The sequence below is a fragment of the Tepidibacillus decaturensis genome, from assembly GCF_001561915.1.
GTDB classification, from domain to species: Bacteria; Bacillota; Bacilli; order Tepidibacillales; family Tepidibacillaceae; genus Tepidibacillus_B; species Tepidibacillus_B infernus.
In genome coordinates, this window is record NZ_LSKU01000001.1 from 814,628 (window position 1) to 872,298 (window position 57,671).

Consider the following 57,671-nt stretch of genomic DNA (forward strand, 5'->3'; position numbering starts at 1 on the left):
GAGAAAAGAAAAAGCCCTCATATTTGAATTGAGCAAACCAGGTAGAGTTGCTTATAGCTTGCCTGAATTAGATATACCAGAGATTCCAATTGATGAATTACTTCCAAAAGAAGTGATCCGTGAGAATCCACCAGAATTCCCGGAATTGTCAGAATTGGATTTAATGCGCCATTATACAGAATTATCCCAGCGAAATCATGGAGTTGATTCTGGTTTCTATCCTCTAGGGTCTTGTACGATGAAATATAATCCTAAAGTAAATGAAGATGTTGCAAGATATGCTGGATTTAGCCAGATTCATCCTTATCAAGCGGAGGAAACCGTTCAAGGTGCTTTAGAACTGATGTACAACCTACAAGAGGAACTTCAGGAAATTACAGGAATGGATAAGGTGACATTACAACCTGCAGCAGGGGCTCATGGTGAATGGACAGGACTTATGCTGATCCGTGCCTACCATGAAAACCGTGGTGATCATCAACGGAATAAAGTGATAGTTCCTGACTCTGCTCATGGAACGAATCCAGCATCTGCAACAGTAGCAGGATTTGAAATCGTTACTGTAAAATCTAATCAATTTGGTAATGTAGACGTAGAAGCTTTGAAACAAGCTGTTGGTAATGAGACTGCGGCGTTAATGCTTACAAACCCAAACACCCTTGGCTTATTTGAAAAAGATATTGTGGAAATTGCTAGAATTGTACATGAAGCAGGTGGATTGCTTTATTATGATGGAGCAAATGCGAATGCGATCTTAGGCATCACACGTCCAGGGGATATGGGATTTGATGTTGTACATTTGAATCTTCATAAAACTTTCTCAACTCCCCATGGTGGTGGTGGCCCTGGTGCTGGACCAGTAGGAGTTAAAAAGATATTAGAACCATTCTTACCAAAACCGATGGTTGCAAGGGATGGGGATCGATATTATTTAGATTATAATATTCCTCAATCTATTGGTCGCGTGAAATCATATTATGGTAATTTTGGAATTCTTGTTAGGGCGTATACCTATATCCGTACAATGGGACCAGATGGACTTAAAGCAGTAGCAGAGAACGCAGTATTAAATGCAAACTATATGCTTCGAAGATTACAGGATTATTATGATGTACCATTCTCACAACATTGTAAGCATGAGTTTGTATTGTCTGGTAAGAAGCAAAAGAAACTAGGTGTTCGTACACTAGATATTGCAAAACGATTATTAGATTTTGGGTTTCATCCACCAACCATCTATTTCCCACTTATCGTGGAAGAATGTTTAATGATTGAACCAACGGAGACCGAAAGTAAAGAGACATTAGATTCTTTTATCGACGTACTCATCCAAATCGCAAAAGAAGCAGAAGTAGACCCAGAAAAGGTATTAGAAGCACCTCATACGACGGTTGTTGGCCGTTTAGATGAAGTCACAGCTGCTAGAAACCCAATCTTAAGATATACAAAATAAAAAATAATCGAAAAAAACAAAGGACCTTGTAAGATACAGGGTCCTTTGTTTATTTGTATGTCACTCTGTCAATTCAACTTGATTAATTTTTCAAATTCTTCTTGTAATGCTTTAGTAATAGATCCTGGAGAATTGGTGATCGTTTTATCGTTGATCTGGTTAATTGGCATGATTTCCATTGTTGTACTACTTACAAAGGCCTCATCAGCTTGGTAGACTTGTTTGAGATTAAATTCTTTTTCTACAAAGGGGATACCAATTTTATCAGCAATTTTTTCAATCACTAATCTTGTAATTCCTTTTAGAATAAAGTTATTAGCCGGATGTGTGAGGATTTTACCGTCCTTTACGATAAAGAAATTAGATGAACTTCCTTCAGTCACAATATTATCCCTAATTTGTACTGCTTCATAGGCCTGATGATCAACGGCATATTGTTTTGCCATAATGTTACCTAATAGGTTAAGACTTTTTATATCACAACGTAGCCAACGAATGTCTTCAATTGTGACAATTTTAATCCCTTTTTGCAATTTTTCGTAAGGTCTATTCATTTCTTTTGTATATGCAGTTAGTACCGATGTCGAATCAGTAGGAAATGCATGGTTTCTAGTCGCTACACCTCTAGTTGTCTGAAAATAAACAATACCGTTTTGAAGGTTGTTCATTTCAATTAATTGTGTTATCTTTAACTTAATTTCTTCTGAAGAGAGTGGTAAAGAAAGACTTAATTCTTTTGCGCTTCTTTCAAATCGAATTAAATGATCATCAAAACGAAATGGTTTGCCATCATAAACTCGAACCACTTCATAAATTCCATCCCCAAATTGATACCCACGATCCTCTATATCGATGTGAGCCTCCCCTCTTGTAATAAATTGATCATTCATAAGAATCATTGAAGTCACTCCAATTCTAAAAGTGTATTTTTCTATAACTAAGATGGAGCTTCAAGTTGTTAATACTCTTATTGTAACATGAACTCAGAAGAATGGGATTTAGTATTTATTGATTTTTTTAGATTTTTTTAATACCTAAGAATAAGGAAGCAAATTAAAATTAGGCCATGTTATTCATTTGATATTCTTACTTTTTAGGACTTTTGATTCCTAGAAATACTAGATATAGTGTTGTATAATGAAAAAACCTCATATATATTGATATTTCAGCAAAGAGATCATACATAATGAGATGTATAAGGAGAAATATTAGGAAAGATGGAGAGTGAAACAATCAATGGAAAATGATAAGAAAACACGCTTAGAAGGATTAAGCGAAAAAATCTTCCTGGATCGCTATGCATTAAAGGACGTCACTGATCAACAAGTAAATGTAGGGGATACTGTATTAGTTTTAACAAAAGATGATCCAAAGTTCCCACAAAAAGAAGTAGGTGAAGTCCTTTCGATTGATGGTTTGACGATTACGGTTGGTTTAAGAAGTGGACAAGTTATAGAAACCGAACAAAGCAAAATTACAAAACCATTGGAGTTAACACCTGAAAAAATGTGGGACCGTTTAGCAAAAGCGATTGCTTCTGTTGAAAAACCTAAAAAACAACAAGAATGGACAGAAAAGTTTCGCCATGTATTAGATGATTGGAAATTAGTTCCCGGTGGCAGGATCGCTGCAGGGGCTGGAGCGAGTGATGAATTAACTTTATTCAACTGTTATGTTATTCCTTCACCCAAGGATAGTCGTGGTGGAATTATGGAAACGCTAAGCCAGATGACAGAAATTATGTCACGAGGTGGTGGAGTTGGTATTAACCTATCTTCTTTAAGACCACGTCGAGCAGTTGTAAAAGGGGTGAATGGTTCATCCAGTGGAGCTGTTTCCTGGGGTGGATTGTTTAGCTATACTACTGGTTTAATTGAACAAGGTGGCTCGCGTCGTGGAGCTTTAATGCTCATGTTAAATGATTGGCATCCTGATCTATTAGAATTTATTACCGTAAAACAAGAAATGGATCTAATCACAAATGCTAACCTTTCTGTAGCTGTAAGTAACGATTTTATGAAGGCAGTAAAAGAAGATTTAGATTGGGAATTAGTTTTCCCTGATACAAGTGATCCTGAATATGATGAAGTTTGGGATGGTAATCTCCAAAAATGGAAAGAACTCGGTAAATCCGTGAAAGTATATAAAACATTAAAGGCTAGAGAAATCTGGCATACCATTATTGAGTCTGCTTGGCGATCGGCAGAACCTGGTATTGTTTTTATGGAGTACTATAATCAAATGTCTAATAGTTGGTATTTTAATCCAATCATTAGTACGAATCCTTGTGCGGAACAAGGTTTACCAGCTTGGGGTGTATGTAATCTATCTTCGATCAATTTAGCCAAATTTGTAAAAGATGGAGAAGTGGATTGGGATGCTCTCGGAGAAACTGTTGAAATCTCTGTCCGTTTCTTAGATAACGTAATTGATGCTACACCTTACCATTTTGAAGAAAATAAAAAAATCAGTTAAATGAACGTCGTGTTGGATTAGGTAGTATGGGCTTAGCTGAAATGCTCATCAAATTAAAGATTCGTTATGGTAGTGAAGAATCCTTAGCATTCTTAGATAAACTATACAACTTTATTGCAAAACGAGCCTATCTAGCTTCAGCGGAAATTGCGGCGGAAAAGGGATCATTCCCAATGTTTGATAAAGAAAAATTCCTACAAAGTCTTTTTGTCCAACAATTTGATGACGAAGTTAAAGATGCGATCCTAGAAAAAGGGATGAGAAACGTTACTGTTCTTACTCAAGCACCTACAGGTAGTACAGGTACCATGGTTGGAACATCTACTGGGATTGAACCCTTCTTTGCTTTTGAATATGTTCGTCAAAGTCGATTAGGTTTGGACAAGCAATATGTACCGATTGCAAAAGAATGGTTAGACCAGCATCCTGGTGAAGATCTTCCTGACTATTTTGTAAGTGCAATGGAACTTTCTGCTGAAGACCATATCCGTGTACAAGCTGTTATTCAAAAATGGGTAGATTCTTCCATTAGTAAAACCGCAAATGCACCAGCAGATTTTACGGTGGAGGATACTAAGAAACTTTATGAATATGCCTTTGAATTAGGTTGTAAAGGAGTAACCATCTATCGTGATGGAAGCCGTGATGTGCAAGTACTTTCAACTGAGAAAAAGGAAGAAAAAGATGCAGTAAAACCAGAAGTTGAACAACAATTAGATCATAAACCTGAAAAAGAATATCGTCGTAGACCAAAAAAATTAACAGGTGCAACCTATAAAATGAATACGCCGTTAGGTAAAGCCTATATCACCATCAATGATGTGGAAGGTAAACCTTTTGAAGTGATTGTTAATGTAGGAAAAGCAGGTAGTGATGTCTTCGCCATGTCTGAAGCTTTGGGAAGAGTGTCAACACTATTTTTACGCTTCGGGGAAATTCCAGATGGTAATAAGGCACGTTTATTGATCAAACATCTAAAAGGCATTGGTGGTTCAGGGGCAGTTGGATTTGGACCAAATCGAGTTGAATCAATTGCTGATGCAGTAGCAAAAGCGTTAGAGATGCATATTGATGGAGAAGAATCCGACGATTCTATAGCTGCTTCATCAGAGCAACAAGTCTTAAATAGACATCTTGATCATGAAGGAATTGGTTCGTTTGATCATGACCATGATTTTACTGATGATGCAGTGCCTGATGGATTAGATTTATGCCCAACTTGTGGATCAGCTTCTTTAGTCAACGAAGAAGGCTGTAAGCATTGTATTACTTGTGGATATACCCGTTGTTCATAATAGAACATCTTCTTTTGCAGGAGAATTCACAAAAAAAATCACAGAAAGAAACGAGCTTGTAAATAATCAAGCTCGTTTTGTACTTTAATGATACCAATTATAATATTTGAATCGAAAATTGTTGCATCATAAAGGTATTTTATGCTAAGATAAAACAAAAGTTATATCATAAAACTTAAGTTTGGTGATGTGATGATCAATCAACTAACTTCAAAGGAAAAAGAAATTATTGAAATTCTGCGTAAAAATCCCTTTATAGAGCAAGAGGAAATTGCAAATCAACTTGGACTAGCAAGATCTTCTGTTGCAGGCCATCTTGCGAGGTTGAGCAAAAAAGGAATCTTGCAAAGGGGATATATTCTTAATGAGAGAATGAATGAAATTGCTGTAATTGGTGGGGCAAATGTGGATATTAAAGGAATTGCTGATGGGTCATTCAGACAAGGAAGTAGTAATCCGGGAAAAGTCTATCGTACAGCAGGTGGTGTTGCAAGGAATGTAGCAGAGAATCTTGCAAAGCTTCAGTTGTCTACATTTCTTTTTACCGTTGTTGGACGTGATGAAGAAGGGGATTGGCTATTGGATGTAACACAAAAAGCGGGTGTCAACATTCAATATATTGAACGATTAGCTAATGAGAGAACAGGGAAATACCTATCCATTCTGGATGAAAATAGGGAACAAGTTGGTTCCATCTCAGATATGCAAATTATGGAGAGAATGGACGAACTGTTTCTACAAAACCTTTATCCAAAATTGATTACAGCAAAGATCGTATTTCTAGATACGAATCTTCCTCAGTCTACATTAGTACCTCTTATTCATTGGCTCAAAGACAAGGAAACGATGATCGTTATCGACCCAGTATCTGCTAAGAAAGCCGAAAAATTAAAAGGATATTTAGAGGACTTAGATTTAATTACTCCAAATAAGGAAGAAGCAGAAATCCTAACTGGCATTACAATAAAAAGTAAAACGGATCTTAACCGAGTAGTATACGAGTTTTTTTCTCAAGGAGTAAAGCAAGTCGTAATTACTTTAGGTGCTGAAGGGGTATTTGTGGCCACACCTGAAATTCAGGAATTCCTTCCTAGTCCTAAGGTTGATGTGAAAGATACGACAGGAGCTGGCGATGCTTTTGTTTCCGGGATTATCTATGGTTTAGTAAATGATAAAGAGCTTATCGAGGCATGTAAATATGGCCATACTATGGCAGCAATCACTCTTAAACGGGAAGAAACCGTTGTCCATGATCTAAACATACACATTTTAGAACAGTTAAAAAAGGAGATTTTCTAGTGGAGACTAAAATTGATTTTTTAAAGAAACAAATACACATCAAAGAGGAAGTGAAGGATGCATTAGCTTCGGGAAGACCAGTTGTGGCATTAGAATCAACTATTATTACGCATGGAATGCCTTATCCAGCTAATGTAGAGACAGCCTTAGAAGTAGAACGGATAATTCGAGAGCAAGGTGTAATTCCAGCAACGATCGCAATTATCAATGGAGTGATCAAAGTTGGGTTAACGGAAGAAGAAATTAAGGATTTAGCAAAAGAAAAATATGTAGTGAAAGCGAGTAGGCGTGATTTACCAGTCATCCTTGCTAAAAAATTATCTGGAGCGACTACAGTAGCAGGTACGATGTTGGTGGCTAGGATGGCAGGAATTAAAGTTTTTGTCACAGGAGGGATTGGTGGAGTTCATCGTGGTGCAACTGAGACGATGGATATCTCTGCAGATCTGCAAGAACTAGCCAAAACCAATGTAGCAGTTGTTTGTGCAGGGGCAAAATCGATTCTTGATATTGGCTTAACTTTAGAATATTTAGAGACCCAAGGGGTTCCTGTTTTAGGATATCAAACAAAGCAATTCCCTGCATTTTATACCCGTGATAGTGGGTTTAATGTAGATTATCAGGTGGAAAGTGCGGAGGAAATGGCAAATATCATGAACATAAAATGGAATATGGGTTTAGATGGCGGTATTGTGATCGCTAATCCCATCCCTGCCGAACATGCACTAGATGAAAACTATATTAACCAAAAAATAAGGGATGCTTTAAAGGAAAGTGTAGAAAATAAGATTATTGGTAAAGAAATTACACCATTCCTATTATCAAAATTAGAAGAAATCACAGAGGGTAAAAGCTTAGCAGCTAATATTGAATTGGTAAAACATAATGCAAAAGTAGGAGCACTTATCGCTACTGAGTACGCAAAATTAAATAAAGCTTGAAATTTGACTTTTGTTTTTAGTTTGTTAAAATGTTAGTTGGATGAGAACCAAGGATTGTAGCTGCTTAGCAGTAAGACCTAAAACGATGCAAGGGGGCAATATGGTTTCCTTTTTCGTTTTGGGTCTTTTGCACTTATTATATGGAAAAAATGGCTAGTTTGGTATATAAAATAGGATGTGTTTAAAAAATAAGTAAGAAGTTTTCTTTTTATTGGTAAATAAAGGTGCTTATTATTAATTTGGAGGGTATACCGTTGAATAATAATAATGAAAATCTGTCAAATATTTTTGTCATATTCGGTGGTACTGGGGACCTAACCTATCGGAAATTAATCCCAGCTTTATATCATTTGCAATACGGAAAGATGTTACCAGAACATTTTGCAGTCGTTACGATCGGAAGACGTGGTAAAACGACCGAGGAATATAGGAACGAACTATATGAAGCAATAAAAAAATTTTCTCGTTTCCAACTAGATGAATCTGAGTGGAATACATTACGTGAACGGATTTACTATCAACAGATGGATTTTACCGATGACCAAGGATATCCCCTATTAAAAAGTTGGTTAGAAGAACTTGACCAAATACATCAAACCATGGGGAATCGGATTTATTATTTAGCTGTTGCCCCTGAATATTTTGGCCTGATTGTTGAAAAATTACATGATCATGGCATGGCTAACAATGAAGATTCATGGCAGAGAGTGATGATTGAAAAACCATTTGGAAGAGATTTGCAATCAGCAAAATATTTAAACCAAAAAATAACGTCTGTATTTAAAGAAGAACATACCTATCGGATTGATCATTATCTTGGCAAAGAAATGCTTCAAAATATCATGGTTATTCGTTTTGCTAATGCTTTATTTGAACCGATTTGGAATAATAAATACATTGACCATATCCAAATCTCTTCAAGTGAAATAGTTGGAGTGGAAAATAGAGGCGGCTATTATGAAAAAGCAGGTGCATTAAGGGATATGGTTCAAAACCATATGCTGCAGCTCCTTACATTAACAGCAATGGAACCACCCATAAGTCTTGAAACTGAAACAATCAGAGATGAGAAAGTGAAAGTTCTTCGTTCTATTCAGGAATTTACACCTGATTTGGTCGCAAAGAATGTAGTTCGGGGACAATATGGTGAGGGAATTGTTCAACAAAAAAAGTGGTTCGTTATCGCGAGGAAGAAAGAGTTTCACCAATCTCTGAAACAGAGACATTTGTTGCATTAAAAGTAAATATCAATAATTTCAGGTGGGCAGGAGTTCCGTTTTATATTAGAACAGGAAAGAGAATGCCGGTCAAGTCGACAGAAGTGGTTGTTCAATTTAAACCGTTAGACCATATTTTATATTTTAAAGAATATGGTAATCTATTGCCTAATCTATTGGTTATTCGTATTCAACCCGAAGAAGGAGTTTTTCTACAATTTAATGCAAAGCAACCGGGTACAAAGAATATGATTATCCCCGTTAAAATGGATTTTTGCCAAAATTGCCAGATTGGTAGTAACTCTCCTGAAGCATACGAAAGATTGCTCTATGATGTGATGAGAGGAGATTCAACTCTTTTTACAAGGTGGGATGAAGTAGAATATTCTTGGAAACTTGTTGATATGATTGCTGAAGCATGGACAACGCAAAAGATAGAATTACCTAATTATGAAGCAGGTAGTTGGGGTCCAAAGGAAGCAGATGAACTTTTACATAGAGACCAACGAAAATGGTGGAATATAGGAGTGTAATGTTAAATGGAGATATATGATATTTCAATGATGATTCATCAAGAGATGCCAGTATATAAAAACAAAGAAGAGAAAAGACCGGTTCTCAAAACGATGCAGGATTTTGCTACTGGTCATGTTTTTGAGTCTCGAATACAAATGGATATGCATACAGGAACTCATGTTGATGCACCTCTTCATATGATTGAAAATGGAAATACGATAGATACCCTTGATTTAAGAAAAGTTGTCACTCCTTGCAAGGTGATTGATCTGACTGCAATAAAAGAGAAGATAACAAAAGAAGATCTTCAATCAATAAATCTCCAAAAGAATGACTTTGTTTTATTCAAAACAAAAAATTCCTACGATGATCAGTTTAACCAAGAGTTTGTTTATTTGGATCGGAGTGGTGCACAGTATTTAACTACAAAAGGAATTAAAGGTGTCGGAATCGACGCACTTGGCATAGAACGAAGCCAGCCTGGCCATGAAACGCATATAAGCTTAATGGAAGCAGGTATTGTTATTCTGGAAGGACTAAGGCTTAAAGATATTGACGAAGGTGAATATTTTCTATATGCTGCTCCCCTATTTATTAAAGGAGCAGAAGCAGCCCCAACAAGAGCAATTTTAGTTAAGATGAATTATGAGAATGTAAAGGTTTAATCCCATTTAAAAAAAGGATACAATGGTATCCTTTTTTTTAATATTCATGGGTTTACTTCACTTTCATTTTCTTTTTCAAGTAAGAATCCCGCTTTTTTAAAAGCTAGGCAAACCTCATCTAGTTGTTCAATTGTGTCTGCCTCAAGGGTGTGAAGATGGGTACCTTCTGTTAAGTCTGAAAGATAGGAAGCTTTGGAGTCTTCCATTTTTTGAATGAATTGTTTTACATCTCTCCTATTTTTTATGACAAGGGAGGCAGTCATTTCTCCATATATTGGATGTTCTATGATCACATCTCTGATAAATACACCATGATCAACAATTAGATTAAGCTCTGCCTCAGTCTGAGCAGGGGTATGATTACAAGCTATGATTCTCTTAAAGGAATGAGCTGATTCCTTTTCACGCAAATATACATAACCTTGAGCAGTTGCAATAATAGGTTCATTTTTTGCTTTTAATAAGGAAATATCTTGGACAATGACTTGTCTACTAACATTTAGTTTCTCAGCTAGTATTTGCCCCGTCAATGGTTCTTCACTTTCTTTTAGCCATTGTAAAAGAATTCTTCTTCTTTCTTCACCAGAACGCTTTCTTTCATCCACCTTAATCACCTCTAGAAAAAGCACTTTCACTCAACTCTATTATAACGTAAAAATAGACATTTCCCTAGCACTTTGCTTATTTTTCAATCATAGGATGTCATTGGAAAGGAAGTGATTGAAATGAATGAAATAGAAAAATTAATATTTGATATCGAACGGGTTTTTGCCAATCATCTGAATAAGTGGCTGAATACCAGTTCTATGATCTCAGGATTATTAGATGATTCACAGGTTAAAATAAGAGAGAAGGAAAATAAAATACATGTGTCTCTTGATATTCCTGGCCTAACAAAAGAGCATCAATTAGATCTAAATGTTCACAATGATCACCTTATCGTTCAAGGTACAATAGAAAAAATTAATGATGTAAGGTCAGATCATGGAAAAAGAATAAAAAATCATTATTCTGAGTATTTTTATAGAACCGTTCCATTACCTGCTAAAGTTACAACCAAAGGTGCTATTGCTAAATATGAAGATGGGGTATTAAAAGTAGAACTCAAAAAGATTGCAGAATTAGAAGATGGAAGAATCGATATTCTATTTAAATAAAAAGCATGGAGTAACTGCCACCATGCTTTTTTTGTTGAGTTTATTTAAGAAAAACTAAAAATTTGGCTGGTATGTTCTTTTTGGTTTCGGATCAAAACCCATTTATGATTTACTGTGATTTCATAATATTCATCAGATCCGAAACGATGGGCAAGGAAGAGGCCGGATGATTTGGGCTTAATCAGATAATATTGGCTTGTTTTATACAGATAAACGGTAATATTCAAATGTTCACGTGTGATTTTGGCATAGGACTGGTTCGTATAATCATAAATTTGGTCACCATAAGAATAACTAAATTGTTCACCTGTTGAACTATTTGTTAATGTCGTAATTTTTTTCCCAGTAATCTGTCTTGCAACAATATAGGATAAGAGAGGTTCAATGTTCAATTCAATCACCTCCAGAAATAAAAACCAATTATCTAAGATTATTCTATTATATGAATGGGATAGAGATGAGGTGTCTTGATTTCTAGTAGTTGACATCAAAATATGGTAAGCTTAAATTAAATAAATGAACCATTTCCTTAAGGAGGTTTTGTCATAGTGGATGGAGCTAGTATTAATATCTGGATTGCTTTTGGGGCAGGAATCTTATCCTTTTTATCACCTTGTGTTTTACCGTTGTATCCATCATATCTTTCTTATATTACAGGAATATCTGTAGACCAATTAAAAAATGATTTTAGTAAAAAAGAGATAAGAAACCGTGCGCTCATGCACACTTTATTTTTTGTTATAGGTTTTTCTATTATCTTTATTTCCTTAGGGTTTGGAGCAAGTTTTGTGGGCAATCTATTTTATGAATTTCAGGATATTGTGAGGAAATTAGGTGCTGTTCTCATTATTTTAATGGGATTAGTCATTACAGGTTGGGTTAAATGGAATTGGTTAATGAAGGAGAAACGATTTGAGTTAAAAAATAAACCGACTGGTTATCTTGGCTCAACGTTAATAGGAGTCAGTTTTGCAGCAGGATGGACGCCTTGTGTCGGGCCAATTTTAGCGATGATACTTACTTTAGCTGCTTCCGACCCATCACAAGGAATCATTCTACTTATTGCTTATAGTTTTGGTTTTGCCATTCCCTTTTTTATTATGGCTTTCTTTATTAGCCAAACCAGGTGGATTCTACGTTACTCCGATAAAATCATGAAAATCGGGGGAGTGATTCTGATTTTAATTGGTCTTTTACTATTTACAGATCAATTAAGTAAGATTACTGTCTATCTCACAAAGTGGTTTGGTGTCAGCTGGTTTTAAATACAAATTTTTATTTAAAGACTGATCTTATTTTCAGTCTTTTTTTTGTTTTCTGATCATATGTAAGTAGAAAAGGGGGGATGGAGATGTTAGTTGATGCGGTGATTGAAGGTGGAGGTATAAAAGCAATCGGACTGGTTGGTGCAATCTTTGAGGCTGAGAAAAGAGGATACCAGTGGAATCGTTTGGCTGGAACTTCCGCTGGATCAATGATTGCTGCAATGCTAGCAGCTGGTTATACGGCTTCTGAATTAAAGGATGAACTGATGAATTTAGACTATAAAAAATTTATTCAAAAAAAGGAATCGAAATCCCCTTTCTTGGAGCAGCATTTAACCTGATATTTAAACTTGGTATTCATTCTGGTGATTATATTGAACAATGGTTAAGTGAAAAATTACGAGTAAAAGGGGTAAGAGCATTTGGTGATTTAGAGAAGACATTATATATTATCGCCTCAGATATTACGAGTGGGGAAATGTTAGTTCTCCCTCAAGACTTAACTCGTTATGGTGTAGACCCTTTAACCTTTGATATTGCAAGAGCAGTAAGGATGAGCTCAAGTTTGCCATTTTACTTTCAACCTGTAAAATTTAAAGGTTTATATAACAAAAAACTGGATCATTATATTGTTGATGGTGGACTTTTAAGCAACTTTCCAGTTTGGATTTTTGATGATGATGGATCCTCAAAGTGGCCCACTTTTGGTTTTCGACTTGTTTCAGAAAAAACAGGGCAACCCAATAAGATAAATGGACCAATATCTTTAGGATATTCACTGATTAGTACAATGGTAGAAGCTCACGACACCCGCCATATTAAAGAAAAAGATTATGTTCGATCAATCTTAGTCCCAACACTTGGGGTCAATACCACAGATTTTGATCTAAATAAAGAAAAAAGGGATGAATTATTTGAGTCAGGAGTGAAAGCTGCGAAGAACTTTTTTGACCAATGGAACTATATTAGATATACATTCCAATATCGTCAATCAAAAAAGACACCCTAATCGAAAGATTAAGATGTCAATATTTATACTTTTGTGGATTTTTTATTTATCTTGATCCTTTTTTCCTGGTATTACTTTAAATGGATTCTCTTTATGCTTCCGATATTTTTTTGGCTTGGGAGTTGCTTTATTGGGCCTATATCCTCGCTTTTTTAGCTGCTTTTCGGGATGTTTAAGGAAATAAAAGATTAGAACAAAAATCACAATGGGAATAAGGACCCCAATAGGATTACTAACAAAGGTTTTTGCTATTCCAATGATGAAAAGAAAAATAAAAACCCAAGTAATGGCACCTAATCGCTTCATTAAACTCCCTCTTTCTATCATTACATAACTAACATTTTTTCTTTTGTATCTAATTCTCTCATTCGATTAAAAGCAGCAATCGATACTTCAATTTGATCATCTTCTGGTTCCTTTGTAGTCAATGTTTGTAACCAAATCCCTGGAAGGCCAAACCACTTAAGAACAGGAATTTCCCTTACTGAATTCGTTAAACGTAATACTTCATAGGAAACACCAATAACAAGTGGAATCAATGCAATACGTTGTATAATTCGATCCCAAATTGAATCGTAAGGAGAAATAAATTGGTTATAGAGTGAATAGATAATGACACCGATGATGACAGACAAGATAATAAAGCTACTTCCACAACGATAGTGAAAACGAGAATACTTTTTGACGTTTTCTACTGTTAGTGGGGAACCGGCTTCAAATGCATTTATTACTTTATGTTCAGCACCATGATACTGAAATAATCGTTTAATAAATGGGGTTTGCGATATCGCAATAATATAGGCGAATAATAAGACAATCTTAATTCCACCTTCAATAAGGTTATTAAAAAATTGGTTAGGAACCAAACGGCCAAATAAGAGATCGGCAAGGAATGCAGGTAAAACAGTAAATAATAATTTGCCGAAAATCAAGGAAAGGACACCAACAATGGCTACACCAAAGATCATGGTTAATTTAGAAGTGTCTTCTTTGATTTCCTCTCCAGGATTGACATCGAATCGTTCGGTAGAAAAATTTAAATGTTTAGATCCATTTGCACTCGATTGAATCAAAGCGACAATTCCCCGAAGAAAAGGAATTTTTTTAGTTTTTTTATAATTTGGTTTTCATGATTGTTTATTTGAAAAAAATCTATACTTTGATCTTTTCTTCGAATAGCAGTCACTGTTACATTTTTACCACCAAACATAACACCTTCAACCACTGCTTGACCACCGTACATTGGACAGGTTTTATTGGACAAAAAAATCACCTCAACTATGAACATCTACGTTTGATATTTGTACCTTTTATTTTACACGATTTATTCTTTGGTACCAAGAAGTAAAAATTTTTGTACAGTATAGATTTTTCCAATCTTCAAATAATATTTCATAGATTTACTCAAATTTTTTACTAAAAGGGAGGATCGGTATGGAACTTTTTATTAAACGTTTCATTGATTTATTGGATGAGATGATACCTGTCTCAATGGTTCATACTTTAATTGAACAACCTTTAGGAGCTGTTATCCATGATAGTTATGTAAGAATTCATGCGAGAATAGACTTAGCAGATGAGGATAGTCCATATGTTGAAATAGAATTGTATCCCTATCATCCAAATCAAATGGATTGTTTATATGCTTTTACATTTCCCCAAAAAGGGATACTAGTAAATGAAAATGATTTTGTCAATAAACTTAAAGAACAAGAGGAATTAAAAATACAAAAAGTTACTTCTATTGAGGAAAATGAAGATTACTTTTATGAAGTGTTTTATGAGGAACAGATGAAGATTCCGGAAAACAATGCAAAAAAAGATGAACTTATCGATCAGATGATTTCAAAAATAAAAGATTGGTTGTATATCAGTGGATTTCATAGTACTGAAGAGGAGTAATTTAAGTAGATGAAGAATCAAGAACAGAACCAATCAACACGAGTGAGAAAGAAAAAATTTCATATGGCCATTTCGATCGGTATATCAGCAGGCATTTTATGGGGGCTTATGTCACTAGTGATGTATTATCTACAATTCACAGATGTAGGGCCATCGATCTTCGCAAAGCCATTTTTAAATCCCGATTATGATTTGAAATGGCAAGGTCATTTTGTCGGTCTGGGTTTCTTTATTTTTTATGCGCTCATTGCTGCTTTTCTTTATGCGAAATTTTTAGCAAAATATAAAAGTCCATGGGTTGGGATTGCTTATGGCCTAGCATTATGGGCTTTTGTTTTTATAGTACTTAATCCATTACTTAATCTGACAAAACCTTTAAAAGAGTTAGGGTGGAATACCAATTCCGTTATGTTTTCCTTATTTATTTTAATTGGCCTTTTTATTGGTTACTCTTTATCTGCTGAATTTAACAATCAAGAGGAATAAAGAAATGAATAATGGAACACTCTGTTCAAATACTCATCATTTGTGATAAAATATTTTGGAAAAATGGCAAATTAAAATGGTGAGTAAAATGAAAAAAATTTTTGTAGTTAACGGACCCAATCTTAATATGTTAGGAAAAAGAGAACCAACGATCTATGGAACAGCATCATTAGAACAATTAACTCATTTAATGGAGGAAAAGGCTCAAGAATTAGGAATGGATGTTGCCTTTTACCAGTCAAATCATGAAGGGGAAATCATTGATCAGATTCAAGGAACTTTAGGGAAATATGATGGAATGATTATTAATCCTGGAGCGTTTACCCATTATAGTTATGCAATTTCTGATGCGATATCTGCTGTACAAATTCCAACCGTTGAAGTACATATTTCTAACATCTATAGGCGTGAATCTTTTCGTCATCACTCTGTGATAGCACCTGTTTCGGTTGGACAAATCTCGGGATTAGGAATGTATGGTTATTTTGCTGCACTGCAATTTTTCGCGGACTTTTTTAAGTTCCATAAAAGTAGTGGGAATTAATCTCGAAGTTAATAGTTACTTTTGAAGCTGAATGACTGGGTGTTGCCAATTAGGGAAGGAGGGAATGGAATGGAGAAACGAATAGAAAGACTTAGAAAAACGTTTAAAGACCTTCAAATTGAAGGTATGTTAATCACAAGTGCGAGTAATAGAAAATATATCAGTGGGTTTACAGGAAGTGCTGGCTATGTTCTAATAACTCAAAAGGATGCCATTTTTATAACAGATTTCCGTTATGTAGACCAAGCCAAAAATCAAGCTGTTTCTTATGAAGTCATTCAACATCAAGGATCCATAGTTGAAACAGTAAATGAACAATTAAAACGATTAAGTATTCAAGTTTTGGGTTTTGAACAAGATTTTGTTACATATTCTCTTTATAAACAGTTTGAAGAAACATTTGTAAATATTGAACTCAAACCAATTTCACAAGTGATAGAAAAATTACGCATGATAAAAGATCCTAACGAAGTCTCTTTGATTCGTAAAGCAGCAGAGATTGCTGATCAAGCCTTTTCTTATATTCTGACAGCAATAAAGCCCGGGATGAAAGAAACTGATGTGGCTTTTCAATTAGAATGTAAGATGAGGGAATTGGGTGCAGAAGGTGCATCTTTTGATACGATTATAGCTTCAGGTTACCGCTCTGCAATGCCGCATGGGGTTGCAAGTGATAAAGTGATTCAATCTGGTGACTTGGTCACCATGGATTTCGGTGCTATCTATCAAGGATATGTATCTGACATTACAAGAACGATTATAATGGGTACGCCAAACCAGAAGCAGAAAGAAATCTATCAGATTGTTCTTGAGGCCCAATTGAATGGTGTACAACATGTAAAGGCAGGTATGTCAGGAAAAGAAGCTGATGCACTAACAAGAGATATTATCAGTAAATTTGGATATGGAGAATATTTTGGCCATAGCACAGGTCATGGAATTGGACTTGACGTACATGAGGGGCCGGGTTTATCCTTTAAAAGTGATATCATTTTGCAACCAGGAATGGTTGTTACCGTTGAACCGGGGATCTATATCACAGACTTCGGTGGTGTTCGAATAGAAGATGATGTATTGATCACGGATCATGGAAGAGAGATTATTACACAATCCACAAAAGAATTATTGATTATTGATTAGTATTCAATCATGATAGGAGGTTTTATTTTTGATTTCATCAAATGATTTTCGTACAGGTTTAACGATTGAAGTAGATGGTGGTATTTGGACAGTTATTGAATTTCAACATGTAAAACCAGGTAAAGGGGCTGCATTTGTTCGTTCAAAATTAAAAAATATTAGAACAGGTGCAGTACAAGAAAAAACTTTCCGCGCCGGTGAAAAAATTGCTCGTGCACGAATTGAAACGAAGGAAATGCAGTATTTATACAATAGCGGTGATGAGTATACCTTCATGGATACAGAGACATATGACCAAATTAACTTACCTGCATCACGTTTAGAACGTGAAATTAATTTCCTTAAAGAAAACATGAATGTGTATATTATAAGTTATCAAGGTGAAGTAATTGGTGTTGATTTACCCAATACCGTTATCTTAGAAGTAGTTGACACAGAACCAGGAATAAAAGGTGATACCGCAACAGGTGGTTCCAAATCAGCAACTTTAGAAACTGGTTTAACGATTCAGGTTCCATTATTTATTAATGTTGGCGATAAGTTAATTATTGATACACGAAGTGAAGCATACGTTTCTAGAGCGTAAGTTAAAGATAAAACAAGAAAAGTTTCTTACATCAACAAGCCCCCAATTTCAAAGGAAAAGGGGGCTTTTCAATATTCACCCTTTATATAATGATTGTAATGTCCTCGTGGGTAGCTACACAAGGGCAAATAGGATATAGATTGATTTGACTACAAAAATGAATATCCTCCCCTAAACCTAATTGAATGAGTTTTCTTGCTGTTTCTGTTGTTTTTATCGTTTCAAATAAACCATTTTTATGAAATTTATATACGGCGTACATCGCTTTAGCAAAATCATTTAATTCAAAGGTAATCGTATAATGCTTCATTAAGCGATCAATAAGAAAACCGGCAGCTAAACCGTCTTCAAGCGCAAATTCATTTCGCTCACCCACACATAGTAAGACTAAATCTTTTTTAAAATGCAAAGCTTGCTCGATACATTTATCACCATTTAAAAAACTTCCTATTAATACTTCTTCTCCTTTTAATGCTTTATTGATTGCTCGAGTGCCATTTGTCGTGGTTAAGATGATACTTTTACCATTTAATTGTTGTTTAACAAAATCTAAAGGAGAATTTCCTAAATGAAAGTTAGAAATTTTCTTGAAAAATCGATCACCAGCTAATAAATACTCTTGTTTTTGACTTTGCAAATTTTTTGCCTGACCTATTGTTTCAACGGGAACAATCATCTGAACACCATTAGCGATTGCAGTAATAATGGTGCTGGAGGTTCGAAGGGCATCGATAATGATAACTGTTTTATTGAATAATTCTTCTGTTTTTATTTCATCTACATGAGAAACCACATCAATTCGCATTTTTCTTCTCCTTCCCTAAGGATTCCAGCACAAAAACGAACTTCTTTGCTTTCCTATACCTATTCCTTATGTCACAATATATGCATAAATTCTATAGATGAGCCAATTAAATTTAGCTTTTTATAAAATAATTTGATGTTTAGTGCCATTTTGGCACTCATTTTTTTTATAAAAAATAATAGAAATAATAGGAAGAGAGCTTTTCCATATTTCAAAAAAAATCTTGGGGGGCGGAAAATGGAATTATTAAATAAGTTTGTTCTAAGTATGGCCTTATTACGTTTTATCTCGGGGAGCCTTGAAATTTTAGCAGGTTTATCGATGTTAAAGTTAAATGATTTAAATAAAGCCTTAGTAGTCAATTCACTTCTTGCATTAGTAGGACCAACTGTGCTTATTCTGACTACCTCCATTGGATTGTTTGGAATAAGTGATAAAATCTCTTTTTCAAAATTTTTTTGGATTTTTTCGGTATAGGATTTATTTTAATTGGTGTTAGAAAATAGAATGGGATAAATCCCCTAAAAAAGTACATACTACTGATGAAAAAAAATGAGGGGGATTTTTGATGAGTAACATTCAAGAAAGAATTGCCTATTTAGAAGGATTAGCTGAAGGATTAGAGATGTATCAAAATAAAAAAGAAGGTAAATTTTTTGAAGAAATTGTAGGTATTATGACAGAAATGAATCAAACCTTACAACATTTCATGGATCGACTAAGCGAATTAGAAGAGTATGTGGAAGCAATTGATGAAGACCTTAATGATTTAGAATGGGACTTTTATGAAGATGATGAAGACCTAGAAGACGATGAGCTCGAGGAGGGGATAGATGATGAATTATTGGTGATGGAAGACGACCAAAATGAAGGTTATTACCAAGTGGAATGTCCAACATGTCATGAAACGGTCATGATCGATCATCATTTACTTGAACATGACGAACCAACTGAGGTTGTTTGTCCGAATTGTAATGAAGTATTAATTATTGATGATGAGGATCAATATATTGGGACGAATACCACTTTATAAGTAATAATTCTTTTTATTTTACGGGACCCTTTTTAAGGGTCTCTTTTTCATTCTTTTAGCATAATTTGGTCAAGCAGGCATATGTATTAGTGAAGATTCTTAGTGGACAGGTTTAAGGGGGCAATGTGGTGAAAGAGGAGATCTTAAACGTTTTGCCAACAGAGATTCGGAAAATCATCCAGCAGATTGAGCAAAAACTCAGTGAACAAATTGAAGAAATAAGAATACGGGAAAATCGTCCTCTCGAGATTGTTTACAGTGGTCATCATGCATTTCTCACTATAAAGGGAGAACTTACTTTAGATGTTAAAAAATCCTATCTACCTACAAATGAAGATACAATGAAAATGTTAAATTTAATTAGTAACCATTCGCTTTATCGTTTAGAAGAAGAATTAAAAAGAGGTTATATTACTGTCCATGGTGGACATAGAGTAGGAATATCAGGAAAAGTAATCATGGAAAAGGGAGAGGTTAAGACCATTAAAGATGTGACAAGCTTTAATATTAGAATTGCAAAGCAGAAGCTCGGAATGGCAGATCCCCTTATTCCATTTCTCATCAATTTAAGAGAAATGAAGGTGCACAATACTCTAATCATTTCACCCCCTCAATGTGGAAAAACAACGATATTAAGAGATTTGGCAAGACAATTAGGAACAGGGATTTCAAAATTTGCTTTTTTAGCTAAAAAAATAGGGATTGTGGATGAACGATCTGAAATAGCAGGAAGTGTAAGGGGAGTTCCACAAAATGATGTTGGATTAAGAACCGATGTATTAGATGCATGTCCTAAAGCTGAAGGAATGATGATGATGATTCGTTCCATGTCACCAGACATTTTGATTGTTGACGAAATAGGTCGGCAGGAGGACACATTAGCCATATTGGAAGCTAGAAATGCTGGTGTTCAAGTGATTGCAACTGCTCATGGAAGTGATATCCATGAAATCATAAAAAGGCCTTCCCTTTCTTCTCTCATCCAACAAGAGATCTTTACTAGATACGTCATATTAAGCAGGGAACGGGGAATAGGGACGATTGAAACGATTCTTAATGAACAGCTAAGGCCAATCACGGGAAAGGTGAAAAACTATGTTTAAGTTAATTGGTGCCACACTGATTATAGGTGCTTCTACTATAGCTGGATTTCAAATTGCAAGAAATTACCATGAAAGAACGAAACAACTAAGAATTCTTCAACAAGCTTTACAAATGCTTGAAACAGAGATCGTTTATGGGGCAGTACCCCTCCATTTAGCAATGGAGCATATTGGTCAGCGAATTACTAATGTTGTTAAAACATTTTTTCTTGAGATGAGTGAGAATTTAAAAATGCTGGACGGAGCTTCAACCTATGAATGTTGGCGGTTAAGTATAGAAAAACATTATCAAAAGACGGCATTAAAAACCCAGGACAAAGCAATCTTAATTCAATTTGGCCATACACTTGGCATCTCTGATCGAGAAGACCAGATGAAGCATATTCGTTTAACAATGCAAAATTTAGCTACGGAGGAACAGCTAGCAAGAGACGAACAAAAAATAAATGAAAAATTAAGCAAAAATTTAGGCGTATTATTAGGAATCTTAATCGTAATTTTGATGTATTAGAGGTGGGGAATATGACATTTGACGTAAATACTCTTTTTACAATTGCAGGAATCGGAATCGTTATCGCCATGATGCACACGATATTTAAACAAATGGGAAAAGAAGATATTGCTCACTGGATCACAGTGATTGGGTTTATCATTATCCTTTATATGGTTGCTACGTTCTTGAACGATCTTTTTCAAGAAATCAAAAGAGTTTTTTTATTTCAATAACGATACTTAGAGGGTGAAATGATGGAAATCATCCAAATTGTAGGACTGGCTTTTATAGCAACCATACTTTCCGTTTTATTAAAAGATCAAAAACCTCAATTTTCTTTTTTAATTACTGTTTTTACTGGAGTTGCTATCTTCTTATTCTTAATTGGGAAAATATCATCTGTAATCAATGTATTAGAAAGATTAGCTGTTCAAAGCAACGTCAATATAATTTACCTTGAAACCATATTAAAAATTATAGGTATTGCCTACATTGCAGAGTTTGGAGCACAAATGACAAAGGATGCGGGGCAGGGTGCAATTGCAGCGAAAATTGAATTAGCAGGGAAAATTTTGATTATGGTTATGGCAATCCCTATTATTAGTGTAATTATTGAAACGGTTATTCAATTGCTTCCCACTAAAGGATGATGAATATGAGAAGAAAACATGCTTTAATAATATTCTTAATTGCATTTATTTTTCTTGGGTTAAATCACCTTTCAGTAAAAGCAGCAATAAATCCTTCTGAAGAGATGATAAAAGAGCAACTAAAGGGAGTGGAAACCCAAAAAATAGAGCAATACTGGGATAAGCTCATGAATGAATATGGTGGTTTTTTTCCTGAAAATAAAAAGAGTTTGTTTGATATGGTTCTTCCTAGTCGTGATTTCAAATTACAGTCATTTTTTGTAGGACTTTTAAAATACTTTTTTTATGAAATTTTATACAACGCCAAACTAATTGGAACTATTATTCTTTTAACCGTATTTAGTACTGTTCTTCAACATATTCAAACCGCATTTGAAAAAAATACAGTGAGTAAAGTCGCATTTGCCATCTCTTACATGGTTCTTATCATCATTGCCATCAATAGTTTTACTGTAGCTATTAATTCAGCTAGAGATGCTATTCAAGAAATGATAAACTTTATGGTCGCCCTTATTCCTTTGGTATTAACCCTATTAGCCTCGATGGGAAATGCAATCTCTGCGGCCATGTTTCATCCGTTAATTATTTTCCTTATCAACGTGATCGGGACTGTAGTGTATAAGGTGATCTTTCCGTTAATCTTCTTTTCTGCTGTCCTATCCATTGTAAGCTCGATCTCAGATAAATTTCAGGTATCGCAATTGGCCAAGCTTCTAAGAAATATAAGTGTCGGGGCTTTGGGTGTTTTTTTAACCATCTTTTTAGGAGTGATCTCTGTTCAAGGGATGTCGGCTTCAGTGGCTGATGGAGTTACTCTTCGAACCGCTAAGTATATCACTGGAAATTTTGTACCTGTCGTTGGAAAAATGTTCTCCGATGCAGCAGATACGGTAATCGGAGCTTCATTGCTAGTTAAAAATGCAGTAGGAATGGCAGGTGTCTTAATCCTTTTATTGATTGTTATCTTTCCAGCGGTTAAAATTTTAACTTTAGCATTTATTTACAATTTGTCTGCTGCAATCATGCAGCCTTTAGGAAACAGTCCTATTATAGGAACACTTAATATGATTGGGAAAAATTTAATTTTTGTCTTCGCAGCTCTTGCCGCAATTGGTCTTATGTTTTTCCTTGCACTAACCATAATTATTACAGCTGGAAATATTTCTGTCATGATGCGATAGGATGTGAGCATATGATTGAGTGGATAAGCTCTTGGTTACAAAATATTATCTTAATCGTATTGTTAGCAACCTTTGTCGATCTTTTACTACCAAATTCCGACTTGCAAAAGTATTCTAAGATGGTTTTGGGGTTGTTGATTATGTTAACAATTCTTTCACCTTTATTAGATCTTTTCTCTAACCAATTTTCAGTCACAACGCTACTTCAACAACTGGATCAAAAGGCTTATTCAAAGGAAGATAGCGTTATTACGATGGAGGGATTTAATCAAAGCAATCAAATACCAGATACCTACCAAAAAAACTTAGTTGATAATGTAGAGAAAATTATGAAGGAGTATTTAAAAGAACAGCTAGAAAAACGTTTTAATATCACGGTCTTTGATGTCAATCTTGAAGCATCGATTGTTAATGAAGTATGGACGATCCAACAAGTTCGACTTAGCATAGTTGAAGGGCAAGGAAAAAGTGAACAAAACAACAAAAGTAATCAAAACGATGCACCCAATGAAATTGAAAATGTAAAGGCTGTATCGATTGAGATAGAACCATCTAAGAATCTTACGCAGTCTGGATTATTAGAATCTGAAAAAAGTATACATTCGATAGAAAATAAGCAAGTAAATGAGATTATAGCATTTATTCAAAAAGAATGGGGCTTACAAAAGGAACAAATTTTGATTAACTTTAATTCTGATTAGAGTGAGGGGGAAAGCAATGGACAAAGAAAAGCAGCAACATTGGTTACTGAAATGGCTTGGAGGTGAATCTGGAGAAAAAAAGCGTACGAATAAGTTGTTTGGGCTCGTCCTTTTGATCTTACTTGGCATGGCGATTATGCTTTTATCCCCAATTTTTGGGATTACTGAACAAGTGAAGCCCTATGATGCACCACCATTAACTGTACAAGAAACAGCTGGAGTGATTGATAAGACCCCATCTCCGAAAACCATGCAAGACTATGAAAAAATTTTCGAAAATCAATTAACAGATATACTTACAGATATGATTGGTGTTGAAGAGGTAACAGTTAAGGTAAATCTTGATTCAACTGAAGAGATTGTGATTGAAAAAAACAGGAATTATACAGAACAGCAAACAAAAGAAAGAGATAAACAAGGTGGAACTCGTGATATTACAGATATAAAAAAAGATGAACAAGTCGTACTTTATCAAACAGATAACCAAGAACAACCAGTCGTTCTTAAAACCCTAAAACCAAAAGTAAGGGGGGTTGTTGTCATAGCGAAGGGGGCTGAGAAAGTACAAGTTAAAGCGATGATTGCTGAAGCAGTCCAACGTCTTTTGGATGTCCCGCCATATAAAATTGCTATTCTACCGAGGAAAGGTTAGGAGGAATGAAAATGAAAAAAACAGTTGAAAAATCTAAACAAACTGTGTGGGTATTGACAATGTTAACCGTAATGGTGGTCCTATCTGCTTACTATTTAGTGACAGATCCAATTACTCCCACACAAATGGCAACTACTAAAGAAATAACATCACCTGAGAAAACAACAATAGATGTAAATACAGAGGAGGTTAGTAAAGCTACAGATTTAACTGACGAAATCGGCTCAAATGAGAGTGATTACTTTGTTAGTTTAAAAATGGATCGTAATACGATGAGAACCAAACAATTAGATGATTATTACATGATGATGAAATCAGATTTATCTGAAGAAGCAATCGCCAATATTCAAGATAAAATCGATTACCTTCAATCGATCGAAGAGTCTGAGTTGGTATTGGAAAATCTAATCATTGCTGAAGGATATGATGATGCAGTTGTTTTAACAAAAGAAAATGGCGTTGATATCATGATACAGACCAATTCGATGAAAAAGGAAGACGCTGTAAAGATTATAAAGTTGGTTAGTGATCGACTTAATATTCCAGCAGTGAACGTTCATATTAAGCCAGTCGCATTCAATAAATAGGAATAAATAATAAAAATATTCGTAAAATTTTTAAAAATACGCCCGGTCAGCAGGAGATCGGGTTTGTTTGTATAATAATCTAATGTAGAATAAAAACAACTAGTGGCTTACCACTGGAATAAACCTATGGTATAATGTCGATTATGATTAAAGGAAACGGAGGTTAACAAAATGTTTAAAATTCATGAATTAAGAGAACTAATCAAACTGATTGATCAATCAAGTATCCAAGAATTTGAACTCGAGGTTGAAGGATCAAAATTGTCGATGAAAAAAAGAGGTGAGGAGCCGGTATTTATCACCGCACAACCACAAGTTCAGGCTCCAGTTGCTCTTCAACAACCTACTCCGACACCACAAGTGGTAAAAGAAAAAGTAGAACCTGAAACGAAGGCGAATGCATCGGTAGTTGAAACTGTCCCAGCAAAAGTAGAGGATAAAAATCTTCATAAGATTAATTCGCCAATGGTGGGAACCTTTTATAAAGCACCTGCTCCAGATGCAGACCCATATGTAAAAGTTGGGGATAAAGTAAATGAAAAGACCATTGTTTGTATTGTTGAAGCAATGAAATTAATGAATGAAATTGAAGCAGAAGTAAAAGGAGAGATTGTTGAGGTTCTTGTAGAGAATGGGCAATTGGTTGAGTATGGCCAACCATTGTTTTTAGTCAAGGTTGAGTAGAGGTGGGAAGGAGATTATCATGTTTCATAAAGTATTGATCGCAAATCGTGGCGAAATTGCAGTAAGAATCATTAGAGCATGTCGTGAAATGGGTATTTTTACGGTAGCAGTTTATTCAGAAGCAGACCGTGATTCTTTACACGTAAAAATGGCCGATGAAGCCTATTGCATAGGGCCAACTGCTTCAAGGGATTCATATTTAAACTTCGCAAATATTATAAGCGTTGCTAAACTAACTGAGGCAGATGCAATCCATCCTGGGTATGGTTTTTTAGCCGAAAATGCCGATTTTGCTGAAGTATGCTCCTCTTTTCAAATTGAATTTATTGGACCAACACCTGATGCGATACAGAAGATGGGAGAAAAAGCTGTTGCAAAGGACACAATGAAAAAAGCAGGTGTACCTGTTGTACCAGGATCTGATGGTTTGATTGAGGATGTAGAAGAAGCCATTCAGTTAGCAAAGAAAATTGGTTATCCAGTGATTATCAAGGCGACAGCTGGTGGTGGCGGCAAAGGAATGAGGGTCGCCTATAATGATGAAGAATTGCGAAAATCCATTCGTATGGCACAACAAGAAGCAAAATCAGCATTTGGTAATTCAGGGGTTTACCTTGAAAAATACTTAGAAGAACCTAGACATATAGAAATACAAATTATTGGAGACAAGTATGGAAATGTGGTACATTTAGGCGAAAGAGATTGCTCTATTCAAAGACGACACCAAAAATTGATAGAAGAAGCACCTTCACCTGCCTTAACAAAAGAACTAAGGGAAAAAATGGGGGAAGCTGCTGTTCGTGCAGCAAAAGCAGTCAATTACCATGGAGCCGGTACCATTGAGTTTTTATTAGATAAAGACCAATTTTATTTTATGGAGATGAATACAAGAATTCAGGTTGAACATCCTGTGACTGAACTTGTTACAGGAGTGGATCTGATAAAAGAACAAATTCGTGTAGCAGCAGGGGAGCCCTTATCGTTTAATCAAGAAGATATCCAATTTAATGGATGGGCGATAGAATGCAGAATCAATGCAGAAGATCCTTTTAAAAATTTCATGCCATCGCCTGGGAAAATCGACTTTTATTTACCACCAGGAGGGCTTGGAGTCCGATTGGACAGTGCCGCTTATCCAGGTTATACAATATCTCCTTTTTACGATTCTATGATTGCAAAATTGATCGTTTGGGGAAGAGATCGTGATGAGGCGATCTCAAGAATGAAGCGTGCTTTAGATGAATTTACAGTCGAAGGGGTTAAAACGACGATTCCTTTTCACTTAAAACTCTTAAATCATGAGTTATTTATAAAGGGTGATTTTGATACCAAATTTTTAGAAAAACACCCCATTCATAAAACATAATGTAAACTTGTCTTTTTTTACCTCCCATTGGTATAATAAACCCAAAGGACATTGGGAGGTAAAATCATGATGGAAAATGAGATCAAGGATTATGAAGTAACTGAAATCGGAACGATTCAGATCTCTCCGCAAGTTATTGAGGTCATTACCAAATTAAGTACGATTGAAGTAGAAGGTGTTGCAGGTTTAAGTGGTGGATTTACAGAAGGAATTGTAGAATTCTTGGGTCGTAATAAAAATACCACAAAAGGTATTAAAGTAGAAGTTGGGCAAAAAGAAACAGCTGTTGATGTCTCCGTGATTATAAAATACGGATATCCTATTCCTAAAGTGGCTGAGGAGATTCAGCAAAGTGTAAAAAATGCGATTGAGAGTATGACTGAATTAACCGTAGTTGAAGTGAATGTACATATTGATGCCATTCAAATTGAAGAAAAGGATGAATAATGAATGGAATAGTCCCCCTGTGCACAAACAGGGGGGTTCATAGGTTGGGAGGACGTCAAATGAAAAGTTTCGATCGTTTTTTCCTATTCCTTTACAGTATTACTTTCTTAATTGTATCGTTGGTTGCACTACTGGTAGGAGTGGGATTTCTACAATATAACTTGCTTATTGAACTTATTGAAAAGATCTATTTTGATTATCCACTTGTTTTATTAGGGATAAGCATAGTTACTTTGTTTTTTAGCATTTATTTCTTGGCTAGAAGTTTACAATCTAAAAAGGGAATCTCCACATTTCGTAAACGTTTAGAAATCGGAGAGGTTCAAATTTCAATGGAATCATTAGAAACTCTTGTAACTAGAGTTTCTTCTAAAGTCAAAGGTGTAAGAGAATTAAAAGCAAGGGTAAAACCGGAAGAAAACGGGACGATTACGATTCTAGTGAAAGTATTTGTTGATGGAGAAACGCCTATGCCTTTAATTACAGAAGAAATTCAACAACAGGTTAAAGAAAATATAGAACATATTTCTGGTATTACAGTTGGACAAGTGCATGTAATGATCTCCAATATTAGCCAAAATACTGTGAGAAAGCCTCGTGTAGAATAGGGGGGCTAATAGAGTGTTCTTAAAACTTTGGGAAGAGCATCCAGGTACTATAGTTGGGCTGATTAGTGGTTTATTTGTTGGATTTATCTTTTTATTCGTTGGGTTTTGGAAAACAATTATTTTTCTAGGATTTGTTGGTATGGGGTTGTACATCGGGAAAAAAATAGATGCTAGAGAAGACTTGCATGATGTCTTAGCGGAAATCCTTCCAGAAAAATTCTTAAAATAAGATAGTCAACTAAGTAGAAACCTATCATTCTTTTACACGTATTAAGCCACCTAGTATGGTGGTTTTTCTTTTTTGGTATGATAAGATAAAAGAGGAAATTTTTAAGAAGGAGAAATGACTGTGAAACGTAGTGTCTTAAGAGAAAAAGTATTACAAATTTTATTTCAAATGGATCTAGCTGATATTGAAATAGAGAATGCCATAGATTCAGTAACAGAAGACGAAAATTTTAGCGAGGAAGATCTCTCATTTATCAAAAATCGAGTAAATGGATCGTATCATCATCTTAAGGAAATTGATGAGGAAATTAGTCAATTTTTAAAAGGATGGCAACTAGATCGACTTGCAAAGGTTGACAGAGCGATTTTAAGGATGTCAACATTTGAACTGATGAATATTGAAGATGTACCAGTTAAGGTAACCCTTAATGAAGCAGTAGAATTAGCTAAAAGATTTGGTTCAGATCAATCTCCAAAATTTATAAATGGTGTATTAGGTTCAATGGTTAAAGCCAACCCACAGTGGGATTCAAAGGGACAGACGGTTACAGAATAGGAGTTAAAATGAGGAAAAAAAGTTTTTTGGGAATAGATACCAGCAATTATATGACATCAATCTGTTTTATTGATAAAAATAGGGAAGTACTCTATGAAGCAAAAAAGCTCCTTCAGGTTGGACATGGGAAAAGAGGACTTCAACAGTCGGAAGCCTTATTTCAACATGTCAGGAATTTACCTGAACTATTTAAAAATTGGTATGGAACAGAGGAGTTTGAACTAAGTGGAATTGCAGTTAGTCGTGCACCTAGGCCTGATAAAGATTCTTATATGCCCGTATTTTTAGCAGGGTTAAGTGTTGCTGAAAGTATGTCAGCAACGTTTCATGTTCCAATCTATTTTACAACGCATCAAGAAGGCCATATCGCTGCAGGGTTATATAGTGCAGAAAAACGACCAAAAAATAAGCATTTTCTTACAGTTCATTTATCTGGTGGAACAAGCGAGATTTTATTTGTAGATCAGATGGATTCAGGTTTTCAAATCATAAAGCTTGGGGGAACCCTTGATCTTCATGCTGGTCAACTCATTGATCGTATTGGTGTGCTACTCGGATTTTCATTTCCAGCTGGACGTTTTGTCGAGGAACTCGCCTTGTCAAGTCACACTGAGTTCAAAAGAATTCCTTCTTCAATCAAAGAGCTTTCTTTTCATTTTTCAGGTGCAGAGAATGAAGCAATGAAAAGAATTAAGAATGGTGAGCCTAAAGAAGAAGTAGCTAGGGCAATAGAGCACAATATTGCAACAACGATAAGTAAGGTATTAAGAAAAGCTATTGAACAAGGCTATCCAAAAGAAATTTTAATTGTTGGTGGGGTTGCTCAAAACCAATATATTCGAGAATATTTAATCAAACGTTTAGAACATAGAAGTGTTGGAGCAGCTCTGTTTTTTGCAAAAAAGGAATACTCTGGGGACAATGCTTTTGGAGTAGCAAACATCGGACTTAATCAATGGAATGTTTAGAATATTATTATGTTTTGCCTTTACAAAATCTTTCCTATCCATATACACTAGATGATAATGATGAAATAATTTTTAGGAGGTCTATTTATGTCCGCGCAAATCATTAGTGGTAAAGAGGTAGCAAAAAGTATAAGAGAAGAATTAAAATTAGAAGTTGAAACGTTAAAAGAGCAAGGAATTACTCCTGGATTATCGGTTATTTTAGTAGGAAATGATCCTGCTTCCCACTCCTATGTCAAGGGGAAGGCAAAGGGGTGTGAAGAAGTTGGAATTAAATCTGAAGTGATTTACTTGGAAGAAACAATTTCTCAAGAGACCCTTTTGGCAGAAATAGAAAGATTAAATCTAGATTCAAATGTTCATGGTATATTAGTTCAGTTACCTCTACCGAAACATATTGAAGAAGACGCGATCATTAATGCGATTGACCCTAAAAAGGATGTAGATGGTTTTCATCCAATCAATGTTGGGAAAATGATGATTGGTGAAGATGCTTATCTACCTTGTACACCACATGGGATCATTGAGTTAATTAAACGTACGGGCACTGAAATCAAAGGTAAGCATGCAGTTGTGATTGGCAGAAGTAATATTGTAGGTAAACCCGTTTCAATTCTTTTATTAAAAGAACATGCCACTGTCACCATTGCCCATTCTAGAACACAAAATCTTAAGGAAATTACGAGACAAGCAGATATTCTGGTGGTAGCAATCGGAAAGCCTCAAATTATCACAAAAGATTTTGTATCACCAGGAACACTCGTGATTGATGTTGGGGTTAATCGTTTAGAAACTGGGAAATTGGTTGGAGATGTTGATTTTGAAGGAGTCTCTAACGTCGCTAGTTATATCACGCCAGTACCAGGTGGAGTAGGGCCAATGACCATCACCATGTTATTAAAAAATACGATTGAAGCTGCAAAAAAATAAACAAACTGAAGTAGGAGGATTTTTTTGATAATTGATCAAAATAAAGTATATAGTATTAAAGAATTAACCTTATATCTTAAGACTTTATTGGATCATGACCCAATCCTTTCAAATGTATGGTTGCAAGGAGAAATCTCTAACTATACCCACCATTCTAGCGGGCATATGTATTTTACGTTAAAGGATGAAGAAAGCCGATTACGTTGTATTATGTTTGCTGGAAATAACCGTTTTCTAAAGTTTATTCCGAAAAACGGAATGAAAGTGATGGCAAGAGGGTATATATCTATTTTTGAACGAGATGGTCAATATCAATTCTATATTCAGGAAATGCAACCTGATGGGATTGGTCAACTTTATTTGGCTTATGAACAATTAAAAGAAAAATTAGAAAAAGAAGGATTATTTGATCCGCTAAATAAAAAATTATTACCCCCCTACCCACAAACAATCGGGATTATTACATCTCCGACTGGCGCAGCAATTCGGGATATGATTATAACCATGAAGAGGAGATATCCTCTGGTAAACATCTTGCTTTTTCCTGTCTTGGTACAAGGACAAGGAGCTGCTGAATCAATCGCAGAGGCCATACAGAAGTTGAATCAATACGCTGGGATCGATATCCTAATTGTAGGGCGTGGTGGGGGATCGATAGAAGAATTGTGGGCTTTTAATGAAGAGATTGTTGCTAGGAGTATTTATCAATCAAAGATACCGGTGATTAGTGCAGTAGGGCATGAAACAGATTTCACCATTGCTGACTTTGTCGCAGATATCAGAGCAGCAACACCAACTGCAGCAGCTGAAATTGCTGTACCTCATATTGACGAATTAAAGGTAAGCTTAGCTTATTTAGTAAAGAGATTAGAAAAACGATTATTACAAAATGTAGAACATTCAAAAAACTTGTTATCCAATGTTCTACGCTCTATTATTTTTCGGCGCCCTGAACAACTGTGGTCTAACCAGATACAACAATTGGATCGATTGGAAGAAAGGTTAAACCACTCCCTACAACGTTATGTGTCGATTCACAAGGAAAAGGTTCAAAATGTTTATCAGCAGTTATTATTAGAAAAACCTGATCAAAAACTGAAAAGGGAAAGAGAAAAACTAAACTTTTTAAAAACACAGCTCATTCGCGAACTTAAAGTGATTAAAGATCAATCCGAAAAAAATTAGCAGTAAAAATGGGACAATTAGATGCTTTAAGCCCTTTAAAAGTAATGCAAAGAGGATTTTCAATCGCATATAATGAGGAAGGCACCCAATTATTAAAATCTATCCAACAAGTGAACTTAGGTGATATTATTCGACTTCGCTTGCAAGATGGACAGTTACACTGTCAGGTGTGGAGTTTGGAGGAAGAAAAAAATGAAAAATGAAGAGTTATTAACTGATGATCAAATCAATGAACTTTCTTTTGAACAATCATTAGAACGGTTGGAAATCATCGTGGAGAAGCTGGAGTCTGGGAATGTACCTCTAGAAAAAGCAATCGATCTATTCCAAGAGGGAATGAAATTAGCAAAACGTTGTCATTCAAAATTAGAAAATATCGAGCATAAAGTTGAAGTTTTGTTAGAAAAAGATGGCGAATGGCTTAAAAAACCATTTGAATATGATGAGGGAGCGGAATAAATACCAAGATGACAGTCATTAGTAATTACATCACTGAAAAAGCCTATCTGATTAACCAAGCAATTACTAAATTTTTACCATCAGATGGGGTGCCTTCCATTTTAAAAGAAGCTATGGAATACTCTTTAACCGCTGGAGGAAAACGGATTCGACCTGTTTTAGCACTCGCAACTTACGAAGCTTTTAATAAAAATGGTAATGACATTCTACCCCTAGCAATTAATCTTGAATATCTTCATACCTATTCGTTAATTCATGATGATTTGCCTTGCATGGATAATGATGATTTTCGAAGAGGAAAACCAACGAATCATAAAGTGTATGGCGAAGCAATAGCCGTTTTAGCTGGTGATGCGTTACTAACTCATGCCTTTGGTAATATGGCTAAATTTCTAAAAAAATGTCTGTATCTATTGAAACGGCTTTACAAATAATTGAAGAGTTTGCTAACTACACTGGTGCAAGTGGAGTGGTTGGTGGCCAAGTCCTAGACATGCTAGGTGAGCAAGGTACCACCACATTAGAAAATTTACTTCAAATACATACACATAAAACAGGTGATTTATTGGTTTTCTCTGTTCGCTTGGGAGCCTTAGCAGCTGGTGCATCAGAATTTCAATTACAAAAACTAACAGAATTTGCGCGGAAAATAGGATTAGCTTTTCAAATCCAAGATGATATTCTTGATATCATTGGGGATTCGAATAAATTAGGGAAGAAAGTTGGAAGTGACCAAATCAATCAAAAAGTTACTTATCCATACTTTAAAGGGATCGAACAATCGAAAAAAGAAGTAGACGAACTAATTACATCAGCAAAAAAATCGATTCAGGATATTGGTATTGAGACCAATCATTTATATGAAATTGCTAATTTCCTCATATACCGGGAAAATTAAGATGAAATGGCTTTTGTTAATTTAATAGATTTATGGTATAATTATTGCTGTTTATTGGAGTGGTGCAGTATTTCTAGTCAATCTACCTATCTTGAAGACGGGCCTAAAAATCCGTCAAAGGGCACATCGATGAAGTTCTTGGTGTTGGCTTCTGACGCCCAGTCGGGGGTCGATGCTGGGAGTTAAGGTTGAAGGGCGATCCACAATGGCATGTGGGCGTAGACCCTTCTTCCGCGGAGGCCCAAGTTCGTAGTAAGGAGGTTCCTACCAAATTATTATGGCTTGGGGTATGAACCTGCAATGCGAGGTTTCACTTGTATGCAGCGTAGCCTGCCTTGAGTGATATAGTGTGGGATTATAGGCTAACAATAAATCATCTTCGGCCAAGATGATTTATTCGTTCTATATGAAATCTATATTGCAAAAGAGGCTAGGGATAGGTTAAAGGTTGTTGAGGAAAACTCCTAGACTGCTCATAATGAGGCTCTTTGAGGATTGTAGTGTGGACTAAGTGGTAATCTAGTCCAATGTTTGGTGACAACATTGAGGAGAGCGTAAAGGGAAACCGCCTTTTTGGCGACGAAAAGGTGTCTCTCTTGGGAAAACCTACTGGACCTAAGCCACAGTGTTTACTCAAAGAGTTACCACTCCAATATTGGCTTAAAAGATTAATATTAGGAGATTTACATAAATGAAATTTTCCTTTAAGGACTCTATAAAATGGAGTCTATTGATTAGTTTGGTTACCTTACTACTTTCCGCAACATTTACAATTGTTTCTACTATTGTATTAGCGGGTGTTGGTTGGGGAATAGGTATGGTCGTTGTCTTGATTATTGTGATCATAGGAGTCTTTTTTGATATGTTAGGGCTAGCTGCGGCCTCTGCACAAGAAAAACCTTATCATTCTATGGCTGCGGAAAAATTACATGGTGCTAAGCAAGCGATTAAGATTGTAAGAAATGCGGATAAGTTTTCTAATTTTTGCAATGATGTAATTGGAGATATTAGTGGAATTGTAAGTGGTACGGCTAGTGCAGCGGTGGTTTTACAGTTAGTATATACCTTTGGCGAAACGGAACAGTCTATGTTGTTTAAAGCGCTTTCTGTGCTGTTCACTGCTACTGTGGCGGCACTTACCGTGGGTGGTAAAGCATTGGGGAAAGCATTTGCCATTCAAAACTCGATAAGAATCGTTTTAAAAGTAGGTCAATTTTTTTATTTACTCGAAAAAAATTTTAACATAGAAATATTTAATGGAGATAAAAAGAGTAAAAAGAAAGTGAGGGGGAAAAATGGAGTTAAATCAAATTAAAGATCCAAAGCAAATTAAACCCCTTTCAGTACAGGAATTACAAGTTCTTGCAGAAGAAATCAGATATTTTTTAATTGAAAAGTTGTCCTTAACAGGTGGTCATCTTGCTCCAAACTTAGGGGTTGTTGAATTAACATTGGCTCTACACTATTTATATGATAGCCCAAAGGATAAGATTTTATGGGATGTTGGTCACCAAGCTTATGTTCATAAAATTTTGACAGGGAGATCAGATCAGTTTGATAGTTTGCGACAGTTTAAGGGGTTAAGTGGTTTCCCTAAACGGTCTGAAAGTGAACATGATGTTTGGGAAACCGGACACAGCAGTACATCTCTATCTGCAGCAATGGGATTAGCCATTGCTAGAGATTTAAAAAAAGAAAACCATCGAGTGATTGCTGTGATTGGCGATGGAGCAATGACTGGTGGGATGGCTTTAGAGGCTTTAAATCATATTGGACATGAGCAAAGAAATATTATGATCGTATTAAATGACAACGAGATGTCCATTGCGCCTAACGTAGGGGCTATCCATAATTATTTAGGTAAGCTACGAACGAATGTCCATTATGTCAAAGCAAAAGATGAATTAGAGGCATTATTAAATAAAATCCCAGCAATCGGTGGGAAACTGGCCAAAACTGCTGAACGGATTAAAGATAGTTTAAAATATTTGGTATTAAACGGAGTTTTGTTTGAAGAATTAGGTTTAACTTATTTAGGGCCAATTGATGGGCATAATATAGAAGAGCTAATCACAACTTTTAAGCAAGCTAACAAAACGGAAGGGCCTGTACTCGTTCATGTTGTCACCAAAAAGGGTAAGGGATATAAACCTGCAGAACTAGATTCTGATAAATTCCATGGGATTAGCCCATATAAAATTGAATCTGGAGAAGTTATGAAAAAAGATGGTCCACCAAGCTATACAGAGGTTTTTGGAAGCTCAATTGTAAAGATTGCAGAGAATAATACCAAAGTAGTTGCGATTACAGCTGCCATGCCAAGTGGTACAGGATTGAAAAAGTTCCAAGAAACGTTTCCAGATCGTTTTTATGATGTCGGTATCGCTGAACAACACGCTACTACAATGGCTGCTGGATTAGCGGTTGCTGGAATGAGTCCTGTTTTGGCTATTTATTCAACTTTTTTACAGAGAGCATATGATCAATTGATTCACGATGTTGCAAGGCAAAATTTACATGTAACCTTTGCGATTGATCGTGCAGGATTTGTTGGAGCTGATGGTGAAACACATCACGGCGTTTTTGATATTGCTTATCTACGTAGTTTGCCTAACATGATAATTATGGCTCCAAAGGATGAAAATGAATTACAACATATGCTTTATACGGCTATTGAAGAATGTGAAGGACCAGTTGCTATTCGCTATCCAAGAGGGAATGGAGTCGGGGTAGCGTTAGAAGATGCCTTTAAAAGAATACCTATAGGTAAATACGAAATTCTTAGATCAGGTCAAGATATTGCTATTCTTGCAGTGGGATCTATGGTACAGATTGCTGAACAAGCTGCTGATCAACTGATGGAACTGGATATTTATCCAATGATTATTAATGCTCGATTTGTAAAACCATTAGATGAAGATTTACTGATGCAATTAGCTGAACAGCGATATAAAATCATCACGATTGAAGAAGGTGTTGAAAAAGGTGGTTTCGGTAGCGCAATTTTAGAATTTTATTCGAAACACCTTCAAAACGAAATGGAAGTAACAATCATGGGTATACCAGATGAATTTGTGGAACAAGGTAGTATGGCACAACTTCGAAATCTTGTAGGGTTGTCTGTTGGAAATTTAGTCAATCAAGTAAAAAACTTGGGAACTCAAATAAAGCAAAGGGCATAATGATGGCAAATAAAGAAAGACTTGATATTATTGTAACTCAAAAAGGTTTTTTTCAGTCGAGAGAACAGGCCAGAAGAGCGATTATGGCTGGTCTAGTCAAAGTAAATGAAGAAGTGATCGATAAACCAGGTATGAAGATAGCAAATGATGCTAAAGTGACCATTAAAGGGGAGATACATCCTTTTGTTTCTAGGGGAGGGCTTAAGCTTTTAAAAGCGATAGAAACCTTTAAGATCAATCTGACAAATAAAATTGTGATTGATATTGGTGCTTCAACAGGTGGATTTACGGATTGTTCTTTACAACATGGTGCAAAAGAAGTGTACGCTGTGGATGTAGGATATGGACAATTGGCATGGTCTTTGAGACAAGATGAAAGGGTACATGTAATGGAAAGGACTAACTTCCGTTACTTAAAAAAAGAGGATCTTGTTTCCTTGCCACCAAACTTTGCAACCATTGATGTTTCATTTATTTCATTGAAAACCATTTTAGCCCATTTAACTTCTATTCTACAACCTAATGGTGAAATTGTGGCATTAGTAAAACCACAATTTGAAGCTGGTAAGTATCTAGTAGGGAAAAATGGAATTGTTAAGGACCCCAAAATTCATCTAGATGTTCTTAAAACAATGATAACTTTTGCCATAGATCATGGTTACAAAATACTAGGAGTTACCTATTCGCCAATAAAAGGTGGAGAAGGAAATATTGAATTCCTCTTATACCTTCGTTATCAAACTAGTGAACAGTCGATAGAAGATCTTGAGGATTTAATTTTTCAAACAGTGAACCTCGCTCATCGTGAGTTATAACAACCCTTCAAGGGTTGTTTCTTTTTTAAAATAGATGGTTTGCTTTATTTTAAAATTAACGTATAATTATTCATAAGAATACATTGTTTCTTCCTGGAGGGAAATCATGAAAGGAAAAAGACATCTTAAAATCCGTGAACTAATAGCTAATAAGGATATAGAGACCCAAGATGAATTAGTTGATGAGTTAAGAAATGCTGGGTTTCAAGTTACCCAAGCAACGATTTCTAGGGACATAAAAGAACTTCATTTAGTAAAAGTTCCTATAGAAGATGGGAGATATAAATACTCCTTACCTGCTGATCAACGATTTAATCCATTACATAAGTTAAAGCGAACTCTTAGTGACAGCTTTGTTGGGATTGATTCCACTGAAAACCTGATCATATTGAAAACGCTTCCTGGTAATGCTAATGCACTAGGAGCGTTAATTGACCATTTACAATGGAATGAAATCATGGGAACAATTTGTGGAGATGATACCTGTCTAATTATTTGTCGCACTAAAGAAAATGCAAAGGAAATTTCAAAAAAATTCTTAGAAATGTTATAAAGCCAATATCAGATTAAGACAAAGTGGTGAAATGAAATGTTAGTAGAATTAGCGATTCGCCAATTTGCAATTATTAAAGAGTTGAGAATTAATTTTAAAAAGGGACTCAACATTTTAACTGGGGAAACAGGTGCAGGTAAATCAATCATTATCGATGCGATACAACTTATAATTGGGGGAAGAGGATCCGTTGATTTTATTCGTAATCAAGCTGAAAAAGCTGAAATAGAAGCTTTATTCGATTTACCTGATCAACATCCTGTATTTCAGATTCTAAGTTCTTTAGGTATTGAACTACCTCAAGATGGTATGCTTTTGATTAGAAGAGAACTGTTACAAAATGGAAAAAGTATATGTCGAATCAATGGGCAGTTAGTGACATTGGGTATGTTAAAAGAAGTTGGGCAGTGGTTAATCCAACTTCATTCACAACATCAAAACCAGAGCTTATTTTTTCAGGATAAACAATTGGCTTTGTTGGATGCATACGGTGAATTAAGTCTAGACAAGACTAAAAAAGAATTTAGGCATTTATTTGATCAATATGATACCCTAAGGAAAGAGGAAAAACTCTTACTTGAAAATGAAAAGGAATTAGTTCAACGTTACGATTTATTAAAATACCAATTGAATGAAATTATTACTGCTGAATTACAACCTGGAGAGGATCAAGAACTCATTCAGAAAAGGGATCAAATTAGATATTCAGAAAAAATCGTAAAGGGGATTGGTCATTCTTATAAAATTCTTTCCAAAGAAAATGGTGTTATTGATTTATTATCACATACACTTAGCATACTTGATCAAATTACGCAGTACGATACAAAGATTAAAGAATACTATAATCAGCTTATGAACTCTTATTATCAAATTGATGATATAAGTGCTCAACTTAATCAAATGTTATATCAGATGGATTTTGAACCGAACCAGCTTAACCAAATTGAAGAACGTTTATCGGTTATTCACCATTTAAGACGGAAATACGGTGAATCTGTTGATGCTATCTTAGAATATGCCGCCTCTATTGAGGATGAAATCGACGTGATTGAAAATAGGGATCAACACCTTCAACATATACAACAAAAATTAAAAGATATTACACATGATTTAATTCTTGAGGCTACTGAGTTATCTAATCAAAGGAAAAAATTAGCTAAAGAACTAAGTCAAAAAATTGAATACGAATTGCGTGATCTTGAAATGAAAAATGCAATTTTTAATATTGACATTTATTATAAAGAAGATACAGATGGTATTGATATAAATGGAAAAAAGCTACATATAAACCATTTAGGTATTGATAAAGTTAATTTTCTTATCGCTACTAACCCAGGAGAACCATTAAAAGCCATTCAAAAAATTGCCTCTGGTGGGGAATTATCTAGAATCATGCTAGCGATTCAAACCATTTTGGCAAATAATGATGAAGTAGAAACCATTATCTATGATGAAATTGACGCTGGTGTAAGTGGTCGTGCAGCACAAGCGATTGCAGAAAAATTAGCGTTAGTTGCAAAGAATAAGCAAATTTTTGTTATTACCCATTTACCACAAGTTGCTTCTATGGCTGACCATCATTATTTGATTCGAAAACATATAAAGGATCAGACTACTACTACAGAAGTAACAGTTCTTAACCATCAACAAAAAGTGGATGAAATTTCTCGTATGCTTAGTGGTGTAGAAATGACAGAATTAACAAAGAAACATGCTACAGAAATGCTTGAAAAAGCTTCATCCTTTAAAAAAACAAAAATAAATTGAGCTAGGGGAAAGCTGTCTTTTATGGTGGCTTTCTTTTTTTTCATTATTAATTGTGACCCCACAAAGTAATCGGAATACGCTTCGAAGGAGATCGTCACTTTTGTGGGAATAATATCTTTACCGCTAAAGGAATGATTTAGATGTTTAAATCAATTTGAGAAAGGATACCTTAAGTGTACAGAGAAATTGGAGGTGTACAGGTAGGTGGCCTAGGAGAGTGATGTGATTGTCCCTTAATAAGCGCAAATGGTTTGGGTTATTTGTTGCAACATTGATTGTTGTTTTCTCTTTTACTTCATCCTTTCAGTCCTTTGTCAATTTTCCTAAAGAAATTCGCATGTTTGAATCTGCAATTAAACAATTAAAATTAGCTTTTCCTCTTTCAGTAATAGTAAGTTCAAGTAATCCTGAGATTTTAGAAGTAAATGGTCATCAAGATGAATTTAAGGCAAATTTAAGTTATCCTTTAACAGTAAAGCCAAAGAAAGACGGAAACACAAAAGTTTCAGTTAAATTATTTGGGGTTATTCCTTTTAAATCACTTGATGTAAATGTGATGAAGGATATTAAAGTAATACCTGGTGGACAAACCATTGGCGTCAAATTAAAATCCGCTGGTATTATGGTTGTTGGGCACCATGTTATTCAACAAGAGAATGGTGTCACTGTGTCTCCTGCAGAAAAGGCAGGTATTCGAGCAGGGGATTTAATTATTAAAATCGGAAATAAAAAGATAAAAGATGTCACAGAAGTGGCTGAAATCGTAAACAAAATGGGGAAAAAGAAAGAAGAAATTGTACTGGATATCGTGAGAAATAGGGAGAAAATAAAAGTAAAAGTAAACCCATTATATGACAAAAAGGCTCAGCTTTATCGTCTAGGTTTATATATACGTGATTCAGCTGCCGGAGTTGGTACATTAACTTTTTATGACCCTGTAAACCATAATTATGGCGCACTGGGGCATGTGATCACGGATATGGATACTCAAGAACCAATCATTGTTGGCGATGGTCAAATTTTATATTCAAACGTAACTTCGATTGATAAGGGGATAAGTGGAAAACCTGGCGAAAAAAGAGCCATATTTGTAGATGAAGATCATGTAATTGGAAACATTAGTAAAAATACGCCATTCGGTATTTTTGGGAAGATGGATCAACAGCCGATCAATGGTGTTATCAACCAATCAATTCCAATTGCATTTCCTGAAGAGGTAAAAGAAGGACCAGCTGAAATCTTAACGGTGATTGAAGGCCAGAAAGTAGAAAAATTTAAGATTGAGATAGTTAATGTAGTTCCCCAAAAATATCCCGCAACTAAAGGGATGATTATCAAAGTCACGGATCCAAAATTATTAGAAAAAACAGGTGGTATTGTCCAAGGAATGAGTGGAAGTCCAATCATTCAAGATGGCAAACTTGTTGGGGCAGTTACTCACGTCTTTGTTAATGACCCAACATCTGGGTATGGTTCCTTTATCGAATGGATGATTAGAGATGCAGGGATGTTAGATGATGAAAAACTCAAGGCAAGCTAAGCCTTGGGTTTTTCTCCGTTAATAAAAAATAAGTGAAAAGTGGAGAATACGGGCGTAATACGGAAAAAAATGCTGAAAAAGTTTTTTCGACAAGAAGGAAAAAAGTTCTAGATGTCGAATAATTTTTAACAGAAATAAAAAATGGAAAAGTTTAGGGCGAGGCTGAAGGAGGAAAAAACTTGTCAAAAATTAAAATTTTAATTGCAGATGATAACAAAGAATTTGTAGATTTGTTAAAAGAATTTATGCTAGCCCAGTCAGATATTGAAGTGATAGGGGTAGCATATAATGGGAATGAGGTTTTAAAAATATTAGAACGTGAAACCCCCGATGTTATGATTTTAGACATTATTATGCCTCATTTGGACGGACTTGGGGTTTTAGAAAAAATGAAAGAAATTCATTTTTCAAAGCCGCCAAAAATCATTATGCTCACCGCTTTTGGCCAAGAAAATATTACACAGCGAGCTGTTGAATTGGGAGCATCTTATTACATACTAAAACCATTTGATATGGATGTATTAACAAATCGTATTAGGCAGGTTGTTAGTAACAAAATTGTCACTCCTCCAACTAAATTAACAACTAATCAAATGATTACTGTTCCTGTAAAAACCAAAAATTTGGATGCCAATATTACGAATATAATCCATGAAATTGGGGTGCCTGCCCATATTAAAGGCTATATGTATTTACGTGAAGCAATTACTATGGTTTATAACGATGTTGAAATTCTTGGCTCGATAACAAAAGTCTTATATCCAAAAATTGCAGAAAAGTTTAACACAACACCTAGTCGTGTCGAGCGTGCCATTCGCCATGCTATTGAAGTGGCTTGGAGTAGAGGAAATGTAGATGCTATTAAGAACTTATTTGGTTATACCGTGAATATTAGTAAAGCAAAGCCGACGAACTCAGAGTTCATCGCCATGGTGGCAGACAAGTTAAGAATTGAAAGTAAAGTAGGATAAAATAACAATATCTAAATTATGCAAAACCCTTGTGGTTTTGCTTTTTTTGTTTCCATAGAATGGCATTTAATATTATGCAAATACTATAAAAGAGCTAAAAAGTAAGGGAATGATTTTGATGATATTTACTAAAACTAATAAAACAATGAAAAGTACCTATATTGTGGATAAAAAAACAAAACACTTATTAACTCGTATCAAACCCAATCAAATTGCAGTCGTTCGTCATTCGGATATTGATGAGATTGCGGCATCTGGTTTTATTGAAAAAAAGTAAAAGCAATTATTAATTTTTCTCAAACGATGACAGGTAGATATCCTACATTAGGGTTAAAAACATTATTAGAAGCAAAAATACCTGTTTTTGATGTTTTAAAAGGTTATCATATATTTGAACAATTACATGATGAAAATGAAGTTGAAATTAATTTTGATGAAAATATAGCATTTTTTTATTCAATTTGGAAATCGCAAATGGAAGTAGCAATTCAAGAGTGGACTTTTGATAAGTGGAAACAGATTTATAGAGTCGCGACAGAGAATATTGAACAAGAATTGAACAATTTCATCGATAATACCTTAGAATACGCATCAAGAGAAAAAGATTTTGTTTTAAAACCGTTAAAAATTCCACCTCTAAAAACAAAATTTAAAGGTAAACATGCTGTTGTTGTTGTAAGAGGAAAACATTACCGAGAAGATTTGGCAGCCATTCGCTCCTATATTGAAGATTATCATCCGATTTTAGTTGGTGTAGATGGTGGTGCAGATGCTTTAATGGAGCATGGTTTAATCCCTCAGGTGATTCTAGGGGATATGGATAGTGTGTCGGATGAAGCTCTAAAATCAGGCGCTGAAATTATAGTCCACGCTTACCCAGATGGCAGGGCGCCAGGGATAACAAGGGTTAAAGAATTGGGGCTTGAGGCTAAGGTGATTCCCTCATTAGGGACCAGTGAAGATGTGGCGATGTTATTAGCATATGAACAACAAGCGGAAATCATTGTGGCACTAGGCGCCCATTCCCATATGATTGATTTCTTAGAAAAAGGAAGAAAGGGAATGGCTAGCACAGTATTGGTTCGAATGAAAATTGGCACCAAGTTGGTGGATGCAAAAGGTGTTAGTCAGCTGTATCATCCAAGTACACAATGGAAATCAATTAGTTTAATCGGAATTGCGGCAATTACCCCAATCTTAGCGATTAGCTTAATCAATCAAGATATGGTAAGACTTTTAGAAATGATGTGGCTCAATATAAAAATGCTTTTTACGTAGGTGAAACTATTGATTACCAACAAATATTACATTACAACGATCATTGCAATTTTTTTATCTTTAAGTTTGGGAATTTTAATTGGAGGAACATTAGGCCAACAATGGATTAATAACAACCAACAAAAACTGGTTTCCTATTTTAAAGCAAAGTCAGAAGAACTACAAAAAACCAATCAAGATTTAGAGAAAAAAAATGATGAATTACTGTCCTCATATCAGTCCTTAAAAGATGATTTTCAAATTCTTTTCACCAAAAGCATTACTCATACAATTGATGGTCGCAAACTCTTATGGATTAACTCAACGAATGAAGATTTTGAACCGATAAAACGATCAATTAAAATCGCTGGGGGAATTATTTATGAATTAGATCATGAGATTAGTACTGTTGTGATGAAGGGGTCATCTTTTTCAATGAATGCCTCTAAACAGTACGACGCGATTATATTTGTTCCAGAGAATAATGAGCAATTAAAGGAAAGCCAACAACTAGCTCAATATGGAATTCCAGTCATTTATATGGCCAATCAATCAAATGAGTGGATTGAAAAATTGGATTTAGAAGCAGAAGTTTATGAACAGAAGATCAATATCGAATCATTTAATGACCAGTATCAGTTTATTACTTTTCTTAAAAACTTGTTTGAGGAGAAATCTTAATGACTCAACCCAAGATTTCGATTATTGTTCCAGCGTTTAATGAAGAAAAATATATCGAAAGTACGATTCAGGCGATTCGTAAGTGGACCTATGATAAAGAAATTATTATAGTTGATGATGGAAGTACTGATAAGACGAAAGAGATTTTAATGAAAATAGCTTCAGATTCAGTGATAAAGCCAATTTTTCTTAAACTAAACCAAGGAAAAGGACAGGCTCTAAAGGCAGGTATTAAACAAGCTGAAGGAGAAGTGATTATGTTTTTAGATGCTGACCTTGGTGATTCCGCAAAGGATGCTGATCGTTTGCTTGATCCAATTTTTAAGAATGATGCAGATATGACCATTGCTATTCTTCCGCGATCAAGTATGAAGGCAGGTTTTGGTCTAGTTAAAAAATTAGCTAGGAGTGGAATCTATTTCATGACAGGTTATCAACCTATTGCCCCATTATCTGGTCAAAGGGCAATGAAAAGAAAAGTAATCGATCAAATCACAGAATTAGTTAGTGGTTTTGGAATAGAAGTAGGTTTAACCATTGATGTACTTAGAATGGGGTTTAAAATAAAAGAAGTTGAAGTAGCTCTTTACCATCGAGAAACGGGCAGGGATTTAAAAGGGTTTATTCATAGGGGGAAAGAATTTATTGCGGTGGCAAAAGCTTTATTTATTAAGTGGAGGCAGCAACGATGATTATAATATTTGTTACTTTTTTTGTGACGTTCGTATTCTTTCCGTTTTATCAAAGATTTTTAATAAGGTTTGGTAGCTTAAGATTTAATTTTCAAAAACAAATAATTCCTGTTAGTTTTGGAGGCTTTATTTTTTTGATCGAGTCGATCATCATTTATTTATTTCAATTAAACGAAAATAGGTATATATGGATTTCATTGTTAATTATAACTCTTATAGGTACATATGATGATTTATTTGGTGATACTAAAGTAAAAGGACTACGAGGACATATAAAGGCTTTCTTTCATGGGAAGATCACTTCTGGATTTTTAAAAGCAGCTATAGGAGGGCTGATCGCTTTATTTCTAGCTATCTATATCGGTGATTCAAACTTAGTTAAAGTAACGAACTTTTTACTTATATTATTTATGATCAATACGATTAATTTGTTTGACCTTCGCCCAGGGAGAGCGCTTAAGGTTTTTTTATTTTATTTTTTTGTTAAGCATATCTAGCACTTTTTTATCTAAAAATCAGTTAGGTTTAGTGGTTTTTACAATATTAACAATAGTGTTCTTTCAAGATGTTCATGCTAAAATAATGTTAGGTGATAGTGGAGCCAATCTAATCGGTTTACACCTTGGGATTTGGTATAGTATGTATTTCTCAATGAGTGGAAAATGGATAATGATTCTTTTTTAATTGGCTTACATATCTACACAGAACGCTATTCGCTTTCTCGATTAATAGAAAATAATAAAATCTTAAAAAGGATAGATTTATGGGGCCGTCGGGGTACGGTATAGAGGATGTGGGGAAATGAAGGTAAGAAAAGTTTTAATTATAGGTGCTGGTAATGGTGGGAGCTCCCTGCTTAAGGCTTTACAAGGAATGGAAAAACTTAAAATTGTGGCTATCGTTGATCAGAATCTTTTAGCACCAGGGATTCAATTAGCAAAAGAATTAGGAATTGAGGTTTCATTAGAATTTTATTCTTTTTTAAATGAGAATATAGATGTCATTTTTGATGCGACAGGAGATGTACGTGTATTTGAGGAGCTTCAGAATCATAAACCAGAGCACACTGTTATCATTCCTGGAACCATCGCTAATATTATTATGAGCTTAATTGAAGAGAAGGAAAGTTTAATACAGGAATTAACGCGGCAACAAAGGGAACTAGATGTGATTCTTAATTCAACCCATGACGCCATGATTGCAGTCAATAAAGACGGAAGAATTACACTATTTAATCGAGCGGCTGAACTTCTATTAGACAAAAAATCTTCGTCTATTTTGGGTACGTTAGCACAAGTCTCTATTCCAAATACTAGGCTACACTTGGTTTTACAAACAGGGAAACCAGAATTAAATCAAGAACAACAATTGGATAATAATAAAAAAATTGTGACCAACCGAGTGCCGATGATTAATGCAGATGGAGAGATTATAGGTGCTGTAGCAGTATTTAGAGATATAAGTGAAGTATCTAACTTATCAGAACAAGTCTCCGATTTAAAATCGATACAAAGCATGCTTGAAGCGATTATCAATTCTTCTGAGGATGCCATATCTGTTGTCGATCATGAGGGAAAAGGATTGATGATTAATCCGGCATACACAAGACTAACAGGTCTAACAGCAGAAGAAGTGATCAATAAACCAGCTGATGTGGATATTTCTGAAGGAGAAAGCATGCATATGCAAGTATTGCGTACGAAAAAACCAGTGCGTGGCGTTCATTTAAAAGTTGGTCCCAAACGTAGAGATGTTGTTGTCAATGTTGCACCTATTCTTGTGGATGGACAATTAAAAGGTAGTGTAGGAATCATTCATGACACGTCAGAAATCAAAAAGCTAACAGAAGAACTTGAAAAGGCAAGAAGAATTATTCGTACGTTAGAAGCTAAATATACCTTTGATGACATTGTAGGCAGTAGTGAAGAAATGAGATTAGCTATAGAGACAGCTAAAAAAGCAGCGTTAACCCATGCAACAGTATTAGTTAGAGGAGAATCAGGAACTGGAAAAGAACTCTTTGCCCATGCAATTCATAATGCCAGTGATCGTAAATATAACCAATTTGTAAGAGTGAATTGTGCAGCCATTTCTGATTCATTGCTAGAGAGTGAATTATTCGGCTACGAAGAAGGAGCCTTTACTGGTGCTCGAAAAGGTGGAAAAAAAGGTTTTTTTGAAGTAGCTAGCGGTGGAACGATTTTTCTTGATGAGATTGGTGAATTAGAATTAAACACCCAAGCCAAATTACTGCGAGTCCTACAAGAAAAGGAAATTGTTAGAGTAGGTGGCACAAAGCCAATACCTATTGATGTTAGAGTGATTGCAGCGACAAATGTAAATTTGGAAAAAGCAATACGGAATGGGAAATTCCGTGAAGATTTATATTATCGTCTAAATGTTCTTCCGATTATGATTCCATCTCTAAGGGATCGGAAGTCGGACATTCCTTTATTAGTAAGTTATTTAATTAAAAAGTTAAATATTGAATACGGGAGAAAAGTGGAAGGGATAGCAGAAGAAGTCCAGCATATTTTCCTTGAATATGCTTGGCCAGGAAATGTTCGGGAACTAGAGAATGTTATTGGCCGTGCGATTATGAATATGACTTTTAACGAAACGTTTATTCAAATAGAACACTTACCTTCTTTAGGAAAGAGTATTGTTCCTTCCAATTACGAAAAGGTCACAACCGTTCCTTTGGAAGATCATATTCTTCCATTAAGTGACATGATTTCTAAGATGGAAAAAATGTATTTAAAACATGTTCTTAAGAAAGTAGATGGAAATAAGACGAAAGCAGCCCATTTTCTAGGAATCTCGATCAGAAACTTATATTATAAATTGGAAAAATACGGATTATAACGAATAATCATGAAAAATACTGCTTGCAAAAATTTGCGCATGTGCAATTTTTTTGCAGGCAGTATTTTAATATAAACTTATTTAAACCTGAAAAAGTAAAGCGCTTTCATAAAGAAAATCTTGGCATGGTTTTTGCTATTTGTTATATTGAAAAGATAAAATGTGTTGTTGAATGAAGGTGGTTTTAAATGAATTCTTTTAAAAAAATCATCTCGAAGATAAAAAGGGATGCCCTACCTCAAGTTGCGGTTGCCGTTGCTGAAGATGAGGAGGTTTTAATTGCTGTACAAAACGCGTTAGAGAAAGGATTTGCTCGCTTTCATTTGTTTGGAGATGAAAGCAAAATAAGGCAGCTAGCTGAAAAAAGTATGATCCCACTAGATCAAGTGAAGATTACAGATGAGAGAGATCATGTTAAGGCGAGTCTTAAAGCGGTAAATTCGGTGAATACTGGAGAGTCGCAAATTTTGATGAAGGGATTAGTACCAACTCCAATTATTTTAAAAGCGGTTCTAGATAAGGAGATAGGTCTTAGAACCCATCGAATTTTGAGTCATATTGCGTTATTTGAAGTAGAAGGACTTGATCGTTTGATCTTTTTAACAGACGCGGCAATGAATATATCTCCGTCGTTAGAACAAAAAGTACAAATTACTCAAAATGCGATTGACTTTGCTCGTATTATAGGACTCACAGAACCAAAAGTTGCTGTTCTTACTGCATTAGAAACTGTAAATCCTAATATGATCGCTACATTGGATGCTGCACTTTTATCAAAAATGGCTGAACGAGGACAAATTTCTGGTGGGATTGTTGATGGGCCATTAGCACTTGATAATGCAATTTCCTTGGAGGCTGCAATGCATAAAGGAATTAAAAGTAAAATAGCTGGCCAAGCAGATATTTTATTAGTTCCTAATATTGAAGTGGGAAATACTTTATACAAATCCCTTGTTTATTTTGGAAAGGTCAAGGTTGGTGCAGTGATTACCGGAGCAAAATCACCCATTGTATTAACTTCAAGGGCTGATTCTTTTGAAACAAAGTTAAATTCTATTGCATTAGCGGTTCTTTTATCACAACAAGCAAATATTTAGTTTTTATTTTTCTATTAAGATATAAATTTATTTAAATGGGAGGAAGAAAGAATGAAAATTTTTGATTACATGGAGAAATTTGATTATGAACAACTGGTATTTGCTCACGATGAGGCTTCAGGGCTAAAAGCAATTATCGCTATTCACGATACTACGTTAGGCCCTGCATTAGGTGGGACAAGGATGTGGACATATGCTTCTGAAGAAGAAGCGATTATTGATGCCTTGCGTTTAGCAAGGGGAATGACCTACAAAAATGCTGCTGCTGGATTAGATCTAGGCGGTGGGAAAACGGTAATTATAGGTGATCCAAGAAAAGATAAAAGTGAGGCATTATTCCGAGCGTTGGGACGATATGTACAAAGTCTTAATGGACGTTATATTACGGCTGAGGATGTAGGGACTACGGTTCAAGATATGGATTATATTCATTTAGAAACTGATTATGTAACTGGTATATCCCCAGCATTTGGTAGTAGCGGTAATCCATCACCAGTCACAGCATATGGAGTTTACCGTGGGATGAAAGCTGCTGCTAAAGTAGCTTTTGGTAGCGATAATTTATCTGGTAAAACAATAGCTGTTCAAGGTGTAGGAAATGTTTCTTACAATCTTCTCAAACATTTACATGAAGAAGGAGCAAATTTCATTGTTACCGATATCAATGAAGATAATGTAAATAAAGCAGTAAAAGAATTTGGGGCCAAGGCTGTAGGTATCAATGAAATATATGGTGTTGAATGTGATATCTTTTCACCGAATGCATTAGGTGCAGTGATTAATGATGATACTATCCCACAACTTAAGGCAAAATTGATCGCAGGATCAGCAAATAACCAATTAAAAGAGGAAAGACATGGAGATATTCTTCAGGAAAAAGGGATTATTTATGCACCTGATTTTGTGATCAATGCTGGTGGTGTGATTAACGTAGCTGATGAGTTAAACGGGTATAATCGTGATCGGGCAATGAAAAAGGTAGAGACCATCTATGATAATATTTTAAAAGTGTTTGAGATTGCTGAAAGAGATGGAATTCCATCCTATAAAGCGGCTAATAAAATGGCTGAGGAAAGAATTGAACAAATGCGTAAGATCCGCAGTAATTTTATTAGGCAAGAAAAAAGTATTCTAGGCCGTTAGACCTTATTGAGTGAAAAGCACTTATCAAGTGCTTTTCACCTTCTCTAAGAAATGGAGTGGAAGTGATGGAGCAAATTTTTCGTTTATTGGTAATCAATCCTGGGTCAACATCCACTAAAATAGCGTTATATGATAATGAAAAATCGGTTTTTGAAGAAACATTAAGACACGACCTCGATGAGTTGAAGCAATTTAATAAAGTAATCGATCAATATGATTTTCGTAAAAATATGATCTTAGAAACCCTTCACAACCAAGGTATCAATTTAACCAAATTAAATGCGGTTGTTGGCAGGGGGGGGTTGTTAAAACCTATTCCGGGTGGAACATATCTAGTGAACGAACATATGGTCAAAGATTTGAAGGATGCTCGATATGGAGAACATGCCTCTAATTTAGGAGCGATGATTGCATACGAAATCTCAAAACAATTAAATATTGCTGCTTATATTGTAGATCCAGTTGTAGTAGACGAATTACAAGCGATTGCTAGAATCAGTGGTATGCCAGAAATTAAACGCAGGTCAATTTTCCATGCTCTCAATCAAAAAGCAGTTGCGCGTAAAGTAGCAACTGAACTTAACCTCACTTATGAATCAGCAAATTTTGTTGTATGTCATATGGGCGGTGGAATCACGGTAGGTGCTCATCATCATGGGAAAGTAATCGATGTTAATAATGGTTTAGATGGAGAGGGTCCATTTTCTCCAGAACGTACAGGAAGTTTACCTGTTGGAGATTTACTTTCATTAGGTTTTTCAGGACAATTTACCCAAGAAGAATTAAAGAAAAAGATAAGTGGCCAGGGTGGAGTTGTTGCCTATTTAGGCACAAATAGCATGGTTGATGTTGAGAAGATGATTACAAACGCCAATGAGAAAGCAAAACTGGTTTGGGATGCGATGATCTATCAAATCGCAAAGGAAATTGGGGCTAGTAGTGCAGCACTTAAAGGAAAGGTTGATGCAATTATATTAACAGGGGGGATTGCATACAGTAAAACCTTTATTGACCAATTGGTAGAGTATATTGCATGGATCGCACCTGTGAAAATACTTCCTGGGGAAAATGAATTACAGGCATTGGCTGAAGGTGGTTTAAGGGTACTCCGTGGGCATGAACAAGTAAAAGAATACGCTCTGGAGGAAGTTTATGTTGAATCATAATGCTAGAATAACCATTATCACTGGTCACTTTGGCAGCGGGAAAACGGAGATTTCTATCAATTTAAGTTTGAAGGAGAAAGAACAATTTCCAAAAGTTGCAATTAGTGATTTAGATGTCATCAATCCTTACTTTCGTTCTAGGGAGGCCCATTCTCTTTTTGAACAAAAAGGGATAGAACTGATTGCTCCAAAGGGGCAACTCGCTACTGCTGATCTACCAATTGTTTCAGGGGAAATTTATCGTGTACTTCATGATCCTAATTATCATGTAATCATCGATGTAGGTGGGGATAAGGATGGAGCTACTGCTTTAGGACAATATTACAATGATCTAAAGCGAATGGATGTACAAATGATTTTTGTTGTCAATATCAATCGTCCTTATGTGAGTACAGTAGATGGTATCATCGAAACCATACAGCAAATCGAAAGGGTCTCCCGTCTTAAAGTTTCTGCTTTAATCAACAATACAAACTTAGGTAGAGAGACGACGATTGCGGATATTCAAAAAGGGTTAGAAATGACAAAAATAGTTAGTGAAAATTTGGGGATTCCATTTTTATATACAACGATCTCTAGCGACCGAATGGAAGAAACAGCTGATTTTTCAAGCAATCATGATGTTGTTTATATAGAACGTTTTATGAAATTACCTTGGGAGTAGAAAAATAGAGTAAATTAGGGGGTGGGTTTTATGGAAAAACGTGTTATTTTGAACGAAGATTTGTGCAAGGGTTGTAGTTTGTGTGTCTCAGTATGTCCAAAAGATATTATTTTCTTAGCTGATCATTTAAACGGGAAAGGGTATCGCCCAGCAACTGTAGTAGACCAAGAAGCATGTATTAGTTGCGTAGCATGTGGGCGGATTTGTCCTGATGGGGTCATCACCGTTTATCGTCCGGAAAGAAAAAAGACAGCATCTTAAATGATCAGTTAAAGGGGGAAAAAACATGGGGAAAGTGTTAATGAAAGGGAATGAAGTGATCGCAGAAGCAGCTGTGCATGCAAATTGTAAATATTTCTTTGGATATCCAATTACACCTCAAAGTGAACTTGTTGCATATATGGCAAAACGATTGCCTGAGGTAGGTGGATTATTTTTACAAGCAGAAAGTGAAGTTGCAGCGATCAATATGGTGTATGGTGCTGCAAGTGCAGGAGTTAGGGTGATGACTTCCTCATCAAGTCCTGGGGTAAGTCTAAAGCAAGAAGGAATTTCTTATTTGGTTGGTTCAGAACTACCTGCGGTCATTGTGAATGTCATGCGTGGTGGGCCTGGCTTAGGAAGCATTCAGCCTTCTCAATCTGACTATTTTCAAGCTACAAAAGGAGGCGGTCATGGCGACTATCGTATCCCTGTTTTAGCACCGGCAACATTACAAGAAATCGTTGATTTAATGCAAGATGCCTTTGACATTGCAGATCGTTACCGTACGCCTGTTATTCTGATGGGAGATGGAATGTTAGGGCAAATGATGGAACCGGTTGAATTTATAGAAAGACAGCCAGTGGAGCTACCGGCAAAAGATTGGGCTACAACTGGCACACGTGGGGATGGGGGACCGAAAATCGTCAACTCTCTTCGTCTTGATCCAGAGGAATTAGAAAAGCATAATCAACATCTTCAATTGAAATATTCAGAGATCAAAGAGAAAGAAGTTAGGTTTGAAAAATATTTAACTGATGATGCAGAGCATATTGTTGTTGCCTATGGTACCGTTTCAAGGATTGCAAAAAATGCGATTCAAAAGGCTAGAAATAAAGGAGTTAAGGTAGGAATGATTCGTCCTATTTCCTTATGGCCATTCCCTGAACAACCTTTTATAGAGACAAGAGAAAAAGTAAAATCCTATTTAACGGTAGAGATGAGTGCAGGGCAGATGGTAGAAGATGTTCGCCTAGCAGTCAATGGATATCGACCTGTTCATTTCTACGGAAGAACAGGTGGAATGGTACCAAGTCAAGACGAAATCTTCCAAAAGATCATTGAAATAGCTGGGGGTGAGCAATAATGGAATTAATTTTTGAAAAAACAAAAGGTTTAACAGATAAACCAACCCATTATTGTCCAGGTTGTACTCATGGGGTGATTCATCGACTCGTTGGTGAAGTACTTGAAGAAATGGAGATCTTAGAAGATTCTGTAGGTGTGGCCTCTGTTGGCTGTTCTGTTCTTTCTTATGAGTACTTTAACTGCGACATGACTCAAGCAGCTCATGGTCGTGCTCCAGCAGTTGCTACAGGATTGAAACGAGTTTTGCCAAAAGATCGTATTGTCTTTACCTATCAGGGCGATGGTGACCTTGCTTCAATCGGTATGGCGGAGATCGTTCATGCTGCAGCACGGGGAGAAAATATTACCGTCATTTTTGTGAATAATGCAATCTATGGTATGACTGGTGGACAGATGGCACCCACCTCATTGGTTGGTCAAAAGACAGCCACTTCACCATTTGGAAGAGATGTAAGTTTACAAGGTGCTCCTATTCGTGTTTCCGAATTATTGGCCACTTTGGATGGCGCAGCCTATATTGAACGAGTTTCTACCCATGATGTTCCACATATCATAAAAGCAAAAAAAGCTATTCGTAAAGCATTTGAAACACAGAAAAAAGGACTAGGCTTTTCCATGGTTGAAGTTCTATCAACCTGCCCAACAAACTGGGGGTTAGATCCAGAAGAATCTTTAAATTGGGTAAAAGAACAAATGGTACCTGTATACCCTCTTGGCATTTATAAAAATATTGAGGGAGGGAAATAAGATGTTACACGAAATCATTATCGCTGGATTTGGTGGGCAAGGTGTGATGTCGATGGGGCAACTTTTGGCTTATGCCGGAATGATTGAAAATAAGCATGTTTCTTGGTTACCTTCCTATGGACCTGAGCAACGTGGTGGTACAGCGAATGTTTCGGTCATTATTAGTGATGAGCCTGTTGGTTCTCCAGTTATTTCCCACCCAACAACAGCAATTGTTCTAAACAAACCGTCTTTTGATAAATTTGAACCGCTTGTGATCCCAGGTGGAGTCTTAATTGTAAACAGCTCGTTAATCGATGTTAAATCAACTAGACAAGATATAACGATCATCGAAGTATCTGCATCGGAAATAGCCAATGAATTGGGAGAACCTAAGGTTGCTAACTCTATCATACTAGGGGCCTTTTTAGAAATTTCAAAAGCTGTTAGTCCTGAGTCGGTCATTGAATCTCTAAAAAAGGTTCTTCCCGAAAGAAGACACAATTTAATTCCAGTGAATCAATTAGCTCTACAAAAAGGAGCACAAATCGTAAATAACTAAATCATCAATTTTGATAAACGTTTTTGAGATGCCTTAGCTACTAGTCTATCATTTTGTAGGCTAGTAATTTTTTTATAAAAATTAAATTTTGTTTACACTTTTTGCTTGTGTACTTTTAAGAGCTTTTATAAAATGATACTGAATCTAAATAAAATATATAAATAAAGAATTTAAAGGGCAAATGGGAAGGAAGATGAAAGAAATGTCAGAGCAAAAACAATTTGATGTAGTATTCTTGGGAGCAGGTCCTGGCGGATATGTTGCAGCGATTCGTGCCGCACAGCTAGGTTTAAATGTCGCTGTTGTGGAAAAAGATAAAGTAGGGGGGACCTGTTTACATCGGGGCTGTATACCAAGTAAATCCTTTTTACGTAGTGCGGAAATCTATCGAAATGCTAAAGAGGGAGAAGAATTTGGTGTTGTAGTAGAGCATGTTACACTTAACTTTGAACAAGTGCAAGCAAGAAAACGTAAAGTAGTAGAGCAACTAACAAAAGGAATCGAGCATCTTTTCAAGAAAAATAATGTTACTTTGGTAGAAGGGTTCGGCCGTATTATGGGACCTTCGATCTTTTCACCACTAAGTGGAACAATTTCGGTAGAAAAAGCCAATGGGGAAAACGAATTGCTAGCAACAAAACATGTCATTATCGCTACTGGCTCTCGTCCGAGAACATTACCTGGTTTACATATTGATGGAAAGTTTATTATGACGAGTGATGAGGCATTAGAGATGACAGAACTTCCAAAATCGATGATTATCGTTGGTGGCGGAGTCATTGGTATGGAATGGGCATCCCTTTTAACTGATTTTGGCGTAGAAGTGACGGTAGTTGAGTTTTTACCACGTATTTTACCTCTTGAAGATGGCGAAATTAGTAAAGATATGACTCGTGTCATGAAAAAGCGTAAGGTCAAAATCCATACAGATACAAGGGTTTTACCTGAAACAGTAAAAATTGTTGATGGACATGTAGAATTAGAGGCTCAAAAGGGAGATAAGACGATCCAGCTTTCTGCTGACAAAGTACTTGTTTCTGTTGGACGACAAGCAAATGTTGAAGGAATTGGACTAGAAAATACTGAAATAAAAGTTGAAAGAGGAGTTATTCAAGTAAATGAATATTTCCAAACTGCGGAATCACATATTTACGCAATTGGTGATGTTATTGGTGGTTTACAGCTAGCTCATGTTGCATCACATGAGGGGATTATAGCTGTTGAACATATAGCGGGCAAGAATCCTAAACCATTAGATTATTTGGCTGTTTCCAAATGTACCTTTACCTCTCCTGAAGTTGCTAGTGTAGGGATGACAGAGGAAGAGGCGATAGAAAAAGGTTATGAAGTAAAAGTGGGTAAATTCCAATTTAGAGGAATTGGGAAAGCATTAGTTCATGGAGAAGTAGATGGTTTCGTAAAATTAGTTGCGGATAAAAATACAGGGGATCTTCTAGGGGTTCATATGATTGGGCCACATGTAACAGACATGATCTCTGAAGCTGGATTAGCAAAAGTATTAGATGCAACTCCATGGGAGATTGCACATACCATTCATCCACATCCAACCTTATCTGAAGCTGTAATGGAAGCTGCTCTAGATGTTGATGGCAAAGCGATTCATGCCTAGAACATAATAAAGGGGCTGTTTGATTTGATTCATCCAAACTCCCATCAGCATTTGGGATTAAGTCAACAAAATGTTCTAGATATGTATTATTACATGCTTTTAACTAGAAAAATTGATGAAAGAATGTGGCTATTAAATCGGGCTGGGAAAATTCCTTTCGTCATTTCATGTCAGGGACAAGAGGCGGCGCAGGTGGGGGCTGCGTTCGCCTTAAACAAACAAAAGGATTATACTTTACCTTACTACCGAGATATGGGTGTTGTCCTAGTGCTAGGTATGACCGCAAAGGATTTGATGTTGTCTGCATTTGCCAAAGCAGAAGATCCGAATAGTGGTGGTCGTCAAATGCCTGGACATTTTAGTAGCAAACCACTCAATATCGTGACTGGATCTAGTCCAGTTACTACTCAATTGCCACATGCTGTTGGTATCGCCTTAGCAGCTAAAATGAATCAAGAAGAATTGGTAGCGTTTACAACGCTAGGGGAAGGCTCAACAAATCAAGGTGATTTTCATGAAGCCCTCAACTTTGCTGGAGTTCATCAATTACCCGTTATTTTCATGGTTGAAAATAATAAATATGCAATAAGTGTACCTCTAAAAAAACAGATCCCGACTGAGAATGTTGCTGTTCGGGGAGCTGGTTATGGCATGCCAGGTTTCACTGTAGATGGCAATAATCCTTTAGAGGTTTATCAAGTGGTTCATGAAGCTAGACAGAGAGCTATTCGGGGGGAAGGACCAACACTGATTGAAGCTGTAACATATCGCCTTGTTCCACATTCTAGTGATGACGATGATCGAAGCTATCGTTCAAGAGAAGAAGTGGAAGAGGCGAAAAAAAATGATCCGATTCTACTATTTCAACAGTATTTATATGATTCGGGTTTGTTAAACGATCAGTTACATCAAGAAATCATGGAACGTGTCAACAAAGAGGTCAATGAGGCGACGGATTGTGCCGAGAAAGCTGCATATCCAGATCCAGAGACTATTCTTTTACACGTTTATGAAGAGTAGGGGGTTGGATCCTGATGGCTATGTTAACCTATATAGAAGCAGTAACTCAAGCATTACGTGAAGAAATGAAGAGAGATCAAAAAGTTTTTGTTTTAGGTGAAGATGTAGGAGTACGTGGTGGTGTATTTCGTGCAACAAATGGATTATATGAGGAATTTGGGGAACAACGGGTATTAGATACACCTTTGGCTGAGTCAGCAATCGTTGGTGTGGCTATTGGGGCTGCATTGTATGGAATGAGACCTGTTGCAGAAATTCAATTTGCTGATTTTATCTTTCCTGCGGCAAACCAAATTATTAGTGAAGCGGCAAAAATCCGGTACCGTTCCAATAATGACTGGCATGTTCCTTTAGTGATCCGTGCCCCTTATGGAGGAGGAGTTCATGGGGCCTTATACCACTCACAAAGTGTTGAGGCAGTATTTAGTAATGTACCTGGTCTAAAAATAGTCGCTCCATCTACACCATATGATGTCAAAGGACTTTTAAAATCCGCTATTCGAGAT

63 protein-coding genes and 4 pseudogenes (1 of these 67 cut by a window edge) are annotated in these 57,671 nt (G+C 35.7%); 61 read left to right on the forward strand and 6 right to left on the reverse strand.

Annotated elements, in window-relative coordinates; all coding sequences use genetic code 11:
* A partial coding sequence (gcvPB, locus tag U473_RS03900; protein WP_068723549.1) for an aminomethyl-transferring glycine dehydrogenase subunit GcvPB occupies window positions 1-1,453 on the forward strand: 1,453 nt, incomplete at its 5' end.
* 68 nt (window positions 1,454-1,521) lie between these two features.
* Here gcvPB and dat read toward each other — a convergent pair.
* Window positions 1,522-2,352, reverse strand: coding sequence for a D-amino-acid transaminase (gene dat / locus U473_RS03905; RefSeq protein ID WP_068723552.1), 831 nt, complete (start codon window positions 2,350-2,352; stop codon window positions 1,522-1,524).
* A gap of 325 nt (window positions 2,353-2,677) precedes the next feature.
* On the opposite strand from dat, the gene U473_RS15625 reads away from it, so the two are divergent.
* The 6 genes and pseudogenes from U473_RS15625 (at window position 2,678) to U473_RS03930 (ending at window position 9,861) form a co-directional block, all read left to right on the forward strand.
* Entirely contained in the window at window positions 2,678-3,928 is a 1,251-nt protein-coding gene (locus U473_RS15625; RefSeq protein WP_407701918.1) for a ribonucleotide reductase N-terminal alpha domain-containing protein, read from the forward strand.
* A gap of 41 nt (window positions 3,929-3,969) precedes the next feature.
* Complete coding sequence (locus U473_RS15630; RefSeq protein WP_407701942.1) at window positions 3,970-5,223, forward strand: TSCPD domain-containing protein; 1,254 nt, start codon at window positions 3,970-3,972, stop codon at window positions 5,221-5,223.
* Between the two features lie 192 nt (window positions 5,224-5,415).
* The gene (locus tag U473_RS03915; RefSeq protein WP_068723553.1) at window positions 5,416-6,522 is read left to right on the forward strand and encodes a carbohydrate kinase; all 1,107 of its coding nucleotides are present in this window, start codon (window positions 5,416-5,418) and stop codon (window positions 6,520-6,522) included.
* Complete coding sequence (locus U473_RS03920; RefSeq protein ID WP_321164143.1) at window positions 6,522-7,463, forward strand: pseudouridine-5'-phosphate glycosidase; 942 nt, start codon at window positions 6,522-6,524, stop codon at window positions 7,461-7,463. The genes U473_RS03915 and U473_RS03920 overlap by 1 nt, the downstream gene beginning before the upstream one ends.
* Before the next feature lie 224 nt (window positions 7,464-7,687).
* Window positions 7,688-9,213: pseudogene (gene zwf, locus U473_RS03925) on the forward strand (glucose-6-phosphate dehydrogenase).
* 6 nt (window positions 9,214-9,219) lie between these two features.
* Window positions 9,220-9,861 carry a cyclase family protein gene (locus U473_RS03930; protein WP_068723555.1) on the forward strand — a complete coding sequence of 214 codons (642 nt, stop codon included), beginning with the start codon at window positions 9,220-9,222 and terminating at the stop codon, window positions 9,859-9,861.
* Window positions 9,862-9,905: 44 nt separating this feature from the next.
* On the opposite strand, the gene U473_RS03935 is transcribed toward U473_RS03930, so the two are convergent.
* Window positions 9,906-10,472 carry a transcription repressor NadR gene (locus tag U473_RS03935; RefSeq protein WP_407701943.1) on the reverse strand — a complete coding sequence of 189 codons (567 nt, stop codon included), beginning with the start codon at window positions 10,470-10,472 and terminating at the stop codon, window positions 9,906-9,908.
* A 114-nt stretch (window positions 10,473-10,586) separates the two neighbouring features.
* Here U473_RS03935 and U473_RS03940 point away from each other — a divergent pair, with 114 nt between their 5' ends.
* On the forward strand, window positions 10,587-11,018 hold the full coding sequence (locus U473_RS03940; protein WP_068723557.1) for an Hsp20/alpha crystallin family protein: 432 nt from the start codon (window positions 10,587-10,589) through the stop codon (window positions 11,016-11,018).
* A gap of 44 nt (window positions 11,019-11,062) precedes the next feature.
* Here U473_RS03940 and U473_RS03945 read toward each other — a convergent pair whose 3' ends face one another.
* A complete protein-coding gene (locus U473_RS03945) occupies window positions 11,063-11,410 on the reverse strand; it encodes a hypothetical protein (protein ID WP_068723559.1) in 348 nt (115 codons plus the stop codon).
* A gap of 156 nt (window positions 11,411-11,566) precedes the next feature.
* Here U473_RS03945 and U473_RS03950 point away from each other — a divergent pair, with 156 nt between their 5' ends.
* The 3 genes from U473_RS03950 to U473_RS03955 all read left to right on the forward strand — a co-directional run bounded on the left by U473_RS03950 (window position 11,567) and on the right by U473_RS03955 (window position 13,292).
* On the forward strand, window positions 11,567-12,283 hold the full coding sequence (locus U473_RS03950; protein ID WP_068723562.1) for a cytochrome c biogenesis CcdA family protein: 717 nt from the start codon (window positions 11,567-11,569) through the stop codon (window positions 12,281-12,283).
* A gap of 86 nt (window positions 12,284-12,369) precedes the next feature.
* Window positions 12,370-12,624, forward strand: coding sequence for a patatin-like phospholipase family protein (locus tag U473_RS15355; protein ID WP_268807435.1), 255 nt, complete (start codon window positions 12,370-12,372; stop codon window positions 12,622-12,624).
* Between the two features lie 32 nt (window positions 12,625-12,656).
* The gene (locus U473_RS03955; protein ID WP_268807450.1) at window positions 12,657-13,292 is read left to right on the forward strand and encodes a patatin-like phospholipase family protein; all 636 of its coding nucleotides are present in this window, start codon (window positions 12,657-12,659) and stop codon (window positions 13,290-13,292) included.
* A gap of 42 nt (window positions 13,293-13,334) precedes the next feature.
* On the opposite strand, the gene U473_RS03960 is transcribed toward U473_RS03955, so the two are convergent.
* Both U473_RS03960 and U473_RS03965 read right to left on the reverse strand, forming a co-directional pair.
* Window positions 13,335-13,598 (reverse strand): hypothetical protein, encoded by a 264-nt coding sequence (locus tag U473_RS03960; RefSeq protein ID WP_068723564.1) that lies wholly within the window; start codon window positions 13,596-13,598, stop codon window positions 13,335-13,337.
* A gap of 20 nt (window positions 13,599-13,618) precedes the next feature.
* A pseudogene (locus U473_RS03965) lies at window positions 13,619-14,556 on the reverse strand (DUF1385 domain-containing protein).
* Between the two features lie 170 nt (window positions 14,557-14,726).
* Between U473_RS03965 and U473_RS03975 the strand changes: the two are divergent.
* The 5 genes from U473_RS03975 to efp all read left to right on the forward strand — a co-directional run bounded on the left by U473_RS03975 (window position 14,727) and on the right by efp (window position 17,950).
* Window positions 14,727-15,194, forward strand: coding sequence for a hypothetical protein (locus tag U473_RS03975; protein ID WP_068723571.1), 468 nt, complete (start codon window positions 14,727-14,729; stop codon window positions 15,192-15,194).
* 9 nt (window positions 15,195-15,203) lie between these two features.
* Entirely contained in the window at window positions 15,204-15,680 is a 477-nt protein-coding gene (locus U473_RS03980; protein WP_068723573.1) for a YqhR family membrane protein, read from the forward strand.
* An 88-nt stretch (window positions 15,681-15,768) separates the two neighbouring features.
* Window positions 15,769-16,224, forward strand: coding sequence for a type II 3-dehydroquinate dehydratase (aroQ, locus tag U473_RS03985; protein ID WP_068723576.1), 456 nt, complete (start codon window positions 15,769-15,771; stop codon window positions 16,222-16,224).
* A 69-nt stretch (window positions 16,225-16,293) separates the two neighbouring features.
* A complete protein-coding gene (locus U473_RS03990; RefSeq protein WP_068723579.1) occupies window positions 16,294-17,364 on the forward strand; it encodes a M24 family metallopeptidase in 1,071 nt (356 codons plus the stop codon).
* A 28-nt stretch (window positions 17,365-17,392) separates the two neighbouring features.
* On the forward strand, window positions 17,393-17,950 hold the full coding sequence (gene efp, locus U473_RS03995; protein ID WP_068723581.1) for an elongation factor P: 558 nt from the start codon (window positions 17,393-17,395) through the stop codon (window positions 17,948-17,950).
* 82 nt (window positions 17,951-18,032) lie between these two features.
* On the opposite strand, the gene U473_RS04000 is transcribed toward efp, so the two are convergent.
* Complete coding sequence (locus U473_RS04000) at window positions 18,033-18,755, reverse strand: 2-phosphosulfolactate phosphatase (RefSeq protein ID WP_068723583.1); 723 nt, start codon at window positions 18,753-18,755, stop codon at window positions 18,033-18,035.
* A 237-nt stretch (window positions 18,756-18,992) separates the two neighbouring features.
* Here U473_RS04000 and U473_RS04005 point away from each other — a divergent pair, with 237 nt between their 5' ends.
* The 45 genes and pseudogenes from U473_RS04005 to U473_RS04225 all read left to right on the forward strand — a co-directional run.
* Entirely contained in the window at window positions 18,993-19,232 is a 240-nt protein-coding gene (locus tag U473_RS04005; RefSeq protein WP_068723585.1) for a YqhV family protein, read from the forward strand.
* 91 nt (window positions 19,233-19,323) lie between these two features.
* Window positions 19,324-19,788 (forward strand): CD1247 N-terminal domain-containing protein, encoded by a 465-nt coding sequence (locus U473_RS04010; protein ID WP_068723588.1) that lies wholly within the window; start codon window positions 19,324-19,326, stop codon window positions 19,786-19,788.
* Between the two features lie 128 nt (window positions 19,789-19,916).
* A complete protein-coding gene (gene spoIIIAA / locus U473_RS04015; protein ID WP_068723590.1) occupies window positions 19,917-20,891 on the forward strand; it encodes a stage III sporulation protein AA in 975 nt (324 codons plus the stop codon).
* On the forward strand, window positions 20,884-21,402 hold the full coding sequence (gene spoIIIAB / locus U473_RS04020) for a stage III sporulation protein SpoIIIAB (RefSeq protein ID WP_068723592.1): 519 nt from the start codon (window positions 20,884-20,886) through the stop codon (window positions 21,400-21,402). Before spoIIIAA ends, spoIIIAB begins: the two co-directional genes overlap by 8 nt.
* Before the next feature lie 11 nt (window positions 21,403-21,413).
* Window positions 21,414-21,617: a stage III sporulation protein AC gene (gene spoIIIAC / locus U473_RS04025; protein ID WP_068723595.1), complete on the forward strand. Its 204-nt coding sequence runs from the start codon at window positions 21,414-21,416 to the stop codon at window positions 21,615-21,617.
* A 21-nt stretch (window positions 21,618-21,638) separates the two neighbouring features.
* Window positions 21,639-22,034: a stage III sporulation protein AD gene (gene spoIIIAD / locus U473_RS04030; RefSeq protein WP_068723597.1), complete on the forward strand. Its 396-nt coding sequence runs from the start codon at window positions 21,639-21,641 to the stop codon at window positions 22,032-22,034.
* Entirely contained in the window at window positions 22,034-23,215 is a 1,182-nt protein-coding gene (spoIIIAE, locus tag U473_RS04035) for a stage III sporulation protein AE (protein ID WP_068723599.1), read from the forward strand. The genes spoIIIAD and spoIIIAE overlap by 1 nt, the downstream gene beginning before the upstream one ends.
* A gap of 11 nt (window positions 23,216-23,226) precedes the next feature.
* Complete coding sequence (gene spoIIIAF / locus U473_RS04040) at window positions 23,227-23,916, forward strand: stage III sporulation protein AF (protein ID WP_068723601.1); 690 nt, start codon at window positions 23,227-23,229, stop codon at window positions 23,914-23,916.
* Window positions 23,917-23,932: 16 nt separating this feature from the next.
* On the forward strand, window positions 23,933-24,568 hold the full coding sequence (gene spoIIIAG, locus U473_RS04045; RefSeq protein ID WP_068723603.1) for a stage III sporulation protein AG: 636 nt from the start codon (window positions 23,933-23,935) through the stop codon (window positions 24,566-24,568).
* 11 nt (window positions 24,569-24,579) lie between these two features.
* On the forward strand, window positions 24,580-25,155 hold the full coding sequence (locus U473_RS04050) for a SpoIIIAH-like family protein (RefSeq protein WP_068723606.1): 576 nt from the start codon (window positions 24,580-24,582) through the stop codon (window positions 25,153-25,155).
* A gap of 171 nt (window positions 25,156-25,326) precedes the next feature.
* Window positions 25,327-25,839, forward strand: coding sequence for an acetyl-CoA carboxylase biotin carboxyl carrier protein (gene accB, locus U473_RS04055; protein ID WP_068723608.1), 513 nt, complete (start codon window positions 25,327-25,329; stop codon window positions 25,837-25,839).
* 19 nt (window positions 25,840-25,858) lie between these two features.
* On the forward strand, window positions 25,859-27,205 hold the full coding sequence (gene accC, locus U473_RS04060) for an acetyl-CoA carboxylase biotin carboxylase subunit (RefSeq protein WP_068723610.1): 1,347 nt from the start codon (window positions 25,859-25,861) through the stop codon (window positions 27,203-27,205).
* Between the two features lie 69 nt (window positions 27,206-27,274).
* Window positions 27,275-27,652, forward strand: coding sequence for an Asp23/Gls24 family envelope stress response protein (locus tag U473_RS04065; protein WP_068727455.1), 378 nt, complete (start codon window positions 27,275-27,277; stop codon window positions 27,650-27,652).
* Between the two features lie 59 nt (window positions 27,653-27,711).
* Window positions 27,712-28,260: an alkaline shock response membrane anchor protein AmaP gene (gene amaP / locus U473_RS04070; protein ID WP_161937280.1), complete on the forward strand. Its 549-nt coding sequence runs from the start codon at window positions 27,712-27,714 to the stop codon at window positions 28,258-28,260.
* 13 nt (window positions 28,261-28,273) lie between these two features.
* The gene (locus tag U473_RS04075; RefSeq protein WP_068723616.1) at window positions 28,274-28,489 is read left to right on the forward strand and encodes a DUF2273 domain-containing protein; all 216 of its coding nucleotides are present in this window, start codon (window positions 28,274-28,276) and stop codon (window positions 28,487-28,489) included.
* A 120-nt stretch (window positions 28,490-28,609) separates the two neighbouring features.
* The gene (nusB, locus tag U473_RS04080) at window positions 28,610-29,044 is read left to right on the forward strand and encodes a transcription antitermination factor NusB (protein WP_068723618.1); all 435 of its coding nucleotides are present in this window, start codon (window positions 28,610-28,612) and stop codon (window positions 29,042-29,044) included.
* An 8-nt stretch (window positions 29,045-29,052) separates the two neighbouring features.
* A complete protein-coding gene (locus U473_RS04085; RefSeq protein ID WP_068723620.1) occupies window positions 29,053-30,012 on the forward strand; it encodes a Kae1-like domain-containing protein in 960 nt (319 codons plus the stop codon).
* Between the two features lie 87 nt (window positions 30,013-30,099).
* Window positions 30,100-30,942 (forward strand): bifunctional methylenetetrahydrofolate dehydrogenase/methenyltetrahydrofolate cyclohydrolase FolD, encoded by an 843-nt coding sequence (gene folD / locus U473_RS04090; RefSeq protein WP_068723623.1) that lies wholly within the window; start codon window positions 30,100-30,102, stop codon window positions 30,940-30,942.
* 27 nt (window positions 30,943-30,969) lie between these two features.
* A pseudogene (gene xseA / locus U473_RS04095) lies at window positions 30,970-32,330 on the forward strand (exodeoxyribonuclease VII large subunit).
* The gene (xseB, locus tag U473_RS04100; protein ID WP_068723625.1) at window positions 32,320-32,586 is read left to right on the forward strand and encodes an exodeoxyribonuclease VII small subunit; all 267 of its coding nucleotides are present in this window, start codon (window positions 32,320-32,322) and stop codon (window positions 32,584-32,586) included. Before xseA ends, xseB begins: the two are co-directional and overlap by 11 nt.
* A gap of 8 nt (window positions 32,587-32,594) precedes the next feature.
* A pseudogene (locus U473_RS15635) lies at window positions 32,595-33,484 on the forward strand (polyprenyl synthetase family protein).
* Window positions 33,485-34,175: 691 nt separating this feature from the next.
* Window positions 34,176-34,799 carry a hypothetical protein gene (locus U473_RS04110; protein WP_068723628.1) on the forward strand — a complete coding sequence of 208 codons (624 nt, stop codon included), beginning with the start codon at window positions 34,176-34,178 and terminating at the stop codon, window positions 34,797-34,799.
* The gene (gene dxs, locus U473_RS04115; protein ID WP_068723630.1) at window positions 34,780-36,666 is read left to right on the forward strand and encodes a 1-deoxy-D-xylulose-5-phosphate synthase; all 1,887 of its coding nucleotides are present in this window, start codon (window positions 34,780-34,782) and stop codon (window positions 36,664-36,666) included. The genes U473_RS04110 and dxs overlap by 20 nt, the downstream gene beginning before the upstream one ends.
* Before the next feature lie 2 nt (window positions 36,667-36,668).
* On the forward strand, window positions 36,669-37,481 hold the full coding sequence (locus U473_RS04120) for a TlyA family RNA methyltransferase (RefSeq protein ID WP_068723632.1): 813 nt from the start codon (window positions 36,669-36,671) through the stop codon (window positions 37,479-37,481).
* A 103-nt stretch (window positions 37,482-37,584) separates the two neighbouring features.
* A complete protein-coding gene (gene ahrC, locus U473_RS04125) occupies window positions 37,585-38,034 on the forward strand; it encodes a transcriptional regulator AhrC/ArgR (RefSeq protein ID WP_068723634.1) in 450 nt (149 codons plus the stop codon).
* Between the two features lie 36 nt (window positions 38,035-38,070).
* Window positions 38,071-39,801: a DNA repair protein RecN gene (recN, locus tag U473_RS04130; RefSeq protein WP_068723636.1), complete on the forward strand. Its 1,731-nt coding sequence runs from the start codon at window positions 38,071-38,073 to the stop codon at window positions 39,799-39,801.
* Between the two features lie 226 nt (window positions 39,802-40,027).
* Window positions 40,028-41,341: a SpoIVB peptidase gene (spoIVB, locus tag U473_RS04135; RefSeq protein ID WP_068723638.1), complete on the forward strand. Its 1,314-nt coding sequence runs from the start codon at window positions 40,028-40,030 to the stop codon at window positions 41,339-41,341.
* A 179-nt stretch (window positions 41,342-41,520) separates the two neighbouring features.
* Window positions 41,521-42,312 (forward strand): sporulation transcription factor Spo0A, encoded by a 792-nt coding sequence (spo0A, locus tag U473_RS04140; RefSeq protein ID WP_068723641.1) that lies wholly within the window; start codon window positions 41,521-41,523, stop codon window positions 42,310-42,312.
* Between the two features lie 118 nt (window positions 42,313-42,430).
* Window positions 42,431-42,589, forward strand: coding sequence for a hypothetical protein (locus tag U473_RS14940; protein ID WP_201024141.1), 159 nt, complete (start codon window positions 42,431-42,433; stop codon window positions 42,587-42,589).
* A 26-nt stretch (window positions 42,590-42,615) separates the two neighbouring features.
* Window positions 42,616-43,590, forward strand: coding sequence for a putative cytokinetic ring protein SteA (gene steA, locus U473_RS04145; RefSeq protein WP_201024142.1), 975 nt, complete (start codon window positions 42,616-42,618; stop codon window positions 43,588-43,590).
* Window positions 43,591-43,599: 9 nt separating this feature from the next.
* Window positions 43,600-44,250: a copper transporter gene (locus tag U473_RS04150; RefSeq protein ID WP_068723643.1), complete on the forward strand. Its 651-nt coding sequence runs from the start codon at window positions 43,600-43,602 to the stop codon at window positions 44,248-44,250.
* Window positions 44,250-44,942 carry a glycosyltransferase family 2 protein gene (locus U473_RS04155; protein ID WP_068723646.1) on the forward strand — a complete coding sequence of 231 codons (693 nt, stop codon included), beginning with the start codon at window positions 44,250-44,252 and terminating at the stop codon, window positions 44,940-44,942. The genes U473_RS04150 and U473_RS04155 overlap by 1 nt, the downstream gene beginning before the upstream one ends.
* 134 nt (window positions 44,943-45,076) lie before the next feature.
* Window positions 45,077-45,439 carry a hypothetical protein gene (locus U473_RS04160; RefSeq protein ID WP_153011990.1) on the forward strand — a complete coding sequence of 121 codons (363 nt, stop codon included), beginning with the start codon at window positions 45,077-45,079 and terminating at the stop codon, window positions 45,437-45,439.
* A 304-nt stretch (window positions 45,440-45,743) separates the two neighbouring features.
* Window positions 45,744-47,807 (forward strand): sigma-54 interaction domain-containing protein, encoded by a 2,064-nt coding sequence (locus U473_RS04170; RefSeq protein WP_068723653.1) that lies wholly within the window; start codon window positions 45,744-45,746, stop codon window positions 47,805-47,807.
* A 188-nt stretch (window positions 47,808-47,995) separates the two neighbouring features.
* A complete protein-coding gene (gene ptb, locus U473_RS04175) occupies window positions 47,996-48,904 on the forward strand; it encodes a phosphate butyryltransferase (RefSeq protein ID WP_068723656.1) in 909 nt (302 codons plus the stop codon).
* Window positions 48,905-48,955: 51 nt separating this feature from the next.
* A complete protein-coding gene (locus U473_RS04180) occupies window positions 48,956-50,047 on the forward strand; it encodes a Glu/Leu/Phe/Val family dehydrogenase (protein WP_068723659.1) in 1,092 nt (363 codons plus the stop codon).
* Window positions 50,048-50,103: 56 nt separating this feature from the next.
* On the forward strand, window positions 50,104-51,213 hold the full coding sequence (gene buk, locus U473_RS04185) for a butyrate kinase (protein ID WP_235589060.1): 1,110 nt from the start codon (window positions 50,104-50,106) through the stop codon (window positions 51,211-51,213).
* The gene (locus U473_RS04190; RefSeq protein WP_068723664.1) at window positions 51,200-51,877 is read left to right on the forward strand and encodes a hypothetical protein; all 678 of its coding nucleotides are present in this window, start codon (window positions 51,200-51,202) and stop codon (window positions 51,875-51,877) included. The genes buk and U473_RS04190 overlap by 14 nt, the downstream gene beginning before the upstream one ends.
* Before the next feature lie 30 nt (window positions 51,878-51,907).
* Complete coding sequence (locus U473_RS04195) at window positions 51,908-52,138, forward strand: 4Fe-4S dicluster domain-containing protein (RefSeq protein ID WP_068723666.1); 231 nt, start codon at window positions 51,908-51,910, stop codon at window positions 52,136-52,138.
* Between the two features lie 25 nt (window positions 52,139-52,163).
* Complete coding sequence (locus tag U473_RS04200) at window positions 52,164-53,225, forward strand: 3-methyl-2-oxobutanoate dehydrogenase subunit VorB (RefSeq protein WP_068723669.1); 1,062 nt, start codon at window positions 52,164-52,166, stop codon at window positions 53,223-53,225.
* Window positions 53,225-53,974: a thiamine pyrophosphate-dependent enzyme gene (locus U473_RS04205; RefSeq protein WP_068723671.1), complete on the forward strand. Its 750-nt coding sequence runs from the start codon at window positions 53,225-53,227 to the stop codon at window positions 53,972-53,974. The genes U473_RS04200 and U473_RS04205 overlap by 1 nt, the downstream gene beginning before the upstream one ends.
* 1 nt (window position 53,975) lies before the next feature.
* Window positions 53,976-54,515 (forward strand): 2-oxoacid:acceptor oxidoreductase family protein, encoded by a 540-nt coding sequence (locus tag U473_RS04210; protein WP_068723673.1) that lies wholly within the window; start codon window positions 53,976-53,978, stop codon window positions 54,513-54,515.
* 202 nt (window positions 54,516-54,717) lie between these two features.
* Entirely contained in the window at window positions 54,718-56,145 is a 1,428-nt protein-coding gene (gene lpdA, locus U473_RS04215; RefSeq protein ID WP_068723676.1) for a dihydrolipoyl dehydrogenase, read from the forward strand.
* 27 nt (window positions 56,146-56,172) lie between these two features.
* Window positions 56,173-57,165 (forward strand): thiamine pyrophosphate-dependent dehydrogenase E1 component subunit alpha, encoded by a 993-nt coding sequence (locus U473_RS04220; protein WP_153012070.1) that lies wholly within the window; start codon window positions 56,173-56,175, stop codon window positions 57,163-57,165.
* A gap of 14 nt (window positions 57,166-57,179) precedes the next feature.
* A protein-coding gene (locus U473_RS04225; RefSeq protein ID WP_068723678.1) for an alpha-ketoacid dehydrogenase subunit beta crosses the window boundary here: on the forward strand, window positions 57,180-57,671 show its 5' end (the start). The gene runs 492 nt beyond the window's last position; only the first 492 of its 984 coding nucleotides appear in the window; the start codon lies at window positions 57,180-57,182; the stop codon falls past the right edge of the window.

Coding starts and splice junctions, on each gene's coding strand:
- dat (WP_068723552.1), bottom strand. CDS start 2,352: ATGATTCTTATGAATGATCAATTTATTACAAGAGGGGAGGCTCACATC.
- U473_RS15630 (WP_407701942.1), top strand. CDS start 3,970: ATGCTCATCAAATTAAAGATTCGTTATGGTAGTGAAGAATCCTTAGCA.
- U473_RS03915 (WP_068723553.1), top strand. CDS start 5,416: ATGATCAATCAACTAACTTCAAAGGAAAAAGAAATTATTGAAATTCTG.
- U473_RS03930 (WP_068723555.1), top strand. CDS start 9,220: ATGGAGATATATGATATTTCAATGATGATTCATCAAGAGATGCCAGTA.
- U473_RS03940 (WP_068723557.1), top strand. CDS start 10,587: ATGAATGAAATAGAAAAATTAATATTTGATATCGAACGGGTTTTTGCC.
- U473_RS15355 (WP_268807435.1), top strand. CDS start 12,370: ATGTTAGTTGATGCGGTGATTGAAGGTGGAGGTATAAAAGCAATCGGA.
- U473_RS03960 (WP_068723564.1), bottom strand. CDS start 13,598: ATGAAGCGATTAGGTGCCATTACTTGGGTTTTTATTTTTCTTTTCATC.
- U473_RS03975 (WP_068723571.1), top strand. CDS start 14,727: ATGGAACTTTTTATTAAACGTTTCATTGATTTATTGGATGAGATGATA.
- U473_RS03980 (WP_068723573.1), top strand. CDS start 15,204: ATGAAGAATCAAGAACAGAACCAATCAACACGAGTGAGAAAGAAAAAA.
- aroQ (WP_068723576.1), top strand. CDS start 15,769: ATGAAAAAAATTTTTGTAGTTAACGGACCCAATCTTAATATGTTAGGA.
- U473_RS03990 (WP_068723579.1), top strand. CDS start 16,294: ATGGAGAAACGAATAGAAAGACTTAGAAAAACGTTTAAAGACCTTCAA.
- U473_RS04000 (WP_068723583.1), bottom strand. CDS start 18,755: ATGCGAATTGATGTGGTTTCTCATGTAGATGAAATAAAAACAGAAGAA.
- U473_RS04005 (WP_068723585.1), top strand. CDS start 18,993: ATGGAATTATTAAATAAGTTTGTTCTAAGTATGGCCTTATTACGTTTT.
- U473_RS04010 (WP_068723588.1), top strand. CDS start 19,324: ATGAGTAACATTCAAGAAAGAATTGCCTATTTAGAAGGATTAGCTGAA.
- spoIIIAB (WP_068723592.1), top strand. CDS start 20,884: ATGTTTAAGTTAATTGGTGCCACACTGATTATAGGTGCTTCTACTATA.
- spoIIIAC (WP_068723595.1), top strand. CDS start 21,414: ATGACATTTGACGTAAATACTCTTTTTACAATTGCAGGAATCGGAATC.
- spoIIIAD (WP_068723597.1), top strand. CDS start 21,639: ATGGAAATCATCCAAATTGTAGGACTGGCTTTTATAGCAACCATACTT.
- spoIIIAE (WP_068723599.1), top strand. CDS start 22,034: ATGAATATGAGAAGAAAACATGCTTTAATAATATTCTTAATTGCATTT.
- spoIIIAF (WP_068723601.1), top strand. CDS start 23,227: ATGATTGAGTGGATAAGCTCTTGGTTACAAAATATTATCTTAATCGTA.
- spoIIIAG (WP_068723603.1), top strand. CDS start 23,933: ATGGACAAAGAAAAGCAGCAACATTGGTTACTGAAATGGCTTGGAGGT.
- U473_RS04050 (WP_068723606.1), top strand. CDS start 24,580: ATGAAAAAAACAGTTGAAAAATCTAAACAAACTGTGTGGGTATTGACA.
- accB (WP_068723608.1), top strand. CDS start 25,327: ATGTTTAAAATTCATGAATTAAGAGAACTAATCAAACTGATTGATCAA.
- accC (WP_068723610.1), top strand. CDS start 25,859: ATGTTTCATAAAGTATTGATCGCAAATCGTGGCGAAATTGCAGTAAGA.
- U473_RS04065 (WP_068727455.1), top strand. CDS start 27,275: ATGGAAAATGAGATCAAGGATTATGAAGTAACTGAAATCGGAACGATT.
- amaP (WP_161937280.1), top strand. CDS start 27,712: ATGAAAAGTTTCGATCGTTTTTTCCTATTCCTTTACAGTATTACTTTC.
- U473_RS04085 (WP_068723620.1), top strand. CDS start 29,053: ATGAGGAAAAAAAGTTTTTTGGGAATAGATACCAGCAATTATATGACA.
- folD (WP_068723623.1), top strand. CDS start 30,100: ATGTCCGCGCAAATCATTAGTGGTAAAGAGGTAGCAAAAAGTATAAGA.
- xseB (WP_068723625.1), top strand. CDS start 32,320: ATGAAAAATGAAGAGTTATTAACTGATGATCAAATCAATGAACTTTCT.
- U473_RS04110 (WP_068723628.1), top strand. CDS start 34,176: ATGAAATTTTCCTTTAAGGACTCTATAAAATGGAGTCTATTGATTAGT.
- dxs (WP_068723630.1), top strand. CDS start 34,780: ATGGAGTTAAATCAAATTAAAGATCCAAAGCAAATTAAACCCCTTTCA.
- U473_RS04120 (WP_068723632.1), top strand. CDS start 36,669: ATGGCAAATAAAGAAAGACTTGATATTATTGTAACTCAAAAAGGTTTT.
- recN (WP_068723636.1), top strand. CDS start 38,071: ATGTTAGTAGAATTAGCGATTCGCCAATTTGCAATTATTAAAGAGTTG.
- U473_RS14940 (WP_201024141.1), top strand. CDS start 42,431: ATGATATTTACTAAAACTAATAAAACAATGAAAAGTACCTATATTGTG.
- steA (WP_201024142.1), top strand. CDS start 42,616: ATGACAGGTAGATATCCTACATTAGGGTTAAAAACATTATTAGAAGCA.
- U473_RS04155 (WP_068723646.1), top strand. CDS start 44,250: ATGACTCAACCCAAGATTTCGATTATTGTTCCAGCGTTTAATGAAGAA.
- U473_RS04170 (WP_068723653.1), top strand. CDS start 45,744: ATGAAGGTAAGAAAAGTTTTAATTATAGGTGCTGGTAATGGTGGGAGC.
- ptb (WP_068723656.1), top strand. CDS start 47,996: ATGAATTCTTTTAAAAAAATCATCTCGAAGATAAAAAGGGATGCCCTA.
- U473_RS04180 (WP_068723659.1), top strand. CDS start 48,956: ATGAAAATTTTTGATTACATGGAGAAATTTGATTATGAACAACTGGTA.
- U473_RS04190 (WP_068723664.1), top strand. CDS start 51,200: ATGTTGAATCATAATGCTAGAATAACCATTATCACTGGTCACTTTGGC.
- U473_RS04195 (WP_068723666.1), top strand. CDS start 51,908: ATGGAAAAACGTGTTATTTTGAACGAAGATTTGTGCAAGGGTTGTAGT.
- U473_RS04200 (WP_068723669.1), top strand. CDS start 52,164: ATGGGGAAAGTGTTAATGAAAGGGAATGAAGTGATCGCAGAAGCAGCT.
- U473_RS04205 (WP_068723671.1), top strand. CDS start 53,225: ATGGAATTAATTTTTGAAAAAACAAAAGGTTTAACAGATAAACCAACC.
- U473_RS04210 (WP_068723673.1), top strand. CDS start 53,976: ATGTTACACGAAATCATTATCGCTGGATTTGGTGGGCAAGGTGTGATG.
- lpdA (WP_068723676.1), top strand. CDS start 54,718: ATGTCAGAGCAAAAACAATTTGATGTAGTATTCTTGGGAGCAGGTCCT.